General features: G+C 70.2%; 49 protein-coding genes and 1 tRNA gene (2 of these 50 running past the window's edge). 25 read left to right on the forward strand and 25 right to left on the reverse strand.

All coding sequences use genetic code 11. The features are described from left to right. Window positions 1–2,800: the 5' end (the start) of an autotransporter outer membrane beta-barrel domain-containing protein gene (locus tag ACYBYQ_RS01055; protein WP_459616540.1), read on the reverse strand. It extends 3,368 nt beyond the left edge of the window; the window shows 2,800 of its 6,168 coding nt (coding positions 1–2,800); its start codon is at window positions 2,798–2,800; its stop codon lies off the left edge, out of view. A 165-nt stretch (window positions 2,801–2,965) separates the two neighbouring features. Here ACYBYQ_RS01055 and ACYBYQ_RS01060 point away from each other — a divergent pair, with 165 nt between their 5' ends. The 3 genes from ACYBYQ_RS01060 (at window position 2,966) to ACYBYQ_RS01070 (ending at window position 5,577) form a co-directional block, all read left to right on the forward strand. Next, window positions 2,966–3,352 carry a VOC family protein gene (locus ACYBYQ_RS01060; RefSeq protein ID WP_459616541.1) on the forward strand — a complete coding sequence of 129 codons (387 nt, stop codon included), beginning with the start codon at window positions 2,966–2,968 and terminating at the stop codon, window positions 3,350–3,352. Window positions 3,353–3,500: 148 nt separating this feature from the next. Beyond that, window positions 3,501–4,559, forward strand: coding sequence for a Bug family tripartite tricarboxylate transporter substrate binding protein (locus ACYBYQ_RS01065; protein WP_459616543.1), 1,059 nt, complete (start codon window positions 3,501–3,503; stop codon window positions 4,557–4,559). Between the two features lie 28 nt (window positions 4,560–4,587). Beyond that, window positions 4,588–5,577 (forward strand): TauD/TfdA dioxygenase family protein, encoded by a 990-nt coding sequence (locus tag ACYBYQ_RS01070; protein ID WP_459616544.1) that lies wholly within the window; start codon window positions 4,588–4,590, stop codon window positions 5,575–5,577. A gap of 52 nt (window positions 5,578–5,629) precedes the next feature. On the opposite strand, the gene ACYBYQ_RS01075 is transcribed toward ACYBYQ_RS01070, so the two are convergent. After that, complete coding sequence (locus tag ACYBYQ_RS01075) at window positions 5,630–5,767, reverse strand: hypothetical protein (protein ID WP_459616546.1); 138 nt, start codon at window positions 5,765–5,767, stop codon at window positions 5,630–5,632. Window positions 5,768–6,103: 336 nt separating this feature from the next. On the opposite strand from ACYBYQ_RS01075, the gene ACYBYQ_RS01080 reads away from it, so the two are divergent. Both ACYBYQ_RS01080 and ACYBYQ_RS01085 read left to right on the forward strand, forming a co-directional pair. After that, window positions 6,104–7,378, forward strand: coding sequence for an MFS transporter (locus tag ACYBYQ_RS01080; RefSeq protein WP_459618674.1), 1,275 nt, complete (start codon window positions 6,104–6,106; stop codon window positions 7,376–7,378). A 14-nt stretch (window positions 7,379–7,392) separates the two neighbouring features. Next, window positions 7,393–11,496, forward strand: coding sequence for a bifunctional nitrate reductase/sulfite reductase flavoprotein subunit alpha (locus ACYBYQ_RS01085; RefSeq protein WP_459616547.1), 4,104 nt, complete (start codon window positions 7,393–7,395; stop codon window positions 11,494–11,496). A gap of 95 nt (window positions 11,497–11,591) precedes the next feature. Here ACYBYQ_RS01085 and ACYBYQ_RS01090 read toward each other — a convergent pair whose 3' ends face one another. Further along, complete coding sequence (locus tag ACYBYQ_RS01090) at window positions 11,592–12,578, reverse strand: Bug family tripartite tricarboxylate transporter substrate binding protein (RefSeq protein WP_459616548.1); 987 nt, start codon at window positions 12,576–12,578, stop codon at window positions 11,592–11,594. A gap of 53 nt (window positions 12,579–12,631) precedes the next feature. After that, window positions 12,632–13,693 carry an SMP-30/gluconolactonase/LRE family protein gene (locus ACYBYQ_RS01095; RefSeq protein ID WP_459616549.1) on the reverse strand — a complete coding sequence of 354 codons (1,062 nt, stop codon included), beginning with the start codon at window positions 13,691–13,693 and terminating at the stop codon, window positions 12,632–12,634. 175 nt (window positions 13,694–13,868) lie between these two features. On the opposite strand from ACYBYQ_RS01095, the gene ACYBYQ_RS01100 reads away from it, so the two are divergent. The 5 genes from ACYBYQ_RS01100 (at window position 13,869) to otsA (ending at window position 19,007) form a co-directional block, all read left to right on the forward strand. Continuing rightward, entirely contained in the window at window positions 13,869–14,513 is a 645-nt protein-coding gene (locus ACYBYQ_RS01100; protein ID WP_459616551.1) for a diguanylate cyclase, read from the forward strand. A gap of 149 nt (window positions 14,514–14,662) precedes the next feature. Continuing rightward, window positions 14,663–14,980 (forward strand): co-chaperone GroES, encoded by a 318-nt coding sequence (locus ACYBYQ_RS01105; RefSeq protein WP_459616552.1) that lies wholly within the window; start codon window positions 14,663–14,665, stop codon window positions 14,978–14,980. Window positions 14,981–15,013: 33 nt separating this feature from the next. Beyond that, a complete protein-coding gene (groL, locus tag ACYBYQ_RS01110; RefSeq protein WP_459616553.1) occupies window positions 15,014–16,636 on the forward strand; it encodes a chaperonin GroEL in 1,623 nt (540 codons plus the stop codon). A gap of 227 nt (window positions 16,637–16,863) precedes the next feature. Next, window positions 16,864–17,643 carry a trehalose-phosphatase gene (gene otsB, locus ACYBYQ_RS01115; protein ID WP_459616555.1) on the forward strand — a complete coding sequence of 260 codons (780 nt, stop codon included), beginning with the start codon at window positions 16,864–16,866 and terminating at the stop codon, window positions 17,641–17,643. Beyond that, window positions 17,640–19,007 (forward strand): alpha,alpha-trehalose-phosphate synthase (UDP-forming), encoded by a 1,368-nt coding sequence (otsA, locus tag ACYBYQ_RS01120; protein WP_459616556.1) that lies wholly within the window; start codon window positions 17,640–17,642, stop codon window positions 19,005–19,007. Before otsB ends, otsA begins: the two co-directional genes overlap by 4 nt. Before the next feature lie 4 nt (window positions 19,008–19,011). On the opposite strand, the gene kdgD is transcribed toward otsA, so the two are convergent. The 3 genes from kdgD to ACYBYQ_RS01135 all read right to left on the reverse strand — a co-directional run bounded on the left by kdgD (window position 19,012) and on the right by ACYBYQ_RS01135 (window position 21,374). Then, the gene (gene kdgD, locus ACYBYQ_RS01125; protein WP_459616557.1) at window positions 19,012–19,926 is read right to left on the reverse strand and encodes a 5-dehydro-4-deoxyglucarate dehydratase; all 915 of its coding nucleotides are present in this window, start codon (window positions 19,924–19,926) and stop codon (window positions 19,012–19,014) included. 115 nt (window positions 19,927–20,041) lie between these two features. Then, window positions 20,042–20,800, reverse strand: a complete 759-nt coding sequence (locus ACYBYQ_RS01130) for a FadR/GntR family transcriptional regulator (protein WP_459616558.1) — start codon at window positions 20,798–20,800, stop codon at window positions 20,042–20,044. Between the two features lie 7 nt (window positions 20,801–20,807). Beyond that, on the reverse strand, window positions 20,808–21,374 hold the full coding sequence (locus ACYBYQ_RS01135) for an Hsp20/alpha crystallin family protein (RefSeq protein WP_459616559.1): 567 nt from the start codon (window positions 21,372–21,374) through the stop codon (window positions 20,808–20,810). A gap of 213 nt (window positions 21,375–21,587) precedes the next feature. Here ACYBYQ_RS01135 and ACYBYQ_RS01140 point away from each other — a divergent pair, with 213 nt between their 5' ends. Genes ACYBYQ_RS01140 through ACYBYQ_RS01150 form a run of 3 tightly spaced genes read left to right on the forward strand, consistent with a single transcriptional unit; the run spans window position 21,588 to window position 25,215 of the window. Beyond that, window positions 21,588–23,180, forward strand: coding sequence for an alpha-amylase family glycosyl hydrolase (locus tag ACYBYQ_RS01140; RefSeq protein WP_459616560.1), 1,593 nt, complete (start codon window positions 21,588–21,590; stop codon window positions 23,178–23,180). Between the two features lie 2 nt (window positions 23,181–23,182). Beyond that, window positions 23,183–24,820 carry an alpha-amylase family protein gene (locus ACYBYQ_RS01145; RefSeq protein ID WP_459616562.1) on the forward strand — a complete coding sequence of 546 codons (1,638 nt, stop codon included), beginning with the start codon at window positions 23,183–23,185 and terminating at the stop codon, window positions 24,818–24,820. Window positions 24,821–24,834: 14 nt separating this feature from the next. Next, a complete protein-coding gene (locus tag ACYBYQ_RS01150; protein ID WP_459616563.1) occupies window positions 24,835–25,215 on the forward strand; it encodes a sensory rhodopsin transducer in 381 nt (126 codons plus the stop codon). Here ACYBYQ_RS01150 and ACYBYQ_RS01155 read toward each other — a convergent pair. The 15 genes from ACYBYQ_RS01155 to ACYBYQ_RS01225 form a co-directional block, all read right to left on the reverse strand. After that, on the reverse strand, window positions 25,200–26,207 hold the full coding sequence (locus tag ACYBYQ_RS01155; protein ID WP_459616564.1) for a threonine/serine dehydratase family protein: 1,008 nt from the start codon (window positions 26,205–26,207) through the stop codon (window positions 25,200–25,202). The genes ACYBYQ_RS01150 and ACYBYQ_RS01155 overlap by 16 nt on opposite strands. A gap of 63 nt (window positions 26,208–26,270) precedes the next feature. Continuing rightward, complete coding sequence (mnmH, locus tag ACYBYQ_RS01160; RefSeq protein WP_459616566.1) at window positions 26,271–27,383, reverse strand: tRNA 2-selenouridine(34) synthase MnmH; 1,113 nt, start codon at window positions 27,381–27,383, stop codon at window positions 26,271–26,273. A 111-nt stretch (window positions 27,384–27,494) separates the two neighbouring features. After that, window positions 27,495–27,887: a DUF4168 domain-containing protein gene (locus tag ACYBYQ_RS01165; RefSeq protein ID WP_459616567.1), complete on the reverse strand. Its 393-nt coding sequence runs from the start codon at window positions 27,885–27,887 to the stop codon at window positions 27,495–27,497. Between the two features lie 169 nt (window positions 27,888–28,056). Next, window positions 28,057–29,142, reverse strand: a complete 1,086-nt coding sequence (gene ada, locus ACYBYQ_RS01170; RefSeq protein WP_459616569.1) for a bifunctional DNA-binding transcriptional regulator/O6-methylguanine-DNA methyltransferase Ada — start codon at window positions 29,140–29,142, stop codon at window positions 28,057–28,059. 89 nt (window positions 29,143–29,231) lie between these two features. Continuing rightward, window positions 29,232–29,885, reverse strand: a complete 654-nt coding sequence (alkB, locus tag ACYBYQ_RS01175; protein WP_459616570.1) for a DNA oxidative demethylase AlkB — start codon at window positions 29,883–29,885, stop codon at window positions 29,232–29,234. 20 nt (window positions 29,886–29,905) lie between these two features. Further along, window positions 29,906–30,697 carry a heme ABC transporter ATP-binding protein gene (locus ACYBYQ_RS01180; protein ID WP_459616571.1) on the reverse strand — a complete coding sequence of 264 codons (792 nt, stop codon included), beginning with the start codon at window positions 30,695–30,697 and terminating at the stop codon, window positions 29,906–29,908. Then, a complete protein-coding gene (locus tag ACYBYQ_RS01185; RefSeq protein ID WP_459618675.1) occupies window positions 30,694–31,641 on the reverse strand; it encodes a FecCD family ABC transporter permease in 948 nt (315 codons plus the stop codon). The genes ACYBYQ_RS01180 and ACYBYQ_RS01185 overlap by 4 nt, the downstream gene beginning before the upstream one ends. A 43-nt stretch (window positions 31,642–31,684) precedes the next feature. Next, window positions 31,685–32,536 carry a heme/hemin ABC transporter substrate-binding protein gene (locus tag ACYBYQ_RS01190; RefSeq protein WP_459616573.1) on the reverse strand — a complete coding sequence of 284 codons (852 nt, stop codon included), beginning with the start codon at window positions 32,534–32,536 and terminating at the stop codon, window positions 31,685–31,687. A 41-nt stretch (window positions 32,537–32,577) separates the two neighbouring features. Continuing rightward, window positions 32,578–33,624: a hemin-degrading factor gene (locus tag ACYBYQ_RS01195; RefSeq protein WP_459616574.1), complete on the reverse strand. Its 1,047-nt coding sequence runs from the start codon at window positions 33,622–33,624 to the stop codon at window positions 32,578–32,580. A 54-nt stretch (window positions 33,625–33,678) separates the two neighbouring features. Continuing rightward, a complete protein-coding gene (locus tag ACYBYQ_RS01200; RefSeq protein ID WP_459618676.1) occupies window positions 33,679–36,210 on the reverse strand; it encodes a TonB-dependent hemoglobin/transferrin/lactoferrin family receptor in 2,532 nt (843 codons plus the stop codon). A gap of 181 nt (window positions 36,211–36,391) precedes the next feature. Beyond that, window positions 36,392–37,372, reverse strand: a complete 981-nt coding sequence (locus ACYBYQ_RS01205) for a FecR domain-containing protein (protein WP_459616575.1) — start codon at window positions 37,370–37,372, stop codon at window positions 36,392–36,394. Then, complete coding sequence (locus ACYBYQ_RS01210) at window positions 37,354–37,893, reverse strand: sigma-70 family RNA polymerase sigma factor (RefSeq protein WP_459616576.1); 540 nt, start codon at window positions 37,891–37,893, stop codon at window positions 37,354–37,356. The genes ACYBYQ_RS01205 and ACYBYQ_RS01210 overlap by 19 nt, the downstream gene beginning before the upstream one ends. Window positions 37,894–38,062: 169 nt before the next feature. After that, window positions 38,063–39,565: a tripartite tricarboxylate transporter permease gene (locus ACYBYQ_RS01215; RefSeq protein ID WP_459616577.1), complete on the reverse strand. Its 1,503-nt coding sequence runs from the start codon at window positions 39,563–39,565 to the stop codon at window positions 38,063–38,065. Between the two features lie 11 nt (window positions 39,566–39,576). Continuing rightward, window positions 39,577–40,041 carry a tripartite tricarboxylate transporter TctB family protein gene (locus ACYBYQ_RS01220; RefSeq protein ID WP_459616578.1) on the reverse strand — a complete coding sequence of 155 codons (465 nt, stop codon included), beginning with the start codon at window positions 40,039–40,041 and terminating at the stop codon, window positions 39,577–39,579. A gap of 282 nt (window positions 40,042–40,323) precedes the next feature. Then, the gene (locus tag ACYBYQ_RS01225) at window positions 40,324–40,830 is read right to left on the reverse strand and encodes an acyl-CoA thioesterase (protein ID WP_459616579.1); all 507 of its coding nucleotides are present in this window, start codon (window positions 40,828–40,830) and stop codon (window positions 40,324–40,326) included. Window positions 40,831–40,993: 163 nt separating this feature from the next. On the opposite strand from ACYBYQ_RS01225, the gene fdnG reads away from it, so the two are divergent. The 8 genes from fdnG (at window position 40,994) to selD (ending at window position 51,276) form a co-directional block, all read left to right on the forward strand. After that, the gene (gene fdnG, locus ACYBYQ_RS01230) at window positions 40,994–44,062 is read left to right on the forward strand and encodes a formate dehydrogenase-N subunit alpha (RefSeq protein ID WP_459616580.1); all 3,069 of its coding nucleotides are present in this window, start codon (window positions 40,994–40,996) and stop codon (window positions 44,060–44,062) included. Window positions 44,063–44,072: 10 nt separating this feature from the next. After that, the gene (fdxH, locus tag ACYBYQ_RS01235) at window positions 44,073–44,972 is read left to right on the forward strand and encodes a formate dehydrogenase subunit beta (RefSeq protein WP_459616581.1); all 900 of its coding nucleotides are present in this window, start codon (window positions 44,073–44,075) and stop codon (window positions 44,970–44,972) included. Continuing rightward, entirely contained in the window at window positions 44,965–45,606 is a 642-nt protein-coding gene (locus ACYBYQ_RS01240; protein ID WP_459616582.1) for a formate dehydrogenase subunit gamma, read from the forward strand. The genes fdxH and ACYBYQ_RS01240 overlap by 8 nt, the downstream gene beginning before the upstream one ends. A gap of 137 nt (window positions 45,607–45,743) precedes the next feature. Continuing rightward, the gene (gene fdhE, locus ACYBYQ_RS01245; RefSeq protein ID WP_459616583.1) at window positions 45,744–46,679 is read left to right on the forward strand and encodes a formate dehydrogenase accessory protein FdhE; all 936 of its coding nucleotides are present in this window, start codon (window positions 45,744–45,746) and stop codon (window positions 46,677–46,679) included. Further along, window positions 46,663–48,117 (forward strand): L-seryl-tRNA(Sec) selenium transferase, encoded by a 1,455-nt coding sequence (gene selA, locus ACYBYQ_RS01250; RefSeq protein WP_459616584.1) that lies wholly within the window; start codon window positions 46,663–46,665, stop codon window positions 48,115–48,117. Before fdhE ends, selA begins: the two co-directional genes overlap by 17 nt. A 7-nt stretch (window positions 48,118–48,124) precedes the next feature. Continuing rightward, window positions 48,125–50,086, forward strand: coding sequence for a selenocysteine-specific translation elongation factor (selB, locus tag ACYBYQ_RS01255; RefSeq protein WP_459616585.1), 1,962 nt, complete (start codon window positions 48,125–48,127; stop codon window positions 50,084–50,086). A gap of 13 nt (window positions 50,087–50,099) precedes the next feature. Further along, window positions 50,100–50,195: transfer RNA gene (locus tag ACYBYQ_RS01260), tRNA-Sec, on the forward strand. A 19-nt stretch (window positions 50,196–50,214) separates the two neighbouring features. Next, on the forward strand, window positions 50,215–51,276 hold the full coding sequence (gene selD, locus ACYBYQ_RS01265) for a selenide, water dikinase SelD (protein WP_459616586.1): 1,062 nt from the start codon (window positions 50,215–50,217) through the stop codon (window positions 51,274–51,276). A gap of 8 nt (window positions 51,277–51,284) precedes the next feature. Here the strand turns inward: selD and ACYBYQ_RS01270 are convergent, their stop codons facing one another. Next, the gene (locus tag ACYBYQ_RS01270) at window positions 51,285–52,304 is read right to left on the reverse strand and encodes an MBL fold metallo-hydrolase (RefSeq protein ID WP_459616588.1); all 1,020 of its coding nucleotides are present in this window, start codon (window positions 52,302–52,304) and stop codon (window positions 51,285–51,287) included. A gap of 44 nt (window positions 52,305–52,348) precedes the next feature. Continuing rightward, window positions 52,349–53,284: a LysR substrate-binding domain-containing protein gene (locus ACYBYQ_RS01275; protein WP_459616589.1), complete on the reverse strand. Its 936-nt coding sequence runs from the start codon at window positions 53,282–53,284 to the stop codon at window positions 52,349–52,351. A gap of 97 nt (window positions 53,285–53,381) precedes the next feature. Here ACYBYQ_RS01275 and ACYBYQ_RS01280 point away from each other — a divergent pair, with 97 nt between their 5' ends. Genes ACYBYQ_RS01280 through ACYBYQ_RS01295 form a run of 4 tightly spaced genes read left to right on the forward strand, consistent with a single transcriptional unit; the run spans window position 53,382 to window position 56,271 of the window. Then, on the forward strand, window positions 53,382–53,645 hold the full coding sequence (locus tag ACYBYQ_RS01280; protein ID WP_459616590.1) for a DUF2917 domain-containing protein: 264 nt from the start codon (window positions 53,382–53,384) through the stop codon (window positions 53,643–53,645). Beyond that, a complete protein-coding gene (locus tag ACYBYQ_RS01285) occupies window positions 53,642–54,271 on the forward strand; it encodes a 2-hydroxychromene-2-carboxylate isomerase (protein WP_459616591.1) in 630 nt (209 codons plus the stop codon). Before ACYBYQ_RS01280 ends, ACYBYQ_RS01285 begins: the two co-directional genes overlap by 4 nt. Continuing rightward, a complete protein-coding gene (locus tag ACYBYQ_RS01290) occupies window positions 54,268–55,467 on the forward strand; it encodes an MFS transporter (protein ID WP_459616593.1) in 1,200 nt (399 codons plus the stop codon). Before ACYBYQ_RS01285 ends, ACYBYQ_RS01290 begins: the two co-directional genes overlap by 4 nt. Before the next feature lie 57 nt (window positions 55,468–55,524). Then, window positions 55,525–56,271, forward strand: a complete 747-nt coding sequence (locus ACYBYQ_RS01295; protein WP_459616594.1) for an SDR family oxidoreductase — start codon at window positions 55,525–55,527, stop codon at window positions 56,269–56,271. A 26-nt stretch (window positions 56,272–56,297) separates the two neighbouring features. Here the strand turns inward: ACYBYQ_RS01295 and ACYBYQ_RS01300 are convergent, their stop codons facing one another. After that, window positions 56,298–56,372, reverse strand: the 3' portion of a protein-coding gene (locus ACYBYQ_RS01300; RefSeq protein WP_459616595.1) for a thiopurine S-methyltransferase. The gene runs 591 nt beyond the window's last position; only the last 75 of its 666 coding nucleotides appear in the window; the start codon falls outside the window, past its right edge; the stop codon is at window positions 56,298–56,300.

Here is a 56,372-nt window from a genome sequence, read left to right on the forward strand (position 1 = left end):
TGGCGGGATCGGACGCGCTGCCGCCGCCCGCCCCCCCCGCGCCGCCGCTGCCGCCGGTCTGGTGACTGACGGCGACCTGCGGCAGCGCCAGGGTGTATGCCTCCGAGACCGTCGATTCGGCGGCATGTATCAGCGCATCGAGGCTGGAGAGCAGGCTCGAGGCCCCGCTCGAGTCGATCATCCCGGCGTTGCCGCCGCCGCCGCCGATGCTCTGCGCAATGATGCCGGGCGCGTGATCGCCCCGCGTTGCGATGGCGCCGTCGTTGCGCACGCTGAACGGGCTGGCAGCGCCGCCTGCGCCGCCGCTGCCCCCCGTCGTGATGCCGACTGACAGGTCCACGGCCTTGCTGAATTCCACCTGCGGTCCCGTCTCCAGCCATGCCGCGGCCTTTTCCAGCAGGCCGGGCAGGGCGGTGGGGGAGCCGAGGATGTCGTTGAACGAAGCGGCGTCATGCGCCTGGACGATGCCGCCGTTGCCGCCCCCTCCGCCCAGGCTCTGCGCCACGATGCCGGCGGATCCCGCGCCGGAGGTATCGATGATGCCGGCGTTGCCGTTGCTCGCCTGCACCCGGCCGCCATTGCCGCCGTGGCCGCCCTGCGCGCCATGCCGCAGGCTGAATTGCAGCGTGACCAGCGACGAGCCGATGGTGGGCGTCTTCACCGGCGCGAGCACCCCGCCGCCATTGCCGCCGCCGCCGCCGATGCTCTGGCCCACCATGCCGCTGCTCTGCGCCGCCGCCGTACTGATGGAGCCGGCATTCGAGAGTGTGACGGCGCCGCCGTCGCCGGCTCCCTGGCCCGCGCCGCCGTTGGATATCGCCAGCGTGACGGTGCCGCTCGGGTTGTCTCCGGTAGGCGGCGCGATGGTCACGGTGCGCGAGTTCGCCAGGCCGCCGTTGCCGCCCCCGCCGCCGATGCTCTGCGCCAGCAGGCCGTTGCTCTGCGCGCCCAGCGTGGCGATCGCGCCCGGACTTGCCTGCGTGAACGAGACGGTGCCGCCTGCGCCGCCGCTGCCGCCCTTGCCGCCGTTGGCCAGCGTGAAATTCAAGCCCACGCCGACGCCGACCGCGTTGGCCGACCCCGCGCTGCCGCCGCCGCCGCCGATGCTCTGCAGGACGACGGCCGAGGCGTTGTCGGCGCGCGTGAGGATCCTGCCTTGCGAGGAGAACCGCACCTGGCCGCCGTTTCCCGCCGCACCGCCGCTGCCGCCGATGGCGATGGAGGCGATCACGCCCGTGGCATTGGCGTCTCCGCCGAAGCCGCCGCCCCCGCCCACGCTCTGTAGCGACACCGCAGGGCTGTGGTCGCCCCAAGTGTCGATGCTGCCGGTATTGGCCATGGCAATGTCCTGGCCCGCTCCGCCCGCCCCGCCGTGCCCGCCGCCCACGGCAATGATTCCGTGGCTGGGAGAGGCCAGGCCCCCGCCGCCGCCTGCGCTGCCGGCGATGACGGCGGCGGCGTCGTTGCCCCGCGTGGTGATGACGCCGGCGTTGGTGATGGTGATGGCCTGGCCGGCAATGGCGCCCGCCCCGCCGTTGCCGCCGTGCCCGAATGCCCCGCTGCTCCCTCCCGGCCCGCCTTCGCCGCCCAACGCGCTGGCCACGATGCCTTTTGCGCCGACGGTGTCGCTCGAGCCGGTCGCGATCGTGCCGGTGTTCGTGATGGTGATCGCGCCGGGCGTTCCGCCCGCGCCGCCATCGTGTCCGTCGGCCCAGGAGCCGTTGCCGCCATTGCCGCCGTGGCCTCCCTGGCTGAGCGCATAGATGCCGATGGCGCGGTTGCCGGCCGTCGTGATCCTGCCGCCGTTCTCGACGATGACCTGGCCCGCATTGCCGCCCCCCGCGGCCTTGGTATCGGTGGCGTTGAGCGTGGAGGCATTGCCGCCCACGGAACGGGCGAGCACGCCGTACACGCCGTCGCCCAGGCCCGTGACGGTGGACGAAGACGACGAGGTGAACGTGACGGTGGACGCGTCGCCGCCCCGCCCGGCATTGCTGTGGCCGCCGAAATCGCCGGAATGCGATGCCGCGCCGCCGCCGCCCCCTTGCGACAGCAGGCCCACGGCCGCGCTGGAGGCGCCCGGACCGGGCGCGCGTGCGGTGACCGCCGTGGCGCCCTGCAGGATCACGGTGGCCGCGCCGCCGGTGCCGCCCCAGCCGGAGTCCCGCCGGCCGCCGAACCCGTTCACCCGGGCGCTGTCGCTGCCGTCGCCGCCCCAGGACTGGGCAGCGATGCCGAAGCCCGTTCCCGTCACCGTGCTGCCGGCAACGGTAAGCCTCGCCAGGTGCCCGTCTCCGCCTATCCCATAGCCGCCATTGGGCCCGTTGGCATATCCGTACAGGCCGCCCCTGCCGCCGGCCGAATATAGATCGATGCCGCGCCCGGCAGCGGTGACGACGCTGTTCGAGACGGCGTAGTCGATGTTCCGCCCGCCTCCGCCATTGCCGCCCCAGTGGCTGAAATTGATGGAGGAGTCCCGGCCGTTGCCGCCGCTGCCCCCGCTGACGTCGATCAGGATGCCTGCCTGCCCGGCGGCGCCCGCTGCGATGTGCAGGTTGGCGTCACCCTGGATGAAATCCCGCTGCCCCCATTGGCCGTCATGGCCGTTGTCCGGATTGCTGCCGCCCGAGCAGCAGGTGCCGTCCGCGCCGCGGTAGACATAGGCCCGCGGTTCGGACTGGGCATGGGCCGGCCGCCAGAACGCGGGCAGCGTGAGGATGCCCGCCTGCAGGAAGAGCGCGAGCCACGAGGACCTGAGGCCACCGCGGGCAGGATGGGGGATACACTGGGTGGGCATCATGGTGCTGCATCGGCGTGGAAATGCGGCAGATTAAGAAGATCGCCGTGCGCGAGACAATATCGGGATGACGAATCGACAATCCCGTCTGATGAGTGGCCTTTCGGGCAGCCCCCGGCCGTCATCACCACCGCCAATGGCGCCTGTATCGACAGGAGGAGGCAAGCCATGAAGATCGTCGTAACCAGTGTGCTCGTGGACGACCAGGCGAAGGCGCTGGCCTTCTACCGGGACGTACTGGGTTTCGAGTTGAAGCACGACATCCCCATGGGGGCGCATCGCTGGCTCACCCTGGTTTCGCCTGGCGATCCCGACGGGGTGGAACTGCTGCTGGAGCCCGACGCGCACCCCGCCACGCGGCCGTTCAAGGCGGCGCTGAAGCAGGACGGGATACCGTATACGTCCTTCGGCGTGGATGACGTGCATGCCGAACATGCGCGGCTGTGCGCGGCCGGCGTGCGCTTCACCCAGCCTCCCACGGCCATGGGCCCCGTCACCACCGCGATATTCGACGACACCTGCGGCAATCTCATCCAGATCGCCCAACGGCACTGAGCGGCCGGGCTGCTGCGCCGCCGGCGGGCATGGCGGCCGGGCCATTTAGCTCATGACGAAAACTTCGTTCGCATGGGCGGCGGAGGCTTCTAGACTTTTTCGCTCATGCAGCACATCGCTGCATGGCTGAGAGATTCAGGAGCATCCCATGCGTCGTATCGTCCTGGCCGCACGCCGCCGTGTATTGCTCGCATTGCTGGCCGGCGGGGCAGCGGCGGGCGGTGCCTGGAGCCCGCCCGCGCATTCGCAAGAGGCCGGGCCGGCGCCGTGGCAGCCGAGCCGCACGCCGGAGTTCATCGTGCCCGGCGGCGCGGGCGCCGCGCTGGACCTGGCTGCGCGCCAGCTCACGGAGATCCTGGCGCGCGAGAATCTCGCGCCGCCCTTCGTGGTCACCAACAAGCCCGGGGCCCATTCCATCCAGGCGCTGGAGGCCGTATACCGGCAAGGCGGGGATGCGCATACGCTGGCCACGCTGAGCAGCGGCTACGTGACCAGCCAGGCCCAGGGCGCGTTGCCGCCGCACCTGCAGACGCTCACGCCGCTGGCCACGCTGTTCCGCGAGTTCGTCGCAGTCGTGGTGCGCGCCGACTCGCCGCTGCACAGCGCCCAGGACCTTGCAGGCAGCCTGCGCCAGGATCCCGGGGGCTTGTCCATCGGCATCGCCAATACGCTGGGCAATCACATCCATCTCGGCGTCGCCCAGCCGCTCCGGCAGGCCGGCGTGGAAATCCGCCAACTGCGCATCGTGCCCTACAAGTCGTCGGCCGAGTCCATGGGCGCCCTCATCGGCGGGCACCTGGACGTGGTCGCTGCCACCACGCCCAACCTGGTCCCGTATCTGCAGAGCGGCCGTGTCCGCGTGCTCGCCATCGGCTCGCCGCAACGGTTGTCCGGCGCCTTTGCCCAGGCGCCGACGTGGAAGGAGCAGGGCATCGACTACGTCAACAACGCCTACCAGGGCGTCATGACCGTGCCTGGCGCCACGCCGGCGCAGAAGGCCTACTGGGTGGAGGCGTTGCGACGTGCGACGCAAACCCGGCAATGGCAGGATTTCGTGGCGCTGAATCAGTGGGAACCGGTGTTCCTGGGCCCCGAAGAAACCGCCAGCGCCATCCGCAGCGAAGTGGTGCAGACCCATGCGCTGCTCGATGAACTGGGATTGATCCCGCCAGGCAACCCCCGCGTGGCCCGCGCGTCTTCCCCTTGACCTCCGTCGCTCCGAGAAGGATCCGTCCATGAACATGCACCTGAACCTGAGCCCGCAGCAATTGTCGGCGCAGAACCTGGAATCGGCCCTGGCCGCAACGCCGCACCTGGAGGTGGCGCCGCAGTCCGCGCACATCGGGGCGCTGATCCGCGGCGCCGACCTGCGCGAACCGCTGACGGCGCAGGAAGTGCACACCATCCGCGCCGCGCTGCTGCGCTGGAAAGTGGTGTTCTTCCGGGACCAGCACCTCAGCCATGCCCAGCATGTGGCGTTCGCGCGCCAGTTCGGCGAACTCACTGTGGGCCACCCGGTGTTCGGCCATGTCGAGGGATATCCCGAGCTCTATTCGGTGGCCAAGCACCGCAAGGCCAATCGCCACAGCGGCGAGCCGGAATACCGGCCCTGGACGGGCTGGCATGCCGACGTGACGGCCGCGCACAATCCGCCCGCCGCGTCCATCCTGCGCGGCGTCACGATTCCGCCTTACGGCGGCGATACGCAATGGACCAACCTGGCCGTGGCGTACGAAGCCTTGTCGGCGCCGCTCAAGGGCTTCGTGGAAACCTTGCGCGGCGAGCATCGCTTCGCGCCGCCACCGGGCACGCAGGCCTCGGATGAATACCGGCAGCTGGTGCAGCAGCACACGCTGGTCACCGAGCACCCGCTGGTGACGGTGCATCCCGAGACCGGAGAGAAAGTGCTCTACGTGAGCCCCGGATTCCTCAAGCGCATCGTCGGCCTGCGCACGCGCGAGAGCCGCGTGCTGCTGGAGCTGTTGTGGGAACACGCCGTATCCAGCGAATATACGGTGCGCTTCAAGTGGGAGGCGGGCTCGATCGCCTTCTGGGACAACCGGGCCACCGCGCATGTGGCGCCCAACGACATCTTCGCGCTGGACTTCGACCGGCAGCTCTACCGCACCACCCTGGTGGGCAGCGTGCCCGTCGGCGTGGACGGGCGGCCATCGACTGCCGTGGAAGGCGACCCGGTGCTGGCCGCGCATGGGAGCGCCTATTAGGCCGCCGGCTGTTGCCTAGCCGCTCTGAATGATCGCGGGGGACATCCGGCTGTCAGCCGGCCTCCTCCTTGCTTTCCGCATGCAGTTTCTTCTGTATTTCGCTGACGGCGTCGTGGAGCACCGCGACTTTCTCCTTCAGTGAATTGCCCGATAGCCGCCGCTTCAGTGCGGAAATGCTCAATGCGCCCACGGCACTGTTGCAGTGCGGCAGTGCACTACGGCTGTGCCCTGCTGCACCGCAACGTCACATGCCTTCTTGTCCGTTCGTGAAGCTGCGCCACCGCGGCCGCAGGAGAAAAACCCCTGCCGCGAGACCTGGCATGGCGTTTGCTTGTTTCTCCCTCGTGCGGGTCCCCGATCCGCCGGCACCTACGAATTTCTGAGCGGCCTTCGGGCTTCCTGGACAACGGCGTCCTACGCAATCCGGTCTACCACCGGCTGCGCAGGACGCCGTTTTTGTTTTGGTGGGAGAAAGACCTTGGACAAAGCGACCCGCATCGAGCTTTTCACCCTGCGCACGGTACCCATGCGCGTGTTCCATCTCACCTGGCTGGCCTTCTTCGTCTGCTTCTTTGCCTGGTTCGCCTGCGCGCCGCTGATGCCGGTGATCGTGCGCGAGTTCGCGCTCACGCCCGGGCAGGTCGCCAACATCAATATTGCGGCGGTGGCGGTGACCATACTGGTGCGGCTCATCGTGGGCCCCTTGTGCGACCGCTATGGCCCGCGGCGGGTCTATGCGGTGTTGATGGCGCTGGGCGCCATCCCGGTGTTCGCGGTGTGCTTCGCCGATGACTACCTCACCTTCCTGTTGTGCCGACTGGGCATAGGCGCCATCGGCGCGAGCTTCGTGATCACCCAGTACCACACGTCGGTGATGTTCGCGCCCAACGTGGTCGGCACCGCCAACGCCACGAGCGCAGGCTGGGGCAATGCGGGCGCCGGGGCATCCCAGGCTTTCGTGCCGCTGCTGTTTGCCGGCGCGCTGCTGCTGGGCCTGGGCGAGACGTATGCGTGGCGGGGTGCGCTGGTGGTGCCGGGCGTCGCGCTGCTGATCATGTCGGCGCTGTACTGGCGCTATGCCCAGGACTGCCCTCAGGGCGACTACCTGGCGCTGCGCCGGCAGGGCGTGGCGGTGGGGTCGGGCAAGAACGGCGGCTGGGGCAGCTTCAAGGCCGCCTGCGGCAACTACAAGGTCTGGATGCTGTTCGTCACCTATGGCGCCTGCTTCGGCGTCGAAGTGTTCATGCACAACGTCGCGGCGCTGTACTACGTGCAGCATTTCGAGCTGTCGCTCGAGCGCGCGGGCATGGCGGCCGGGATCTTCGGCCTGCTGGCGCTGTTCGCCCGGGCGCTGGGCGGCTGGCTGTCGGACAAGCTGGCGGGGCGGCGCGGCATCGAGGTCCGCTCGACCCTGCTGTTCGTGCTGATCGTGGGCGAGGGCCTGGGCCTGCTGTGGTTCGCGCATGCAGGCCACGTGGGCGTGGCCATCGTCGCCATGGTGGTGTTCGGGCTGTTCACGCACATGGCCTGCGGTGCCACCTATGCGCTGGTGCCGTTCGTGGACCGCAAGGCGCTGGGCGGCGTGGCGGGGATCGTGGGCGCCGGCGGCAATGTGGGTGCGGTGGCCGCGGGATTCCTGATGAAGGGCGTGGGCGACATGCAGCAGACGCTGACCTTGCTGGGGGGCTTCGTCACGGTGTCGGCGCTTTGCGCGCTGGCCGCCAGGCTGAGCGCGGAGCACGGTGCCGAACCGGCCGTCCTGCCCGGCGGGGCAGCGGCGGCGGGCGGCGCGTCGCAATGACGGGAGCGGCGAGCATGCAGGAGCGGAACGCGCAGGCTGCGGTCAAGACCGTATGCCCGTACTGCGGCGTGGGCTGCGGCATGGTGCTGCACGTCGAAGACGGCGAGGTGGCGCGGATCACCGGCGACGCCGATCATCCCGCCAATTTCGGACGGCTGTGCACCAAGGGCCAGTCGGCCCACGTGCCCCTGCGGGATCCGGGGCGCCTGCACAATGCCTATGTGCGCCACACGCGGGCGCGCGAGCCGTCGGTGGCGCCGATGTCCGAGGCCATTGCCGAGACGGCCCGGCGCCTGCGCGAAGTGCTGGATGTCCACGGGCCCGACGCGATCGCATTCTATGTGTCGGGCCAGATGTCGCTCGAGGCGCAGTACCTGGCGAACAAGCTGGCCAAGGGCTATGTCCGCACGCAATGGATCGAGTCGAACTCGCGGCTGTGCATGGCCAGCGCCGCCGCCGGCTACAAGTTGTCGCTGGGCGCGGACGGCCCGCCGGGCTCGTACCAGGATTTCGACCACGCCGACCTGTTCCTGGTGGTGGGCGCGAACATGGCGGATTGCCACCCCATCCTGTTCCTGCGCATGATGGATCGCGTGAAGGCGGGGGCGAAGCTGATCGTGGTGGACCCGCGGCGCACGGCCACCGCCGAGAAGGCAGGCCTGTTCCTGCAGATCCGGCCGGGCACGGACCTGGCGCTGCTCAATGGCCTGCTGCACCTGCTGCATGCCAATGGCCATACCGATGCGGATTTCATCGCGGCCCACACCGAGGGCTGGGAGCAGATGCCGGCATTCCTGGCCGCCTATACCCCCGAGAAAGTGGCCGCGATCACCGGCCTTGCCGAGCCGGACATCCGCCGGGCGGCGCAGTGGATCGGCGAAGCGCGCGCCTGGACCAGCTGCTGGACCATGGGCCTGAACCAGAGCAGCCACGGCACCTGGAACACCAACGCGTTGTGCAACCTGCATCTCGCCACGGGGAGCATCTGCCGTTCCGGCAGCGGCCCGTTCTCGCTCACCGGCCAGCCGAACGCCATGGGCGGGCGCGAGATGGGCTACATGGGGCCGGGGCTGCCCGGCCAGCGCAGCGTGCTCGACGAGGCGGACCGGCGCTGCGTGGAGGAGGCGTGGTCGCTGCCGCCGGGAACGCTGCGGGCCAAGGCCGGGGGCGGCACGATGGCCATGTTCGAGGGGATGGCGCGCGGCGAGATCAAGGCCTGCTGGGTGATCTGCACCAACCCGGTGGCCAGCGTGGCGAACCGGCGCAAGGTGGTCGATGCGCTGCAGGCCGCCGAGACGGTCATCGTGCAGGACGCGTTCCTGGACACCGAGACCGGCCGCCATGCCGACATCCTGCTGCCCGCCGCGCTCTGGGCCGAGGCGGACGGCGTGATGGTGAATTCCGAACGCAATCTCACGCTGATGCGCAAAGCCGTCGAGCCGCCGGGCGAGGCGCTGGCCGACTGGCGCATCATTGCGGCGGTGGCGCGCGAGATGGGTTATGGCGCGGCGTTCGACTATGCGAGCGCGGAGGAAGTCTTCGAGGAGATCCGGCGCTTCGCCAATCCGCGCACGGGCTACGACCTGCGCGGCGCCAGCCATGCGCGGCTGCGACAGACGCCGCTGCAATGGCCGTGCGCCGAGGACGCCGGACCCGACCGCAATCCGATCCGCTACCTGGATGAGGGAACGCAGTCGCTACGGTTCCCCACGCCCAGCGGCAAGGCGCGTTTCCATGCGCGTCCGCACGTTGCGCCGGCGGAGCAGCCCGGCCAGGCGTACCCCGTGGTGCTGAACACCGGCCGGCTGCAGCACCAGTGGCACACGATGAGCAAGACGGGCAAGGTCGCGATGCTGAACAAGCTCAATCCGCGGCCTTTCATCGAGATCCACCCGCAGGACGCGGCGGCGCTCGGCATCGCGCCCCAGGACAGCCTGGAGATCCGTTCGCCGCGCGGCCGCGCGGTGCTGCCGGCGCAGGTGAGCGACCGCGTGCAGCCCGGAAGCTGTTTCGCGCCCATGCACTGGAACGACGCGTACGGCGATGACCTGTGCGTCAACGCCGTCACCAGCGATGCGGTCGATGCGCTTTCGCTGCAGCCGGAACTGAAGTTCTGCGCGGTGGCGCTGGCGCGGGTCCCGGCGCCGGGCGGGGCGCAGCAGGCGCCGCAGGAGCCTGCGCCGGCAGAGCCCGATGTGTCGCCGGTGGACGTGCTGGTTGGCGTGGTGGGGGTGTCCGACACCGAACCGCCCGCGCTGTCCAGCGCGGAGCGCATCTACGTGGGCGGTTTCCTGCGCGGGCTGCGCGCGGCCCAGCCCCGGCCCGCGGCCGGCGTGCCCGTGCTCCCCGCGGGAGCGCCGGTCGGCCCGGTGGCCCGCATGTGGCTCGACGGCCTGCTCGCGGGGCTGTACAGCCGCGCGCCGTTCGCCGAGGACACGGCGGCTGCGCCGGAAGCGCCGCAGGCCGGTGCGGCGCCGCGCGGCGCGCGCATCGTGCGCCCGCGTCCCAGGGTGCTGCTGCTGTGGGCCTCGCAGACCGGCAACGTGGAGTCGCTGGTCGAAGGCTACGCCACGCAGCTGATGGACTCGGGTTTCGAGATCCGCGTGGCGTGCATGGCCGACCATCAGCCGGCATCGCTGGCCAAGGCCCAGTACGTGCTCCTGATGACCAGCACCTTCGGCGACGGCGATCCGCCCGACAACGGGCTGGCGTTGTGGGAGGCGCTGTGTGCCGCCGATGCGCCGCGCCTGGAGGGCGTGCGCTATGCCGTGCTGGCCTTCGGCGACCGCAATTACGACGCGTTCTGCGGACATGGCCGCAGGCTCGATGCCCGGCTGGCCGAGCTGGGCGCGCAGCGGCTGGCCGACCGCACGGACTGCGACGTTGAATTCCAGCCGCAGGCCGACCAGTGGCTGGAACGGGCGATCGCCTGCATCAAGGAGGCCGATGCCGCGCTGTACGACACGGCTGCCGAGGTGCCCGGCCGCGCCGCGGCCATGGCCACCAAGGCCAGCCCGGCGCCATCCCGCCTGGTGGCGAACCTGAGGCTGAACCGCGAAGGCTCGGCCAAGGATACGCGCTGCTTTGCCCTGTCGGCCGGGTCGGCCGGGCTGGAGTACGAGGCCGGCGACGCGCTGGGCGTCTGGCCCGTCAACTGCCCCGAACTGGTGGACGAGATCCTGGCGCTCACCGGCCTGAAGGCCGGGACGCCGGTGTCGCTGGAGGGCCTGGGCGAAATGTCGCTGGCCGACGCGCTGCTGCGGCACCTGGACATCACCCGGCCGCATGCCGATGCGCTCGCCTTCATTGCCGGCAGGAGCCCGGGCGGCGGCGCGCTCAAGGGGCTGCTGGCCGAAGCGCGTCGCGGCGAGCTGAAGCAGTGGCTGTGGGGCCTGCAGCTGGCGGACGTGCTGCACGCGTTCCCGGTGGATCTCTCGGCGGCCGAGCTGGTGGCCATGCTCAAGCGGCTGCAGCCGCGCCTGTATTCGATCTCGTCGAGCCCGCACGCGCATCCGGGCGAGATCCACCTCACGGTGTCGGCCGTGCGCTATCACAATGGGCGGCGCCAGCGCAAAGGCGTGGCTTCCACCTTCCTGGCCGACCGCGCCGCCGACGCCAGCCTGTCCGTCTTCGTGCAGAAGTCCGCCCATTTCCGACCCCCCGCCGCCGGCGATGCGCCCATGATCATGGTGGGGCCGGGCACCGGTATCGCGCCGTTCCGCGCTTTCCTGCAGGAAAGGCGCGCCCGCGGCGCCACCGGCCGCAACTGGCTGTTCTTCGGCGAGCATCATGCCGACACCGATTTCTACTATCGCGACGAACTGATGGACATGCGGGCAAGCGGCCTGCTGTCGCAGCTGGACCTGGCGTTCTCGCGCGACCAGGAGCGCAAGGTCTACGTGCAGGACCGCATGCGCGAGCAGGGCGCCGCCCTGTGGGCCTGGCTGGAGGAGGGCGCCTATTTCTTCGTGTGCGGCGATGCCTCGCGCATGGCGCGGGACGTGGATGCCGAACTGCGCGCCGTCGTCGCCCGCCACGGCAACATGTCGGCCGAGCGCGCCAACGAATACGTGGCCCGGCTCACCCGGGAAAGACGCTACGTGCGCGACGTGTACTGACGCCGCGCACCCAGGGCCTGGTCGCCGGATGGCATTTGGTGTCTGACACCAGCTTTCACTGAAAACTGAAAGCTGGTGTCAGACACCTTACGGGTTCAGTCGAGCTTGATGCCCACGCTTTCCACGACCTTGGCCCAGCGGGCGCGTTCGCTGTTGAAGAATGTGCCCAGTTTGGCGGGGTCGTAGGTGACGATCTCGGCGCCCTGGTCGTTGAGCTTGCCGGTGATCTCGGGCTGGCGCACGATCTCCGCCAGCAGGCCGGCCAGGCGCTGGGCCGTGGCCTCGGGCATGTCGGCGGGCGCCATCACGCCCTGCCAGGTGCCGGATTCGAAGCCGTCCACGCCCTGTTCGGCGATGGTGGGGATGTCGGGCACGAGTTGCATGCGCTCGCGCTTGGAAATGGCGACGGCGCGCAGCTTGCCGCTCTTGATGTGCGGCAGCGTGGCCAGCAGGCCGTTCATGATGACCTGGGTCTGGCCGCCTATGGTGTCGGTGACGGCCTGCGAGCCGCCCTTGTACGGCACGTAGTCCCATTGGGCGCCGGTGGCCTGCTGCACCGAGACCGCGGCCAGGTGCGGCGCGCTGCCGATGGCGGTGACGGCGAAGTTCACCTGCTGCTGCCTGGAGAGCGCGACGATCTCCGGCAGGGTCTTGGGCGGGAAGTCCGGGTGCACGGCCAGCACGTGCGGCGAGTAGGCCAGCATGCTGACGGGACGCAGGTCTTTGGAGGGGTCGAAGTTGAGCTTGGTGTAGACCGACGGGCTGATGGCCAGTGCGCCGACGTCGCACAGCAGCAGCGAGTGGCCCTGGTCGTCCGCCTGCACCACCAGGCCCGCGCCCAGATTGCCGTTGGCGCCGGGCTTGTTCTCCACCACCACGGTCTGGCCCAGGGCTTCGCTCAGGCGCGGGGCCACCAGGCGCGCGATGATGTCCGACGAGCCGCCGGGCGGGTAAGGCACCACGATGCGCACCGGGCGGGTCGGCCAGTTGGCGGCCTGGCCCTGGGCCTGGGCCAGCGTGGGCAGGGCAATGCCGGCAAGGGGCAGCGCGGCGGCGCTGCGCAGGAAGTCGCGTCGTTGCATGTTTGCAGGTCTCCGTTGGGGTGTCGTGGTCTGGGCCGCAGGGAAAGCGGGCGCTACGCGGCGCCGCGCGTTTCCACGTACAGCGCGTAGAGGGAATGACTGCTCGCCATGAAGAGGCGGTTGCGCTTGGCGCCGCCGAAGCACAGGTTGGCGCAGCGCTCGGGCAGGCGGACGTGGCCGATGGGCTTGCCCTGCGGGTTGAAGACCATCACCCCGTCGAGGTCGGCCGGATTGGCGTCGGGGGCGCCGTTGCTGCCCCAGCCGCACCACAGGTTGCCTGCCTCGTCGCACTTGATGCCGTCGATGGCGCCGGGCCCCTGCGCGTCGATGTGCGGCCGCTTGCCGGAGAGCCCGCCGTCCGGGTTCACGTCGTAGGCCCACACCATGCGCGAGGGCTGGTGGCGGGACTCCACCACGTACAGCACCTTCTCGTCGGGCGAGAAGCACAGGCCGTTGGGGCCGGCCAGGTCGTCCAGCATGACCTCCAGCCGGCCGTCGGGATCGATGCGGTAGACGGAGTGGGGGCGCTCGGGCTCGGCCTTGTCGCCTTCCCAGTGGCCGGCTATGCCGAAGTTGGGATCGGTGAACCAGATCGAGCCGTCGCTGCGGCACACGATGTCGTTGGGGGAGTTCAGCCGCTTGCCTTCGTAGCGCTCGGCCAGCACCGTGATGCTGCCGTCGTATTCGGTGCGCGTGACGCGCCGGGTGAGGTGCTCGCAGGCGAGGAGACGGCCCTGGCGGTCGCGCGCCAGGCCGTTGCTGAAGTTGGCGGGCTGGCGGAACACGCTGAACTGGCCGGTGGTCTCGTCCCAGCGCAGGATGCGGTCATTGGGTATGTCGGAAACCAGCAGGTAGCGGCCGTCGCCGAACCACACCGGACCTTCCAGCCAGCGGCCGCCCGTGGCCAGCTGCTCCACCGTACTGCTGTAGATGCGCAGCCTGGCGAAGGCCGGGTCCAGCACGCGCACCGAAGGATCGGGATAGCGCTGCTGCGGCGTGAAGGGAAACGACTGGGCGCGGGCCAGGCCCAGGGGCGCCACGGCCAGCGCGGCGCCGAGCAGCCTGCGGCGCGACCGCGACGTCGCGGCGTGTTCCAGGGATAGCACGGGCGGCATGCTTGTCTCCTCGGATGACATGGTTGCCATCTCACTTGTACGTTGTCGTATGACTTATCAGGGAAGATTACACCGGCAATCCCGCGTGCGCAATCTTTGGCCACATTCTGCGTGTTGCCCGCGGCGCGCGGCCGGTCTATGTTGACATCGACGACTGTTGGAACGGAGGCCTCTCATGCAACTCTACGAGACGATTTCCGAGCAGGCGCACGACATGCGCGTTCCCCTCTATGCCGTCACCATGGCGGTCGCGGCCCGCGCCGACACGCCGGCGCTGCTCACGCTGCACTGGCACGGTTTCGGACGCGAAACGCCGCTGCGCCTGGACGACGCGTCGCCGCCGCCCCGTTCGCTGCCGGGTTCCGCCATCCAGGTGCCGCTGCGCTGGCACGCCTTCGAGGAGCTCGACAGCATGCTGCTCGACGCCGCATGGCAGCTGGGCGCATGGGACGTCGAGCGCCAGGGCTGCGCGCCCTGGTGGCGCCTGGGCGCCTCGGCCAAGGAGGCGCTGGCGGGCCATCGGGCTTTCGGCGACTACCCCGACTGTCCGCCCGACGAGCAGGCCCTCATCGTCGACGCTCCCGACCAGCAGGACCTGCTGCGCATGGCGGCAGGCAAGGGATATGTGCGCTGGCAGTTCCGTCCGCGGGTGGGCGGCATCTGGGCGCAGCTGGACGACCCCGACGATACGGTGGACGAAGGCGGGGCACGCCAGCCGCCGTGCCCCGTGCCGCCTCAGCCCTACGACAGGCACCGGCCGGGCCGGTTGGTCTACAGGCTGGGGCGGGTGGAGCGCTTGATTCTTCCAGATTCATACTGAAACATTTAGTTTCTATTGCGGCTCTTGAAGCCGCCCCGGTCGACCCATAAATCCCATCCGCCGCCCAAGGCGGCGTGGATGCCGTTCCGCACACGCCGGCGGCACCGGATTCCTTTATGGGTGATCTGCAATCGCTTAGGAGATTGATCATGAAGATTCGTCCCCTTCACGACCGGGTTATCGTCAAGCGAATCGAACTACAGCGCACGACGGCATCCGGCATCGTGATTCCCGACTCGGCAGCCGAGAAGCCCGAGCAAGGCGAGATCATCGCCGTGGGCAACGGCAAGGTGCTGCAGGATGGCAGCGTGCGCGAACTCCAGCTCAAGGTCGGCGACCACGTGCTGTTCGGCAAGTATGCCGGCCAGACGGTCAAGGTCGATGGCGAGGAGTTGCTGGTGATGCGCGAAGAGGACGTCCTGGGCGTCATCGAGGACGCCGGCGGCCAGCTGAAGAAAGCCGCCTGATCCCGTTCCACCACGATTCCGAAGGTGAAGACCATGAGTGCGAAAGACGTCAAATTCCATGACAACGCCCGCAGCCGTGTGGTCCGGGGCGTGAACATCCTGGCCGACGCCGTCAAGGTGACGCTGGGACCGAAAGGCCGCAATGTCCTGCTCGAGCGCAGCTTCGGTGCGCCGACCATCACCAAGGATGGCGTGTCGGTGGCCAAGGAAATCGAGCTCAAGGACAAGTTCGAGAACATGGGCGCCCAGGTGGTCAAGCAGGTGGCGTCGAAGACGGCCGACGTGGCCGGCGACGGCACCACCACCGCCACCGTGCTGGCGCAGTCCATCGTGCAGGAAGGCATGAAGTACGTGGCTTCCGGCATGAACCCCATGGACCTCAAGCGCGGCATCGACCAGGCCGTGGCCGCGGTGATCGAATCGCTGCGCAAGCTCTCCAAGCCCATCTCCACCAACAAGGAGATCTCGCAGGTGGCGGCCCTGTCGGCCAACGCCGACGAGGACGTGGGCAAGATCATCGCCCAGGCCATGGAGAAGGTGGGCAAGGAAGGCGTGATCACCGTCGAGGACGGCAAGTCGCTCGAGAACGAGCTCGACGTGGTCGAGGGCATGCAGTTCGACCGCGGCTACCTGAGCCCGTACTTCATCAACGACCCGGAAAAGCAGCTGGTCTCGCTGGACGATCCGCTGGTGCTGCTGCATGACAAGAAGATCTCCAACATCCGCGATCTCCTGCCCGTGCTGGAGGCCGCCGCCAAGGCCGGCAAGCCGCTGCTGATCGTGGCCGAGGATGTCGAGGGCGAGGCCCTGGCCACGCTGGTGGTCAACGCCATGCGCGGCGTGCTCAAGGTGGTGGCCGTCAAGGCCCCGGGCTTCGGCGACCGCCGCAAGGCCATGCTGGAAGACATCGCCATCCTGACCGGCGCCACCGTGATCTCCGAAGAGACCGGCCTGCAGCTCGAGAAGGCGACGCTGCAGGAACTGGGCAGCGCCAAGCGTGTCGAGGTGCACAAGGAGAACACCATCATCGTCGGCGGCGCTGGCGAGCAGTCGCGCATCGATGCCCGCGTCAAGGCCATCCAGGCGCAGATCGAGCAGGCCACCAGCGACTATGACCGCGAGAAGCTGCAGGAGCGCGTGGCCAAGCTGGCCGGCGGCGTGGCCGTGATCAAGGTGGGCGCGGCCACCGAGGTCGAGATGAAGGAGAAGAAGGACCGCGTCGACGACGCCCTGCACGCGACCCGCGCCGCGGTCGAAGAAGGCATCGTGCCGGGTGGCGGCGTGGCGCTGCTGCGCGCCCGCAAGGCCGTGGGCGAACTGAAGGGCGCCAACGCCGACCAGGATGCCGGCATCAAGATCGTGCTGCGCGCGCTCGAGGCGCCGCTGCGCGCCATCGTGGCCAATGCGGGCGAGGAGCCCTCGGTGGTGGTGGCCAAGGTGCTCGAAGGCGAAGGCAACCATGGCTACAACGCCGCGACCGGCGAATATGGCGACCTGGTCGAGATGGGGGTGGTCGATCCCACCAAGGTGACGCGCACGGCGCTGCAGAACGCGGCGTCGATCGCGGGCCTGATCCTGACCACGGACGCCACCGTCGCCGAACTGCCCAAGGAAGAAAAGCCTGCCGCGCCCGCGCCGGCTGACATGGACTTCTGATCGGCAGTACGCAGCCGCCGGCATGCCCCGGCGGCCCGCCTCGATGTAAGGCCGGAGGCGCAAGCCATCCGGCCTTTTTGTCGGGCGCCGCATGGCGCCTGGTGCATCACGCTGCCGAAACGCCTGGATACCTCTTGGGGGTGTTCGCCCGGCATCCGGTGGCGCTATGTTCAATACATCCCAGCCCCGTCGCCATTTTCCGGACGGCGCGGCTTCCGGACCCCGCCATGCCCCATACCCACACCGATACCGATACGCCGCCATTGCCCGATCCCGCCGCCACGGCCCTGTTCCTGGACCTGGACGGCACGCTTGCCGAAATCCGCCCCGATCCCGCCCAGGTCGCCGTGCCCGGCGATACGCTGGCAACACTGGCGCGGCTGGCGCGCGCGCTGCAGGGCGCGCTTGCCGTGCTGTCGGGGCGCGCCGGCGAGGAGCTGGACCGCCTGCTGCATCCCCTGGTGCTGCCGCACGGCGCCAACCATGGCGCGGTGCGGCGCGAAGCCGGCGGCCGGGTCACGGCCCTCCCTGCGCCGGCGTCCCTGCCTGCCGTGACGGCGCAGCTGCGCGATGCCGTCGCCGGCTGGTCCGGCGTACGCCTGGAGCCCAAGCCGCATGGCGTGGCGGTCCATTACCGCCAGGCGCCGGAGCGCGCCGCCGCCGTGGACGCCCTGGTCCGCGAGATGGCCCGGGCGCACGCGCCCGACTACGCCGTGCAGCCGGGCAAGATGGTGGTGGAGCTGCGGCCTGCCGGCGCGGACAAGGGCGAGGCGTTGCGCAGCTTCATGCGCAGTCCGCCCTATGCCGGCCGCACGCCCGTCATGGTGGGCGACGACGTGACCGACGAAGCGGCATTCGCCGCGGCGCAGGATCTGGGGGGCTACGGCGTCAAGGTCGGTCCGGGCGAGACCGCCGCGCGCTGGCGCCTGGCCGACCCGGCCGCCGTGGCCGCCTGGCTGGGCCGCTGGGACAGCGGCAGCCGCGCCCGCCAGGGAGAGCAGGCATGAGCCGCCTCATCGTGGTGTCCAATCGTGTCGCGCCGCCCACGGGCTCCAAGCCCCCCGGAGGTCTGGCGGTCGGCGTGGAAGACGCGCTGCGCGCCAGCGGCGGCATATGGCTGGGCTGGAGCGGCGAGGTGGCGGCGCGCGCCGGCGCACTGCAGGAAGTGGAGCACGGCAACGTGCGCTATGCCCTGTTCCCGCTGACGCGGGCCGACTATGACCGCTACTACCGCGGGTTCGCCAACGCGGTGCTGTGGCCGGTGTTCCACTACCGCCCCGACCTGAGCGAATACCTGCGCGCCGACTACGAGGGCTACCTGCAGGTCAACCGCGCCTTCGTACGGCGGCTGCAGTCGCTGGTGCAACCCGACGACCTCATCTGGGTGCACGACTATCACCTGCTGCCGCTGGGGCAGATGTGCCGCGAGGCGGGCATGACCAACCGCATCGGTTTCTTCCTGCACATCCCGTTTCCTGCGCTCGAGGTCTACGCCACGGTGCCGCCCCATCGCTACCTGGCGCAGGCCATGTGCGCCTACGACGTGCTCGGGTTCCAGACCGAGGCGCATGCGCAGGCCTACGTCGACACGGCGGTGCGCATGCTGGGCGCCGAGCATGCCGGAGACCGCCTGCGGCTGGGAGGACGGGAAGTGCGGGTGGGCGCCTACCCCATCGGCATCGACGTGGATGACGTGCAGGCCATGTCGCGCGGCGAGCGCACCCGCAAGGTGGCGTCGCTGAAGTCCGGGCTGGCCGACCGGCGGCTCATCATCAGCGTGGACAGGCTGGACTACAGCAAGGGCATGCTGGAGCGCTTCGAGGCCTTCGCGCAGATGCTGGAGAGCCGCCCGGCCCAGCGCGGCAAGGTGTCCTTCGTGCAGATAGCGCCGTCGTCGCGCTCGGACGTGCACGGCTATCGCGAGATCCGGCGCGAGCTGGAAATGGCGGCCGGCCACATCAACGGCCGCTGGAGCGAGCTGGCGTGGACGCCGCTGCGCTACATCAACCGGCCGTTCGACCGCGCCGAGGTCATGCCGCTCATGCGGGCCTCGCAGGTGGGCTTCGTGACGCCGCTGCGCGACGGCATGAACCTGGTGGCCAAGGAATACGTGGCCGCGCAGCCCCCGGAGGACCCGGGAGTCCTGGTGCTGTCGCAGTTCGCGGGCGCGGCCGACGAGCTGCGCGACGGCGCCCTCATCGTGAACCCGTACGACATCTGGGGCATGGCCGACGCGCTGGACCAGGCGCTGCGCATGCCGCTGCGCGAGCGCCGCAACCGGCACGCCCGGCTCATGGCGCAGTTGCGGCGCAACGACCTGCGCAGCTGGAAGGACCGCTTCCTGGCCGACCTGGAGGGCGGCGCAGGCTGAGCCGCTACTGCGGCCCGAGCTTGCGGATCAGTGCGTCCAGCGCCGCCATCTCGTCGTCGGTGAGGTCGGTGAGCGGTGCGCGCACCGGGCCGCCGTCGCGGCCCACCAGCCTGGCGCCGGCCTTCACGATGGACACGGCGTACCCGGCGCGGCGGTTGCGGATGTCGAGGTAGGGCAGGAAGAAATCGTCGAGCAGCCGGCCGGTGGTGGCCGTGTCGCCCGAGGCCACGGCCTTGTAGAAGTCCATGGCCGTCCTGGGAATGAAATTGAACACGGCGGAGGAATACACCGGCACGCCCAGGGCGCGGTAGGCCTCGGCATAGACTTCGGCGGTGGGCAGGCCGCCCAGGTACGACAGGCGGTCGCCCAGCTTGCGGCGCACGCGCACCATGGCTTCGATGTCGCCCACGCCGTCCTTGAACCCGATCAGGTTGGGGCAGGCGTCCGCGAGGCGCTGCAGCGATTCGGCGCTCAGGCGCGAGTTGGCGCGGTTGTAGACGATCACGCCGATCTTCACAGAACGGCAGACCTGTTCCACGTGCGCGGCGATGCCTTCCTGGCTGGCTTCGGTGAGGTAGTGGGGCAGCAGCAGGATGCCCTTGGCGCCCTGGCGTTCGGCCTCCTGGGCGTAGGCGATGGCGGTGCGGGTGGGGCCGCCCGCGCCGGCCAGGATGGGCACGCTGTCGCGGCAGGTCTGCACGGCGGTGCGGATGATGTCGCTGTATTCGGCCGGCTCCAGCGAGAAGAACTCGCCGGTGCCGCCTGCGGCGAACAGGGCACTGGCTCCGTAGGGCGCCAGCCACTCCAGCCGTTCGGCATAGGACTTGGCCCGGAAGTTGCCGTCGGCGTCGAAATCGGTGATGGGGAAAGACAGCAGGCCGTCGGAAATGATGGCCTTGAGTTCCTGCGGGGTGGTCATGGTGCGTCCTGTTGTCGGAGGTTGTTATCAGTTATCGTACAACATTGGAAGGCGCGCCACAATCACAGCCCGGCCGCAGGGGTGCCCGCCGCAACGGCAGGCACGCGCAGGCGATTCAGGCCCGGGCCTGGCGCGCGGCGTCCGCCGCTTCGTAGGCGCGCCGGACGCGGTCGCGGCTGTTGCCCAGGTGGGTGCGCATGGCGGCCCGCGCGGCCTCGGGGTCCTGGGCCTCGATGGCCTGGTGGATGGCCTGGTGTTCGCGGTGCACCCGCTGCAGGTAGGCGGCGCGGTCGTCCTCGGCCAGCGCGGCCGAGTCGACGCGGGTGCGGGGTATCAGGGCATTGCCCAGCTGCTGCAGGATGTCGTGGTAATAGCGGTTGCCGGCAGCCTGGGCGACGCACAGGTGGAAGGCGCGGTCGGCCGGCACGGCGTCGCCCGTGCCGCGCTCGAGCCGTTGTACGAAATCGGCGAGGCAGCGGCGCATTTCCCGCAGGTGGGCCGGGGTGCGTCGCTCCGCTGCCAGCGCGGCCGCTTCGGTCTCGAGCGTGATGCGCAGTTCCAGCATGGCCATCACGTCGAGCAGGGTGAGGATGCCGGCCGTGTCGATCTGCAGGCCCGTGGGTTCGGAGGGCGAGAGCACGAACGTGCCGATGCCATGGCGCGTTTCCACCAGCCGCGCGGCCTGCAGCTGCGAGATGGCTTCGCGCACTACCGTGCGGCTCACGCCCTGCTCCGCCATGATCTCGGATTCGGTGGGCAGCTTCTGCCCGGGCAGGATCTCCCCCGCCTGTATGCGCGCGGCCAGCGCAGACACGACTTCTTCGGTCAGGCTGCGGGAGCGGCGGCGCAGGGGGGGCGGGGGGGCGGTATCCATGCGGGGATTATATTTCCGGCACGCGTCCCTGGGCGGCCGCCGACGGCGCCGCCTCGCCGCGCGTGCCGCTGGCGTCGTCCGGCAGGTCTTGCGGGGCATGTCCGCCGGCCTGGCTGCCCTGCACGGTGATGCGGTGGCTGGCAGGCGCATCCTCGCGCCGCCCGAGCTCGATCCGCAGCACGCCATGCTCCAGGGTGGCCCGCGTCTTCGCGGGATCGGGCGCGAAGGGCAGTGTCAGCGTGCGCTGGAACCGGCCATAGCTGCGCTCGGACACATGCATGGCGCCCGTGCGCCGCTGCGCCTGCGGATCGCGCTTCTCGCCGCTGATGACGAGCACGTCGCCGGAAAGGCGTACGTCCACGTCGCCCGGCTGCACGCCCGGCAGTTCCGCCGAAACGCAGAGGTCGCCGTCGTTCTCGCACAGTTCCAGCTGGGGCATGGCGACTGCCCCGAATTCACGCAGTCCGGTGCCGCCCAGCAGCGTATCGAACAGGCGGTCCATGTCGCGGTGCAGCTCGGCCAGCGGAGGCGTGGGCCAGGCGCGCGCGAGGGGGGTGGAAGAGCTTGCAGGCATGATGAGGTCCCTCCGGCTGGAGAAGAGATTGCGGGGAACGTGCCGCGCGGCAACTCCCATGCCCGCATGGCGGGCCGGACGGCGCCGGGGGGCGCAGGGTAATCCTTGCGTGGCGGGGAAGATTTTGCATGGGCCCCTCCGGGGAGCGCACGCGCAACGGCGGGCATGGCGGTTGCTGGCCGCGAGGGTCCGGCAACCACGATGGCACCCGACATGCCCATGTCCGTATCGCAGCGCGCCCAGCCCACCCAGACGACCCAGACCGCGACCGCCATGTCCGACGCGCCGCCCTGGTGGCGGCAAGCCGTGGTGTACCAGGTGTACCCGCGCTCGTACGCCGACGCCAACGGCGACGGGATAGGAGACCTGCAGGGCCTGTGCCGGCACCTGGACCACATCCGCGACCTTGGCGCCGATGCAATCTGGATCTCCCCCATCTTTCGCTCGCCCATGGCCGACGCCGGCTACGACATCAGCGACTACTGCGACATCGACCCGCTGTTCGGCAGCCTGGAGGACGCCGACCGGTTGCTGGCCGAAGCCCATGCGCGCGGCCTGCGCGTGCTGCTGGACTTCGTGCCCAACCATACGTCGGACCAGCACCCGTGGTTCAAGGAGTCGCGCTCATCGCGCAACAGTCCGTATCGCGACTGGTACATCTGGCGCGACCAGCCCAACGACTGGCGCGCGGCCCTGGGCGCGGGCAGCGCCTGGACCTGGGACGAGGCCACCGGGCAGTACTACCTGCACCTGTTCCTGCCGCAGCAGCCGGATCTCAACTGGCGCAATCCCGCCGTGGTGGAGGCCATGCACGGCGTGCTGCGGTTCTGGCTGGATCGCGGCGTGGACGGGTTTCGCATCGACGTGGCGCACTGCACCGGCAAGGACCCCGACTTCGCGGACCATCCGCGCTGCCTGGCGGGCGAGCCGCTGGCCAGCTTCAACGACCAGCCCCACAGCCACGAGGTGCTGCGCGGGATACGCCGGGTGGTCGACAGCTATCCCGACGACCGCGTGCTGGTGGGCGAGGTGAACATACGCTCCACGGCCAGCGTGGTGCGCTACTACGGCGCCGGCGACGAGCTGCACATGTCGTTCAATTTTCCTCCGCTGGACGCGCCGTGGGATCCGGTGGTGTTCCGCACTTGCGTGCGCGAGGTGGACCGGCTGATGCAGAGCGCCGACGCCTGGCCCACCTGGGTGCTGTCCAACCACGACAATCCACGCCACCGCACCCGCTACGGCGGCTCGGCGCGGCGCGCCCGGGCGGCAGCCATGCTGCTGTTGACGCTGCGCGGCACGCCGTTCCTGTTCCAGGGCGAGGAGCTGGGGCTGGAAGATGCCGTGATCACCCCGGAGACCGCCGTGGATCCGGGCGGCCGCGACGGCTGCCGGGCCCCGCTGCCCTGGACGCGCGAGCCGCCGCACGGCTGGGAGGGCCGGCCTACCTGGCTGCCCTTTCCGCCTCGTGCCGGTGAACAGTCGGTGGCGGCACAGCTGGAGGATCCGGACTCGATGCTGCACCTGTACCGCCGGCTGATCGCCGCCCGTCGCCGCAGCGCTGCGCTGCGGGTGGGGTCGTGGGAGGAGTTGCCTTCTCCGCCCGAGGTGCTGGTGTACCGCCGCCGCCTGGGCGATGACATCCGGGTGGTGTGCGTGAACTTCGCCGACCGTCCGCTGCCGGTGACGCTGCGGGGCCAGTGGGAGGTGGAGCTGGCGACAAGCGCGGACGCCGTGGCGGGCGCGGCCTTCGGCGGCATGGCCGAACCCGAGAGCGGCATGCTGCTGCGACCCAAGGGAGCTTGATCATGGCAGACGAGTGGTATCGCAACGCGGTCATCTACCAGGCCGATCCGGCCACCTTCCAGGACAGCGACGGCGACGGCATGGGCGACCTGCGCGGGGTCATGCAGCGGCTGCCCTATCTGCGCGGCCTGGGCGTCACGTGCCTGTGGCTCACGCCGTTCTATCGCTCGCCGTTTCGCGACGGCGGCTACGACGTCTCCGACTACCTGAGCGTGGACCCGCGCTACGGCTCGCTGGCCGACATGGCGGAGCTGCTGGAGGCCGCCGACCGGCATGGCATCCGCGTGATGATAGACCTGGTGGTGCAGCACACTTCCGACCAGCATCCGTGGTTCCAGGAGGCGCGGCGCAGCCGCAGCTCGCCCTACCGCGACTACTACGTGTGGGCCGACACGGACGACGAGCCCACCGAGGTGAAGCCCATCTTCCCGACGGTGGAGGACGGCGTCTGGGCCTGGGACGAGGAGGCCGGCCAATACTACCGCCACACGTTCTATCGCCACGAGCCCGACCTCAACCTGGCCAACCCGCGCGTGCGCGAGGAGGTCGAGCGCATCATGGGGTTCTGGCTGCGCCTGGGCGTGGCGGGCTTCCGCGTGGATGCCGCCTCGCACATGATCGAGCGCTCGCGCGCCGCCGACTCGCGCGACAACGGCTTCTGGCTGCTGGACAGCCTGCGGCGGCACCTCAATTCGCGGCGCGCCGACGCCGTGCTGTTCGGCGAAGTGGACGTGCCGCCGCACGAGTATGCCGATTATTTCGGCGACGGCCGGCGCCTCTCGCTGGTGTCGAACTTCTGGCTCAACAATCACCTGTACCTCGCGCTGGCCCGGTGCAGCGCCGAGCCGCTGGCGCGCGCCCTGCGCGAGCAGCCCTGCGCGCCGGCGGGGGCGCAGTACGCCGTGTGGGTCCGCAACCACGATGAACTGGACCTGGAGCGCCTGACCGAGGACGAGCGCAAGGAAGTGATGGACGCCTTCGCGCCCGATCCGGACATGCGCATCTACGGACGCGGCATCCGGCGCCGGCTGCCGCCCATGCTGGAGGGCAACCACGAGCGCGTGGCCCTCACGCATGCGGTGGTGATGTCGCTGCCAGGGGTGGCGATCCTGCGCTATGGCGACGAGCTGGGCATGGGCGACGACCTGAACCTGCCCGAGCGCCATGCCGTGCGCACCGCGATGCAATGGTCGGACGAGCACAACGCCGGGTTCTCGGGCGCAGCGCCGGAACGGCTGGACGTGCCGCTGATTCGCGGCGGCCCCTATGGCTACGAGGCGGTCAATGCCTACCGGCAGTCGCTGGAGCATGACTCGCTGCTGGCGCGCGTGGGCCGCATGGCGCGCGCCAGGCTGGGGTTGCGGGCCATGGGCAGCGGTCGCTATCGTGTGCTGGACGTCGGCAATCCGGCGGTGCTGGCGGTGCTGCACCTCGCGGACGACGAGGACGAGATGGTGCTTGCCGTGGCCAATCTGTCGGACGAGCCGGTGCGGGTGCACGTGCCCGAGGTGCCGCTGGAGTCCCTGGTGGACGTGCTGATCGACGGGGCCTACGACCGCGGCGACGAGCACCCTGCACGGCTGTCGCTGCATGCCTACGGGTACCGCTGGCTGCGCCATCGCCGCCACATGATCGAATGAACCGGGAGACCAGTATGGAAGAAGAAGGCATAGGCAAGCGTGTATGGGTGATCGCGGAGGGCTACCTGCCGCCGTCCAGCACGGGAACCACGCGCCAGCTCGCCAGCCACGAGACGGCGTGCATGCTCAACACCGGCCCGCGCGATGCCCAGGTGGAGGTGACCATCTACTACGCGGACCGCGATCCCGTCGGGCCCTACCGCGTGACCGTGCCGGCGCGCCGCACGCTGCACCTGCGCTTCAACGACCTGCAGTCGCCGCAGCCCATTCCCGTGGACACGGATTTCGCCAGCGTGTTCCGTTCCGACGTGCCCATCGTGGTGCAGCACACCCGGCTCGATTCGCGCCAGGCCGAGCTGGCGCTCATGACGACCACCGCCTACGCGGCAGACTGAGCCGCGTCCTGCGCAGCGCGCAGGTGCGCGCAGAAGGTGGCGGGGTCGGTATTCGTGCCGCACAGCAGCACGCCCACGCGCCGGCCCGCCAGGTCGGCGGCCAGCGGCCCCGCCAGCGCCGCGGTGGCCGTGGCGCCAGCAGGCTCGACCGCCAGCTTGAGCTGGTCGAACAGCAGGCGCATGGCGGCGCGTATCGCGTCGTCCGACACCCGCACCAGGCGGTCCACGTGCTGGCGGCACAGCGCGTAGCTGTAGGCCTCGGTGTGCGGCGCCATCAGGCTGTCGGCAATCGACTGCATGGCCCCCATCCTGACCGGCCCGCCCGATTCGAAGCTGCGGTGCATGGCGTCGGCGCCTTCGGGCTCCACGCCGATCACCTGGCAAGAGGGCGACATGGCCTTCACCGCGGTGGCCACCCCGGCCATGAGGCCCCCGCCGCCGATGGGCACGATCACGGCATCCAGGCTGCCGGCCTGTGTGAGCCATTCGTAGCCCAGCGTGGCGGTGCCCAGCACGGTGCGATAGCCGTTGAACGGATGCACGAAACAGCGGCCTTCCTCGGTCTCGATGCGGCGCACCGTCTCGAAGGCGGCCTGGCCGTTCTCGGCCAGCACCACCTCGGCGCCATATTCGCGGCATAGCGCCACCCGGGCCGGGCTCGCGGTTCTGATCATCACCACCTTGGCCGGCACCTGCAGCCGCATGGCCGCGTAGGCCACGGCCACCGCGTGGTTGCCGGCCGACACGCAGGTCACGCCGGCGGCCCGCCGGGCCGGCTCCAGGGCCAGGATGTTGGAGAAGGCGCCACGCGCCTTGAAGGTGCCGCTGGCCTGCAGCAGTTCGAACTTGAAGCACACGCTGGTGCCCGCCAACGGCGCGAAATCGTCCTTCTCGAGGATGGGGGTGGTGCGCACCCACTGCGCCAGCGCGGCATGCTGGGCCGCGATGGCGGGCAGGTCGGGGATGGGTTCGGCAGCGTGCGATGCTTGCATGGAGGCTCCTCGGTATTTCGGTCGGCGCAGGGTCCGGCCCGCGGCCTGGGTCAGCCCACAGCCCTAGGCGGGCGCCGCGCAGCAGCTGCGCTGCAGGAGGTAGTCGCGCACTTCGGCGGGCTGCCCGGCGAACAGGATGCGGTCGGCCTTCTCCCTGCGCTGGTAATCGTAGAGCGGATCGTAGTATTCGCTCAGCAGCGCGGCGATCCAGTCCCGGTGCAGCGCCACGTCGCCCGTGGCCGCCTGGCGGTCCAGGGCCGCCTGCATCACGGCGCGCAGCCGCGCATGGCGTTCCCCGCCCAGGCGGCGGGCGATGCGGTCCAGGCTCTGCAGCAGGTGCGTACCGAATTGGGCCAGCCCTTCCTCTGCGCCGTGCAGGGCGGTGAATTCGGCGCACAGGTCGGTCACGTAGTCGCGCAGGATGCGCTCCACCCGGTTGGCGTGCGAATCTTCGAGCCAGACCATGGGCGCGCGCTGCATGGCTGCATACAGGTTGGGCGGAACCGCGCGGCTGCCCACCATGCGGCCTTCATCCTCGATCACGAAATCATGCAGGCCGGCCGCGCGCTTGCGCAGCAGGTCGATCGCCACCGCATTCTCGAACCCGATCTGCGGCGGCTGGGGGAGGGCGTGTCGGCCGAAGCTCGAGCCGCGATGGTGGGCGTGGTGTTCGAGATCCAGCGCATTGGGCAGCGCGGCGAGCAGCTCGGTCTTGCCGGTGCCGGTGAGTCCGCCCAGCACCAGGTAGCGGCATTCGTTCAGCGCCGCTTCCAGGGTATCGATCAGGAACGTGCGCAGGGCCTTGTAGCCCCCTTCCACGCGCGGGTAGTCGATGCCGGCGTCCTCGCGCAGCCATTGCTGCGCGATCTGCGAACGCAGGCCGCCGCGGAAACAATAGAGCGCGCCGTCGGGGTGCTTGCGCGCGAACGCCGCCCACGCCGCGACACGGGCCGCCCGCACCTCGCCCGACACCAGCCGGTGTCCCAGCGCGACGGCGGCTTCCGGACCCTCCCGCGTATAGCAGATGCCGACGCGATGGCGCTCGGCGTCGTCCATCAGCGGCAGGTTCACGGCTGCGGGAAAGGCGCCCTTGGCGAATTCGATGGGCGCCCGTACGTCGAAAAGCGGCGTGGAATGCAGGAAGAGTGCGTGGTATTCGGAGATCGTCTGTGCCATAGGCCCCGGGAGTCGGCGCGGGCGCGGCCGCCCGCCGAATGCCGGCGGCGGTCGCCCGGGGCAGATTTTAGGCCGAGTCGCCCACGGAGCCGGACGGCCCCGCCGGCGGCATCATTGTGCCGGCCGCTGTTGCTGCTGCATCATGGCGACCAGCCGCTGCTGCAGTTCGGGATCTTCCTGGACGGCGCGGCTGATGTCGTTGAACTCGTCCACTGTCATGCCGTCGGCATTGACGGCCTGCACCATTTTCTCGTCGGCTTCCTTCAGCAGGCTCTCGCGCGCGTTGTCGTCGGGCGCAGCCTGCACCTTCGGGCGGTACTCGTCGGCCACGACGGCCACTTTCTGCGAGGCGCCGACATATTTCTGCAGCTGGGCCTCGCTGGGCTCGGTGCGTTGCGGCACCGTGGACTGGGACGGCGCGGCATTCTGGGCCAGGGCCGGGGTGCCGGCAAGTCCGAAGGCCAGGGCGGCCGCAGCCAGGAAAGCTTGGGTGGATCGCTGCATGGAGGCGCTCCTTCTGTCGTGTTGCTAGGCCATCCATGGTGACAAGACCCCCGGGGGGGGTTCAAGTTTCGCGATGTATGTGGCTGTGTCGGCAGGCCACTCCCAGCGCGGCTCGTAGCATCTTGACGCTCTACGCCCGGCACCGCAACGCCTGCTTGCAACTCCGGGATCAGGCCGCGTCCGGGTCGGCTGCCTGGCGGGCTTCGCGCTCCAGCAGGGCGCGCTTGCGCGCGATGCCCCAGCGGTAGCCGGACAGCTCGCCGCCCAGCCGCACGACCCGGTGGCACGGAATGGCCACGGCCAGGGGATTCGCGCCGCAGGCCTGCGCCACGGCGCGCACCGCGCGCGGCAGGCCGATGCGGCGGGCCAGCTCGGTGTAGCTGACGGTCTGGCCTGCGGGGATCTCGCGCAGGGCCTGCCACACGCGTTCCTGGAAGGCCGTGCCGCGCACGTCCAGCGGCAGGTCCAGGCCGCGCGCCGGCATCTCGACCAGCCCCACCACCTGGGCCACGAGGCGCTCGTAGGCCGCGTCGCCGCCAAGCAGCCGCGCGCGCGGGAAGCGGTCCTGCAGGTCTTGTACCAGGGCTTCCGGATCGTCGCCCAGCAGGATGGCGCATACGCCGCGCGGACTCTGCGCCACCAGGATGGCGCCCAGGCTGCACTGGCCGACGGCGAAGCGGATCTCCGTGTCGGGCGCGCCGGCGCGATATTCGCGCGGGCGCATGCCCAGCACGGCGTCCGCATGGGCATAGGCCCGGCTGCCGGACCCGTACCCTGCCTGGTAGATGGCGTCGGTGACCGAGCCGTGGGGGCTGCCCAGGGCGTCGCGCAGGCGCCGCCCGCGGTGCGCTGCCGCGTAGCCGCGCGGGGTGAGGCCGGTGACCGATTTGAATACGCGATGCAGGTGATAGGGGCTCAGGCCCGCCCGCGCCGCCAGCTCCCTGAGGTCGGGCGGGTTCTCGGCGCGCTCGATTTCCCGGCACAGTTCGGCCACCAGCGCTGCCTGGCGGCGGGCCGCAGTGCTGCGGTCCGCGGCGGCCCGCCGGCTGGGCCGGTAGCCGGCGGCCTCGGCTTGCTGCGGTGTATCGAAGAACTCCACGTTTTCGGGGCGGGGCAGGCGTGCCGCGCTGCTCGGCGCGGCATACACCCCGGTGGTCTTCACGGCATAGACGAACCGGCCGTCGGCAGCCGGGTCGCGCGCCTGCACGGCGGCCCAGCGCGGGTCTTGTTCGGGAGACGAAGGGGAAGCGGTCATGGCGGCGCTCTCGACAGGGACATTGCGCTCGACTGTAGTCGGCCCCGGCGCGGGCTGCATCCCGCTGCTTGCGGTCGAATTCCGCGCACTCATCGGCCTGCCCGCCGGAACGTGATGTTCAGGCGCCGCCGGCCCACGACGGGATGCTCGGCCTGCGCCACCGGCAGCACGCCGTGGTAGCGCAGCCGGTCCGTGCCGCCCCAGACCGCCACGTCGCCATGGAACAGGGGTATCCGCAGAGCGGGATCGGTGCGGCGCATGCCGCCGAACAGGAACACCGCCGGGATGCCCAGCGACACCGACACGATGGGATGCGCCAGGTCGCATTCGTTGCGGTCCTGGTGCAGCGACATGCGGGCGCCGGGCGCATAGTCGTTGACGAGGCAGGCGTCGGGCACGAAGCCCGGGAAGCCCGCCTCGGCTGCCGCGGCGCGGGCGAGGTCCAGCAGCACCGGAGGAATGGCGGGCCAGGGCCGGCCGGTGGCGGGATCCTCACGGGTATAGCGGTAGCCCGCGGGCCCGGAGGTCCAGCCCAGCGTGCCGCAATTGCTCAGCGCCACCGACATGGTATGGCCGCCTGGCGTCTGCATGCGGCGCGGCGGGGCCGCCCGCTGTACCGCATCCAGCGCCGCCAGCAGGGCGGCGGCCTGGGGCAGGGCATGGCCGCGCAGCACGCAGGATTGCGGGCCCAGCGCCACGCGCTGTCCTGCGTCGGGGGCCTCGAACCAGTCGTCGAAAAGCATGGCAGGAAAGCGTAGCAGCCTCAGTGCGCCAGCACCAGCAGCCGGCCGGGCAGGCGCGGATGCGGCAGCACGTCGGCCTCGATGCCGTAGGTGCGGCGCAGCAGCTCCGGGGTGAGCACGGCTTGCGGAGGGCCTTCGGCCACGGCGCCGCCTTCGGCCAGCAGCAGCAGGCGGTCGCACCAGCGCGCGGCCAGGTTGACGTCGTGCACGATCACCAGCACGCCCAGCGCCTGGGCATGCGCCAGCTGCCACGCCGTATCCATCAGGTCGAGCTGGTGGCGCGGATCGAGGTTGGAGATCGGTTCGTCCAGCAGCAGGTAGCGGGGCGTGTCGGTTGCCGGGCTCGCGTGGCATTGCGCCAGCACGCGGGCGAACTGCACGCGCTGCTGCTCGCCGCCTGAAAGCTCGGGGTAGCGGCGCTGCGCCAGGTGGCCCACGCCGGCGCGGGCCAGCGCGTGCTCCACCAGAGCCTCCACCTGCGCCGGCGGCAGTTCGGGAAATGGATATGTGCCCATGGCCACCACCTCGTGCACGGCCAGGTCGAACGACAGCGAGGGCTTCTGCGGCAGCACGGCGCGTCGGCGCGCCTGCTGGCGCGGAGCAAGGCGCTCCAGGTCGGCGCCGTCCAGCGCGATGCGGCCGGCGTCCGGACGCAGCTCGCCGGCCAGGGCCGCGAGCAGCGTGGACTTGCCGGCGCCGTTGGCGCCCAGCAGGCCCAGCACCTCGCCGGGCCGCACGCTGAGCGAGACGTCCGACAGCACGGCGACGCCGCCGCGCGAGAGCGTGAGATGCTCTGCGTGCAGGCCGTTCATGCACGCCGCCCGCGCGCCAGGAGCCAGAGGAAGAAGGGGCCGCCGACCAGGCTGGTGACGAGCCCGATCGGCAGCTCCGCGGGGATCACCACCACGCGCGCCAGCCAGTCGGCCAGCACCAGGGCCAGCGCACCGGCCAGCATCGAGGCCGGCAACAGCCAGCGGTGGTCGGCGCCCAGGCTCATGCGCACCAGGTGCGGCACGACCAGGCCCACGAAGCCGATGCCGCCGGTGGCTGCCACCAGCGGGCCCACGATGAGGGCGGTGGCCAGCACCAGCCGGCGCCGCACGCTGCGCAGCGCGAAGCCGAGGTGCAGGGCTTCGCGCTCGCCCAGCAGCAGGGCGTTGAGCACGCGCCACTGGCTGGCCAGCCAGATCGACCACAGCAGGGTCCAGGGCCCGAGGAAGGCCAGCAGGGGCCAGCTGGCGCCTGCCAGGCTGCCCATGCTCCAGAAGGTCAGGTCGCGCAGCTGTGCGTCGGACGCCATGAAGGTGAGCAGGCCGATCAGGCTGCCCGCCACGGTGTTGATGGCGATGCCTGCCAGCAGCAGCCCCGCCACGCCCGGCACGCGGCGGCCGAGCGCATAGGCGCAGGCGGTGGCCAGCAGGCTGCCGATGAAGGCGGCGGGCGCCGTCAGGGCGAAGCCGCCCCGGGTGAGCACGATCGCGCACACTGCGCCCAGTGCGCCGCCGGCGGAGATGCCCACCAGTCCGGGTTCGGCCAGGGGGTTGCGGAACAGGGCCTGCATGGCCGCGCCGCAGATGGCCAGCGCGGCGCCGGCGCACAGCGCGAACAGCACCCGCGGCAGGCGGATGTCGAGCAGCACGCTGCGCCAGAGCGCGTCGTCGGGCCCATTGCCTGCCGTCCACAGCAGCCGCGGCAGCTCGGCCGGCGGGATGCGCACGGCGCCGCTGCCCGCGGCCAGCAGCGCCGCCAGCAGCAGCACGGCCGCCAGCGCGGCCAGCACCGTGGCGGGCAGCGTGCGGCTACGCGGGCGTGCGGCGTGGGCCCGGGCTGGCAACACAAGCGGTCTCCTTCAGGGTTCGGATGGCCTGGGGCAGCCGTGGTCCGGTGCCCAGGGCAAGCAGGTCGTCCATGACCACGATGCAGTCATGGGCGCCGGCGGGGGTGGCGGCCAGCCCCGGCATGGCGCGCAGCGCGTCCATGCCCCCGGAGGCCTCCAGCGAGGTCCGCGTGATGACGATGACCTCGGGGGCCAGGCCGGCCAGCGCCTCGGCAGAGACCGGCTTGTAGCCCTGCTGCCCGTCCAGCACGTTGCGCAGCCCCGCCAGTTCGAGCACCAGGCCGGCAGCCGTGCCGGCGCCCGCACCCTGCAGCGTGCCGGTGCGGTTCATGAGCAGCATGGCGCGCGCGTTCGAGGCGGGCAGCGCCCGGGCGGCATCCAGGTCGCGCATCACCGTATCGCTCAGCGCCCGGCCGGCGGCCTCGGCGCCGAGGGCCCGCGCCACCTGCGCGATGCGGGTCTGCAGCGACTGCACCGAAGGCTGGTCGGAAACGGTTTCCACCCGCACGCCGGCCTTGCCCAGCTTGCGCAGCGTTTCCGGCGGCCCCGCCTGCTCGGAAGCCAGCACCAGGTCGGGCCGCAGCGCCAGCACGCCTTCCACCGGCACCGCGCGGTAATAGCCCACCCGCGGCAGCCGCGTGGCCGCCTCCGGATACAGGCTGGAGAGATCGTCGCCCACCAGGCGGCTGCCCTCATCCAGGGCATACACGATCTCGGTGACGCTGCCGCCCAGCGTGACCACGCGGCTCTGCGCCGACGCCGCGCCGTGCCAGGCCGCGCAGGCGGACAGGAAGAAGGCCAGCAGGTACTTCATGACGCTCCTTGGTTGCGGTGTCCGTTGCCGGGCCGGCACGCTCAGGCCGCCAGGGGCCGGGAGCAGAAGCCGGCGAGCAGTTCGCGCCAGGCGGGCAGTTCGGGCCTGCCGGGCTTGCGCGCGCCGAAGAACTGCACGATGAGCTCGCCCGTGCCGGCATAGAGCTCCAGCGACGTGACCCAGCCGTCGCGCGTGGGCTTGCTGACCACCCAGGCCGAGGCGATGGCCTCGGTGTTCAGGTGCAGGTTGAATTTCGGGTCCAGCACATTGAACCACGGCCCGGTTCGGCGCAGCGCGTGCACCGGACCCGTATGGATCTGGATCATGCCGCGGTTGCCCACGAAACACATGATGGGCAGCGCGGTCTGCGCGGCAGCCTGCAGCATGCGTTCGGCGACGTCGCGCTCCACGGGCTGCGCCAGGTCCGGTCCGGCCGCATGCAGCGCCGCCAGCCGCGAGATGCCGAACTTGCGCAGCAGCGGGAAGAACTCGTGCGTGTCCTCCATCGTCAGCCAGGCGGCGCGCCAGGCGGCCGGGTCTTCGACTGCCTGGGCTGCGTCGTCGGGCGGGTAGGCCTCGGCCGCCGGCCAGTAGGGGTCGCCCGCATGGCGTGTCACCAGCGCATCGTAGGCGGCGGCATCGGTGGCGTCGGTGCGGTAGACCTTGTGCACGGCCACGCCGGCGGCGTCGAAGAACTGCAGGCTGTGCCGCCCGTCCTGTTCCACCGCCCAGGCGCTGTGCCAGTGGCCGAAGAACACCCGCAGGTCGATGTCGGGGCCGAGCACCAGGCCTACGGGCCCTTCGGCCTGGATGTCTTCGTAGCGGCCATGGCGCTCGTGCACGCACCAGTCGTTGCGCGTCAGCGCCATCACTGCGCCCAGCGCGCCCAGGCCCCGGAAGATCTCCTGCGGCGTGCCGTGCAGCGCGGTGGCCTTCAGGCCGCCGCATTGGGCGGCCACCCACTGGGCTTCGGAAACCCCCAGCGCCTGGGCCAGGTTGCGAGCGCGTCCGCCGGGCTGGCTGGCAACCAGTTCGTCATGGCGGGCCCGCAGTCGTGCGGCCAGCTCGGCGTAGGTCGGTTCGGTCATGCGTCGTTCTCCCGTATGCGGCGGCGCGCCGGCGTGCACCGTGCGCGCCGGAAATCAGTATTGATAGGTCAACGATACCCGCACGCTGCGGCCCGGTTCCGTGTACCAGTCTACCGGGTGCGGCAGCGCCTGGGGGCCGGCGGTCCGCACGTTCAGCGCGTTCCAGTATTTCTTGTCGAACAGGTTGTATATCCCGGCCTGGATCTTCAGGCCGCGGACGGCGGCGGGGCGCCAGTAGCCGCTCAGGTCCACCACGCCATAGCCCGGCGCCTTGAAGTCTGCATACGGTGCGTCGCCGGATGCCTCGGGATACTCGACCTCGCTGCGCCGCAGGGCCGTCGTCAGCTGGGCATCCGCCCCCCAGCGCTCGCGCGCATAGCCCAGGCCCACGATGGCCTTGAGCGGCGCGACCGAGTTCAGGTGCTGGCCGGTGTCCTGGTCCTTGCCCACGGCCCAGGCCAGGCCGGCCCAGGTGCGCCAGCCGCGCGCGAAGCGCCAGTGCGCCGAGGCCTCCGCGCCGTAGATGCGCACGCGCGCCCGGTTCACCGCGCCGGTGACGCCCAGCGGGTAGGCGGTTTCCCATCCGGCCTGCCACTGCGGCGAATCGGGCGAGACGGGCACGTCGGAATCGATGAAGTCGCGATAGCGGTTGTCGAAGAACGCGAGCTTCCCGCCGAGGTCTTCGCTGCCCATCCGCGCGCCCAGTTCCCAGCCGCGGCTGGTCTCGGGCTTGAGGTGAGGATTGCCCATGCGCAGGTAGGTGCCCGGGCTGCCGTAGTTGGTGTAGAGCTCCGTTGCGCTGGGTGCCCTGAAGCCGTAGCCATACTGGGCATAGAGCGACACCTGCTCGCTGGCCCGCCAGCTGGCCAGCAGGCGCGGCGAGAAGCGGCCGGCGCTGGATTCCTCCGGCAGCTCGCCGGCATTGGGGTTGTGCAGGTAGGCGTCCGAACCCTGGGGCCGCTGGCTGTAGTGGTCGTAGCGCAGCGAGGGCGTGAGCACGTAGCGCTCGCCGTGCAGGCCGATTTCGTCCTGCACCCACAAGGCCCACTGGCTGCCCTTGACCCGCGGCATGTCGGCCTGGTTGGTGTGCAGCATGTCGCAGGCGCGCGGGCCGAAGGGCGCGGGCATGCCTGCGGGCAGGTCGGGGCAGTTGTCGTAGCCGCCCGAGTATTGCTCGGTGCGGTTGCCGGTCCATTCGGCGCCCACGGTCCAGCGTTGCGACACAACGCCGTCGAAGCGGCGCGAGGCCTCGGCCTGGGCGCCGAACAGCGATTCCTGGATGGTGTTGTCGCGGCCGTAGGCGCCGCTGGGATAGCCATAGCGGAAGATGTCGCCGGGAATGATGGCCGCGCGCGAGTCCACCGTACGCCATGCGTCCATGCCTTCGCCCAGGCGCAGGCGCTGCCAATAGACCTGCATGCGGGCGGTGTCGAGCAGTCCGCCTGCGCCGGCTGCGTCGTAGCGGTAGTCGAGCGACACGCGTTCGCGCCGCGACTGTTCGAACGCATCGTTGCCGCCCACCGCATAGCTGGTGCCGGGGCCCTGTTGATACTTGGCGTCGCGGTCTTCTTCGCGCTTGAAGTATTCGCCGGTAAGGCCCAGCCGGTGGCCGCCGTCGAAGCGCTGCTGCAGCTTGAATAGGAAATTGCGCTGCGTATAGGCCATGGGGTCGGGCTTGCTGCGCTGCGTCCCGTATCCCCCGGCATCGGCGCCGTTGTCGAGTTCGTGGCCGCGGCGCAGGCCGGCCTGCAGCAGCCAGAGCGTATCCTCGGCCAGACGGCCGGCCAGCGCCACGTTGCCGCCGCGGCTGGTGTCGGCCGAATCGTAGCTGCCCTTGAGCAGCGCCCCGAATTCGCGGTCGGCCGGGAGCAGGTCTTCCGGGGCCAGTGTGTGCAGCTCGGCGGCGCCGCCCATGGCGCCGGATCCCACGGTGGTGGAATCGCTGCCGCGCACGATATCCAGCCTGGACAGCGAGTCGAAGTCCACCGCGCCCACGCCGCCCTGCACGCCGCGCGCGCCATCGTCGAGCCAGGGCAGCCGGATGCCGTCGATGCGCGTGGCCACGCGGTCGCGGTCCAGGCCGCGCAGGTTCAGGCTGCCGTTGTCGCGGTTGAAATTCACGCCGGGGTCCACGCGGTTGCCCAGGTCGGTCCAGTCGCGTACCTGGCGCGCATCGAGTTCGGCCCGCGTGGTGCGGCTGGCCCACGCGGGGTCGCTGCGCAGTGCGTCGGCCTGTACGCTGACCGGCGGCAGCTGGGTCACCGGCTCGTCGACGGCCGACAGCACATACGCGCCGCGGGCTTGCGGCCGGGCCTGCATGCCCGTGCCGGCCAGCAGCTGGCGCAGGGCCGATTCGGGATCGTGGCGGCCGGCCAGGCCAGGGCTCTGGCGCCCACGCACGGCCTCGGGCGCATACAACACCGTTACGCCGGCCTGGCCGGCGAAGCGCGCGAGCGCCGCGGCCAGGTCGCCCGGCGGGATGGCGTACTCGCGTGCCGCCGGCGCGGCCGTGGCGGCGGGGGTCTGGGCAGCCGCGTTTGCGGCGGCGATGCCCGTCAGTGCGGCGGCCAGCAGGGTGCCGGCCATGCGATGGTGGCGATGCCTGCGGGCGGCGGGCGCGGGAGGGAAGTGCTCGGGTGCCATGGCGTTCCTTTCCGGTGCGGCGGGTGGCGGGTCTGGGAAGGCAGGCGGACTGCCCATGCTTTCCCTGACCCGCGACGCGTGCGATCCGGACAGGAATGGCGCAGGTTTTTTGTAACGGGCGTGCTCATGCCCGGGCGGCGGGCACGAGATGGACGAAGTAAGGGGTGTAGCTGCGCATGCGTACCGGCAGCAGCGCCGGCAGCGCCTGCAGTGCGCCATCGATGTTGTCGAGCTGGAAGGTGCCCGACAGGCGCAGCCCGCCCACGGCAGGGTCGCACCTCAGCATGCCGTGGCGGTATCGCGCCAGTTCGGCGATGAACGCGTCCAGGCGCATGTCCCGGGCGTGCAGCACGCCGCGGGTCCAGTCGAGGCGCAGCGGATCGGCCGTGTTCGGCGCCGACACGGCCTGCCGGTCGAACATCGCATGCTGGCCGGTCGCGAGCCGCAGCGCGCGCTGCGGAGCCTGCAGGGGGGTGAGCCAGGTCTCGCCGCTGGTCACGTCCACCTCGCAACCGTCGGGGTGCAGCTGCGCGCCATATGCCACGGGCCCTTCCGATTGCACCAGGCCGAACGGCGTGTGCAGCGCCAGCGGCACCCCGGGCTGCGCGGCGCCGTGCACGTAGATCTCGCCCTCGTGCAGGCGCAATGTGCGCATGGCGGCAGACACGGCGGCGTCCAGGCGGGTGGCCGTATTCAGCAGCACGCGCGAGCCGTCGGCCAGCATCACCTCGCGGCGCTCGCCAACGGCGGTACGGTGATCGGCAAGCCCCCCGCCGTTTTCGCGCGCCGCCACCCAGAGGGCCGGTGGCATGACGGCCAGTCCCAGGAATGCCTTGAGGGCCTTGCGCCGCGCGTTGCCGGGGCGCTGCAGCGCGGCCATGCCCAGCGTTGGCGGGATGGCGCCGAAGGCCTGGCGCACGGCCTGGGCGCGCTGCCAGGCGCGTTCGTGCTCGCCGCTGCGGGCGCGCCAGCGCTCGCATGCCTGCAGGTCGGCGGCCGTGGCATGCGCCGAATCCAGGCGCAGCAGCCAGCGTGCGGCCTCGCGCGCCACCCGCCGGTCCAGTGGGGTGGCCCCCTCGGTGGCGTCTAGCTCGCCAGGATGCACTGTTCGTAGCCCTGGATGATATAGCGCTGCACCGTGCGCACCGATACGCCCAGCGCCTGCGCAATCTCGGCGTGGCTGCGCTGCTCGAGCTGCAGCATGAGGAACGCGCGCCGTACCCGGGGTGCCAGGCCCTGCAGCGCTTCGTCGATCCGGTGCAGGGCTTCCAGGATCATCAGCCGCTGTTCAGGCGGCGGTGCCTGGGGCTGGGGCAAGGCGGCCAGCGCTTCCTCGTAGGCCTGCTCCAGCGAGCGGCGGCGATAGTGGTTGAGCAGCAGCCTGCGCGCGATGGTGGTGAGGTAGGCCCGGGGTTCGCGTACGGCCGCCAGTTCGGCGCGATGCCTCAGCACCCGCACGAACGTGTCGTGCGCCAGATCGGCGGCATCGCAGGCATTGTCGAGCTTGCGGCGCAGCCACAATGCCAGCCAGCCGTGATGGTCGCGATACAGCCCCTGCACGGCATCGTGCGGCGCGGGTGGGGAAGTGGACACGGCGTCATGAAAGTTAATGAGAACGAATCGCATTCTAGGTATTGTCGGGCATGTCTGCAACCTGGCGACCCGAGCGGCGCCCGCAACAGGTGACCCGATCCCCCGGGCCGCGCCTGCATGGGCGCGCACCATGAAAAATGCCCGGCCATGGGCCGGGCACGTTTTCTTCGGGGCGGCCCTGAGGCCGCCCTGAGCAGGGGTGTCAGTCTTCGACGAACGTTTCTTCCCGCCTCTTGCGGATCGACGGCAGGGCTACGATGACCACCAGGAACACGGTCACGCCCAGCAGCGAGGCCGACAGCGGGCGCTCGACGAAGGTGCCGTAGTCGCCGCGCGAGAGCAGCAGGGCGCGGCGGAAGTTCTCCTCCATCATGGGGCCCAACACCAGGCCCAGCAGCAGCGGGGCGCCCTCGCACTTGAGCTTGGACCACACGTAGCCGATGATCCCGAAGACCGCCATGACGTACAGGTCGAAGACGTTGTAGTTCAGCGAATACACGCCGATCGAGCAGAACACCAGGATGGCCGGGAACAGGATGCGGTAGGGCACCTTCAGCAGCTTGACCCATACCCCCACCAGCGGCAGGTTCAGCACCACCAGCATCAGGTTGCCGATCCACATCGAGGCGATCAGGCCCCAGAAGAGCTCGGGGTGGCTCGTCATGACCTGCGGGCCGGGCTGGATGTTGTGGATGGTCATGGCGCCGACCATCAGGGCCATCACGGCGTTGCCCGGGATGCCCAGGGTCAGCAGCGGGATGAAGGAGGTCTGCGCCCCGGCGTTGTTGGCCGACTCGGGGCCGGCCAGGCCGGCGGGGTGGCCCTTGCCGAAGCGCTCGGGGTTCTTCGAGAGCTTCTTCTCCAGGGTGTAGGAGGCAAAGGCCGAGAGCACCGAACCGCCGCCGGGCAGGATGCCCAGGGCCGAGCCCAGCGCGGTGCCGCGCACGATGGCCGGCGCGGCCTCGCGGATCTCCTGCCTGTTGGGGTAGAGCGAGCCGACCTTGTCGGTGAGCTCGGGGCGCTGGTCCTTGAGCTCGAGGTTGGCCATGATTTCCGACAGGCCGAACACGCCCATGGCGACGATGGCGAAGTCGATGCCGTCCTGCAGTTCGGGGATGCCGAAGTCGTAGCGCGCGACGCCGGAGTTGACGTCGGTGCCGACCATGCCCAGCAGCAGTCCGAGCAGGATCATGCAGATGGCCTTGGGCAGGGAGCCGGAGGCGAGCACGACGGCGCCGACCAGGCCGAGCACCATGAGCGAGAAGTATTCGGCGGGGCCGAACTCGAAGGCGACCTCGGCCAGCGGGGGCGCGAAGGCGGCGATCAGCATGGTGGCCACGGAGCCGGCGAAGAACGAGCCGATGGCCGCCAGCGAGAGCGCGGCGCCGCCGCGCCCGTTGCGCGCCATCTGGTGGCCGTCGAGCACGGTGACGACCGCGGAGGTCTCGCCCGGGAGGTTCACCAGGATGGCGGTGGTGGAGCCGCCGTACTGGGTGCCGTAGTAGATGCCTGCCAGCATGATGAGGCCGGCCACCGGCGGCAGCACATAGGTGATGGGCAGCAGCATGGCGATGGTGGGCACCGGGCCCAGGCCCGGCAGCACGCCGACCAGGGTGCCGAGGATGCAGCCCAGCAGGGCATAGAGCAGGTTCTCGGGGGTGAACGCAACCGAGAACCCCAGGGCGAGGTTGTGCAGCAATTCCATGGAGTGTCTCCTCAGTTCATGCCGAGAAAGGCAGGCCAGAGCGGGAAGATCAGGCCCAGGCCCTTGATGAAGGCGAGCCAGCAGAACACCACCAGGAAGATGGCGTTGGCGAGCGCGACTTTCCAGCTGAACTCATGGCTGGCGAAGCTGCTGAGGATGACCAGGATGAACAGCGAGAGGTAGAGCCCGAGGGGGCGCAGCAGCACGCCGAAGAGCGCGACCGAGCCGATGACGATGAACAGGATCTTGAAGTCGAAGCGCGAGACCTCGGTTTCCTGGGCCTTGGGCGAGAGCGAGGACAGCGTGACCACCGCGGCCAGCAGGGCCAGGCAGATGCCCAGCCAGAAGGGGAAGTATCCAGGTCCCATGCGGGCGGCCGTGCCCATCTGGTATTGGGTCGCTCCGTAGGCGAACCCCAGGCCTATGGCGACGAACATCAGTCCGGCCCAGAAGTCCTGTTTGTTGCGTAGCTGCATGTAGGTCTCCGTTCTAGTATCAAGCCGATCGGGCAACATGGCCGGGCACGCGGCACGGGAATGTTGCGTGCGGGTAATTTTGTTCGTGGAGTATGAAAATTCCGCAATGTCCTGCGCCGGCGTCGCATCCCTGCCGGATGTATCGCGACGCAGCAGGGCAGGCCAGCACGTTTTGCCCGAAAGACGGGGGGATGGTATCACCCGCTAATACGCTAATCCCTCATGAATGACCCTAGGTTTTCCCGGAGTTAGGGGAAATAAGCCCCTGTTGGGCACAAATTGTTACTTGGGAACATTGCCGTCCGGTAATTCCCGCTTGATTGCCGCATGCCGGTTTTCCAGCTCCTGGCGCAGCGCCCGGCGGTGCTTGGCGGCCTCGAAGCGCTGCCGTTCTTCCGGCGTGCGCAGCGCCAGCGGCGGCACTGCGGTCGGCTGGCCCTGCTCGTCGACGGCAACCATGGTGAAGTAGCAGCTGTTGGTGTGGCGCACCAGCTTGCGGCGGATGTCTTCGGTGACCACCTTGATCCCCACTTCCATGGAAGTGCGCCCCGTGTAGTTGACCGACGCCAGGAAGGTCACCAGTTCGCCCACGTGGATGGGCTGGCGGAACACCACCTGGTCCACCGACAGCGTCACGACGTAATGCCCCGCGTAGCGGCTCGCACAGGCATACGCCACCTGGTCCAGGTACTTGAGGATGGTGCCCCCATGGACGTTGCCGGAGAAGTTCGCCATGTCCGGCGTCATGAGGATGGTCATCGAGAGCTGGTGGCTGAAGGCGTCGTCCATGGCGAGTCCTGGGCGGAAGGGAAAGACCGTAATGTAAGGCCTGCATTCCGCTGCGCCCCAAACCTGTCGCAGGCGCTTGTTGCGGCGCAGCATCAACGATGCCGCCTCTGCGTGCTTCGGGCCGGCGCTATACTCTGCCGGAATTCACCAGAGGGAGCGCTTCATGGTCAGCATGAACCGGCGTCAATTCTTCAAGGTGACGGGAGCTACACTGGCCGGCTCTAGCCTGGCGCTACTCGGGGCTGCCCCCGGTACTGCCATGGCCGAAGTCCGCCAGTACAAGCTGGCGCGCATGACCGAAACGCGCAATACCTGTCCCTACTGTTCGGTAGCCTGCGGCATTCTGATGTACGGCCTCGGAGACGGCGCCAAGAATGCCGAATCGAGCATCGTCCACATCGAGGGCGATCCCGATCACCCCGTCAACCGCGGCACGCTCTGTCCGAAGGGTGCGTCGCTGATCGACTTCATCCACAGCCCCAACCGGCTCAAGTACCCCGAGTACCGTGCGCCCGGTTCCGACAAGTGGGAGCGCATCTCCTGGAACGATGCGCTCGAGCGCATCGCGCGCCTCATGAAGGAAGACCGCGACGCCAACTTCGTGCAGAAGACGCCCGAGGGCCGCACCGTGAACCGGTGGCTCACCACGGGCATGCTGGCCGCCTCGGCCAGCAGCAACGAAGTCGGCTACGTCACGCACAAGGTCGTCCGCAGTCTCGGCATTCTCGCATTCGACAACCAGGCACGTGTCTGACACGGCCCGACGGTGGCAGGTCTTGCCCCGACGTTTGGCCGTGGAGCGATGACGAACCATTGGGTCGACATCAAGAATGCGGACGTAGTACTGATCATGGGCGGCAATGCCGCCGAGGCACACCCCTGTGGCTTCAAGTGGGTCACGGAGGCCAAGGCCCACAACAAGGCGAAGCTGATCGTCGTGGATCCGCGCTTCACGCGCTCGGCATCCGTGGCGGACTTCTACGCGCCCATACGCACCGGCACCGACATCATCTTCCTGGGCGGCGTCATCAAGTACCTGCTGGATCACGACAAGATCCAGCACGAGTACGTGCGCAACTACACGGACTTCTCGTTCATCGTGCGCGACGACTTCACGTTCGACGCCGGCCTGTATTCGGGCTACGACGCCGAGAAGCGCAGCTATGACAAGGCCACCTGGGACTACGAGCGCGGCGAGGACGGCTACGTCCGGACCGACCCGTCCCTGCAGCATCCCCGCACCGTCTACCAGCTGCTGAAGAAGCACTATTCGCGCTACACCGAGGACATGGTCGAGCGTGTCTGCGGCACGCCCAAGGACAAGTTCCTGAAGGTATGCGAGATGCTGGCGTCCACCGCCACCACCGACCGCGCCGCCACCATCCTCTATGCGCTGGGCTGGACGCAGCACTCGATCGGTTCGCAGATCATCCGCACCGGCGCCATGGTGCAGCTCCTGCTGGGCAACATCGGCATTGCCGGCGGCGGCATGAACGCGCTGCGCGGGCACTCCAACATCCAGGGTCTCACCGACCTCGGCCTGATGTCGAACCTGCTGCCGGGCTACCTCACGCTGCCCAACGAGCCGGAGCAGGACTTTGAGGAGTACATCGCCAAGCGGGCGATGAAGCCGCTGCGGCCCAACCAGCTCAGCTACTGGCAGAACTACCGCAAGTTCCACGTCAGCCTCATGAAGGCCTGGTGGGGCGACGCCGCCACGGCGCAGAACAACTGGGGCTACGACTACCTGCCCAAGCTCGACAAGCTCTACGACATGCTGCAGGTCTACGAGCTCATGAACCAGGGCAAGATGAACGGCTACATCTGCCAGGGCTTCAACCCCCTGGCGGCGGCGCCGAACAAGGCCAAGCTCACCGAGGGCTTCTCCAAGCTCAAGTTCCTGGTGGTCATGGATCCGCTGGCCACCGAGACCTCCGAGTTCTGGCGCAACTACGGCGAGCACAACGACGTCGATCCCAGCCAGATCCAGACCGAGGTGTTCCGGCTGCCGACCACCTGTTTCGCCGAGGAGGAAGGCGCGCTGGTCAATTCCGGTCGCTGGCTGCAGTGGCACTGGAAGGGCGCCGAGCCGCCCGCCGAGGCGCGCAGCGACATCGAGATCATGTCGGCGCTGTTCGTGCGCCTGCGCGAGATGTACCGCAAGGAAGGCGGCGCCTATCCCGACCCCATCGTCAACCTGTGGTGGCCGTATGCCGTGCCCGAAAGCCCCACGGCGGTGGAACTGGCCAAGGAGTACTCCGGCCGGGCGCTCGTCGACCTGATGGATCCCAAGGATCCCACCCGGGTGATGCGCAAGGCTGGCGAGCAGCTGGCCGGCTTTGCCGAGCTGCGCGACGACGGTTCCACCATCAGCGGCTGCTGGATCTATTGCGGCGCCTGGGGGCCCGCGGGCAACCTGATGGCGCGCCGCGACAACTCCGATCCCACCGGCATAGGCCAGACGCTGAACTGGGCCTGGGCGTGGCCGGCGAACCGCCGCGTGCTCTACAACCGGGCATCCTGTGACGTCGAGGGCAAGCCGTTCAACCCGCGGCGCAGCCTGGTCGAGTGGAACGGCAAGGCCTGGATCGGCGCCGACATCCCCGACTTCAAGGGCGATGAAAATCCCGCCGGCGGCATGGGGCCGTTCATCATGAACCCCGAGGGCGTGGCGCGCTTCTTCGCGCGTGCCGGCATGGCCGAAGGGCCGTTCCCCGAGCACTACGAGCCGTTCGAGACGCCGCTGGGCTACAACCCGCTGTATCCGAAGGCCCAGGGCGTCACCAGCAACCCGGCCGCGCGCGTGTTCGACGACGACCTGGCAGCCATGGGCAAGGTCGAGCAGTTCCCCTACGTGGCCACGACCTACCGCCTCACCGAGCACTTCCACTACTGGACCAAGAACGTGCTGCTCAACGCCATCCTGCAGCCGCAGCAGTTCGTGGAGATCGGCGAGGCCATGGCCAATGAGCTGGGCATCGCCAACGGCGCGGAGGTCAAGGTGTCGTCGAACCGCGGCTACATCAAGGCCGTGGCGCTGGTCACCAAGCGCCTGCGGCCGCTCACGGTGGAGGGCAAGACCGTGCACCACGTGGGCATCCCCATCCACTGGGGCTTCATCGGGGTGGCCAAGCCCGGGTTCCTGGCCAACACGCTGACGCCCGTCGTGGGCGACGGCAACAGCCAGACACCGGAATTCAAGTCGTTCCTGGTGCAGGTCGAGAAGGTATAGGAGCCACGTCATGTCAATGCAATCCCTGGACATCAAGCGCCGCTCCGCCACCACCACCCCGCCGCCGGGCGTGCGCGAGCCGTCCACCGGCGGCGTGGCCAAGCTCATCGACGTATCCAAGTGCATCGGCTGCAAGGCCTGCCAGACGGCGTGCATGGAGTGGAACGACCTGCGCGACGAGGTCGGCCACAACGTCGGCGTCTACGACAATCCGGCCGATCTCACCGAGCACTCCTGGACCGTCATGCGGTTCACCGAGCTCGAGAACGAGCAGGGCGACCTGGAATGGCTGATCCGCAAGGACGGCTGCATGCACTGCGAGGATCCGGGATGCCTGAAGGCCTGTCCCTCGCCGGGCGCCATCGTGCAGTACAACAACGGCATCGTGGACTTCCACGAGGAGAACTGCATCGGTTGCGGCTATTGCGTCACGGGCTGCCCGTTCAACGTGCCGCGCATCTCCAAGAAAGACCACAAGGCCTACAAGTGCACCCTGTGCTCCGACCGCGTCGCGGTGGGGCAGGAGCCTGCCTGCGTCAAGACCTGTCCTACCGGCGCCATCGTGTTCGGCACCAAGGAAGACATGAAGCAGCACGCGGAAGAGCGCATCGAGGACCTGAAGTCGCGCGGCTACGACAACGCCGGGCTGTACGATCCGCAGGGCGTGGGCGGCACGCACGTGATGTACGTGCTGCACCATGCCGACCGTCCCCAGCTCTACCACGGGCTGCCGGAGGATCCCAAGATCAGCCCCATGGTGTCGTTCTGGAAGGGGATGGCCAAGCCGCTGGGCGTCGCCGCCATGGCCCTGACCGCGCTGGCCGGTTTCTTCCACTACGTGCGCGTGGGCCCGAACGAAACCGAAGAGGAAGACGAGCGCAAGGCCGCCGAGGAGATGCGCCATGATTGAATCCCGATCCAGGCTGATCCAGCGCTACTCCGCCAACGAGCGGACCAACCACTGGATCATCGCCATCACTTTCGTGATGCTGGCCCTCTCGGGCCTGGCGCTCTTCCACCCGGCATTCTTCTGGCTCTCGCACCTGTTCGGCGGCGGCCCCTGGACGCGCATCCTGCATCCGTTCATCGGCCTGGTCATGTTCTTCTGCTTCCTGGTGTTCGCCGCGCACATGTGGCGCCACAACCGCATGAACCAGGCCGACCGGCAATGGCTGCGCCAGCTCGGCGACGTGGTCAACAACCGCGAAGACCGGCTGCCCGAGGTGGGCAAGTACAACGCCGGCCAGAAGCTGCTGTACTACGTGCTGATCCTCTGCATGCTGGGGCTGTTCGTCAGCGGCATCGTGATGTGGCGGGAGTATTTCTCGTTCTATTTCCCGATCGACGTGATCCGGGCGGCGTCCGTGCTGCACGCGGTTTGTGCCTTCGTGCTGATTTGCGCGATCATTGTGCATATCTACGCGGCGATCTGGGTCAAGGGTTCGGTCCGCGCGATGGTGCGCGGCACCGTCACGCCCGGCTGGGCCTGGAAGCATCACCGCGGCTGGTTCCGCGAGGTGCGCAAAGAGTCGGCCGGCAAGTAGCGGTTGCGCCGACCCGATCGCACGGCTGCTCCCGCCCGGGGGCAGCCGTGTTGCTTTTTGCTCCTGGCGCGTCGCGGCGCGGGGGGCGCTTTTCCGCAGGGGCGGCCAGGTTGCCGGCCCTGCTTCTGGAGATTGTTTTGCAACGTATCCTTCCCCGTGGCGAGATCGAGGCGCTGGACCACAACGCCATTCCGCGCGTGCGCCTGCCGCAGCGCGCCTCGGTGTTCGCCGATCGCGCCGCGCGGCTGCGCCAGCTCGCCGAAGACAGCCCGGTGGCCGAATACCTGCGGCTGATGGCGGTTCTGGCCGACGGCCAGCAGGCGCTGCTGGCTGCGCAGCCCGGCCTGCCCTCGGCTTCGGCCGAGCAGGTTTCCCGCGCCCAGGCGCACGGCATGCCGCCGCTGCAGGCGGTGGGCTGGCAGCGAGCGCCCGGCTGGACGGATCTGCTGCGCGGCCTGTTGCAGCACGTGGGGCAGGCGCCCGGCGTGCCGCAGGAGGCCGCGGGCGTATGCCGCGCGCTGGAGGCGCGGCTGGACACCCAGGGCGACGCCATCGAAGCCATGGCCGATGCGCTGCTGGCCGAGCGCGAGGACGGCATCGACAGCGCCGCCGCGCCGTTCGTCATGGGCGCGCTGCAGGTGTATTTCACCGACCTCGCCTGCCGTTTCCCCGAATCGGAACTGCCCGTGGCCAGCCCCTTCGGCGTCTGCCCGGTGTGCGGCGGCCTGCCGGTGGCCAGCGTGGTGCGGGTGGGCGGCCAGGCCGACGGCTACCGCTACCTGTGCTGCGGGCTGTGCGCCACCGAGTGGCATATGGTGCGGGTCAAGTGCACGCACTGCGAAGACACGGAAACCGTCGCCTATCACAGCATCGAGGGGCGCTCCGAGGCCATCCGGGCCGAGTCCTGCGACCACTGCCACACCTATCGCAAGATCTTCTACCAGGAGAAGGACCTCAACGTCGAGCCGGTGGCCGACGACCTCGCCAGCCTCATGCTCGACGTGCTGATGGGCGAGGCCGGCTACGCGCGCGCCAGCGGCAATCCGCTGCTGTGGCATGGCGGGGAGTCCTGATCCCATGGGCGCGCAGGAGGCCGAGGCCATGGGGCGTGCCGCGCCGCGAGACATCCCCGCGCTCGACCGGCTGCTCAATGCCGAGGTGTTCGTTCCGGTGCTGCAGGCCCACGGCCGCACGCGCGTCGTGGCGGCATTGCGCACCGAGCTGGAAGCCTTGCGCGGCGAAGCGCTCGCCGGCAGGCTGCAGGCCAGCCAGGTGGAGCCGGCGGCCATCGCCCGCACGCTGGCGGCCGGCCTCGATGCGGCAGACCGTCCGCGGCTGCGCGCCGTGTTCAACCTCACCGGCACCGTGCTGCATACGAACCTCGGCCGTGCGCTGCTGCCCGATGCCGCCGTGGATGCCGTGGTGCGGGCCCTGACGGCGCCCGCCAATCTGGAGTACGACCTCGAAACAGGCGGGCGCGGCGACCGCGACGATCTCGTCGAGGGCCTGCTGTGCGAACTCACCGGCGCCGAAGCGGCCACCGTGGTCAACAACAACGCGGCCGCGGTGCTGCTCATGCTCAATGCGCTGGCCGACCGGCGCGAAGTCGTGGTCTCGCGCGGCGAACTGGTCGAGATCGGCGGCGCCTTCCGGGTGCCCGACATCATGAAGCGCGCCGGCGCGCGCCTGGTGGAGGTGGGCACCACCAACCGCACCCACGCGGCAGATTATGCCCAGGCCGTGGGGCCGCGCACGGCCATGCTGATGAAGGTGCATTGCAGCAACTACGCCATCACGGGGTTCACCAAGAGCGTCTCCGTGGCCGAGGCCGCCGGCATTGCGCACGGACATGGCCTGCCCATGACCGTGGACCTGGGCAGCGGCACGCTGCTGGACCTGGCCCAGTGGGGCCTGCCCCGCGAGGACACGGTGCGCGACACGGTGCAGGCAGGCGCCGACCTCGTCACCTTCAGCGGCGACAAGCTGCTGGGCGGCCCCCAGGCCGGGCTGCTGGTGGGGCGCGCCGACCTGATCCGCAAGATCAAGAAGAATCCGCTGAAGCGCGCGCTGCGGGTGGGCAAGCTGACGCTGGCCGCACTGGAGCCCGTCCTGGCGCTGTACCGCGCTCCCGAGTTCCTGCCCGAGCGGCTCACCACCCTGCGTCTGCTGACCCGGCCGCAGCACCAGATACGCGAACTGGCCGAACGCCTGCGCGACACGCTGCAGCATGCGGTGGGGCCCGGCTTCCAGGTGGCCGCCATGTCCACGTACAGCCAGATCGGCAGCGGGGCGCTGCCGGTGGACCAACTGCCCAGCTACGGGCTGGCGGTGCGCCATGCCGGCAGCGGCCGGCCGGGCCGCCACCTGGCACGCCTCGAAGCGCGGCTGCGCCGCCTGCCGCGGCCGGTCATCGGCCGGGTCGCCGACGATGCCCTGTGGCTGGACCTGCGCTGCCTCGAGCCGCGCGACGAGACGGTGTTCGTGGCGCAATTGGCGCGGCCTCTGGAGTGACGGGCCCATGATCGTCGGCACAGCCGGCCACATCGACCACGGCAAGACCACGCTGGTGCGCGCCCTGACGGGCGTGGACACCGACAGGCTCAAGGAAGAGAAGGCGCGCGGCATTTCCATCGAACTCGGCTATGCCTATACGCCGCTGCCCAATGGCGACGTGCTGGGCTTCATCGACGTGCCCGGCCACGAGAAGCTGGTGCATACCATGGCGGCGGGGGCCAGCGGCATAGACTTCGGCCTGCTGGTGGTGGCGGCCGACGACGGCGTCATGCCGCAGACCCGCGAGCACCTGGACATCCTGACGCTGCTGGGCGTGCGGCACGGCGCCGTCGCGCTCACCAAGGCCGATACCTGCGATGCCGCGCGCCGGCAGGCCGTGCTTGCCGAGATCGACGCCCTGGTTGCCGGCACTTTCCTGCAGGCAGCGCCGCGATTCGCCACGCAGGCCACCGATCCGCAGGACCCTGGCGTCGCTGCCCTCAAGGCCTGCCTGGACGCCGCCGCGCAGGCGCTGCCGGCCCGTCGCGCCGACGGGCTGTTCAGGCTGGCCGTGGACCGCGTCTTCACGCTGCCAGGACACGGCACCGTGGCGGCCGGCACGGTGCATGGCGGTCGCGTGCGGGCCGAGAACGAGCCGGCAGACCTGCGGCTCATGCCGGCCGGCACCGCGGTGCGGGTGCGCAGCATCCATGCCCAGAACCGCCCGAGCGCCGAAGGCAGCGCCGGCCAGCGCTGCGCGCTGAACCTGGCCGGGCTGGAGAAGCGCGCCGTGACGCGCGGCGACTGGATTGCCGACGCGCGCTGCTTCCAGCCGGGCCGTCATGTCGACGTGGCGCTGGACTGGCTGGCCGGGGCCGACGCGCCGCTGCGCGCCTGGTCGGCCGTGCACGTGCACCTGGGTGCCGCCCACTACGTGGCGCGCGCCGTGCCCCTGGCGCCCGAGACGCTGATGCCCGGCGGCGCGGGGCGCGTGCAGCTGGTCTTCGACGAGCCGGTCTGCGCCATGCCGGGCGATCGCTGCATCGTGCGCAACGCGCAGGCCACGCGCACCGTCGGCGGCGGCATGGTGCTGGATCCCGCCGCGCCCGACCGCAAGCGGCGCACGCCGCAGCGCCTGGCCTGGCTGGACGCGGTGGAGGCCATGCTGGCGGGTCAGGGCCTGGGCCCGGTCCTGGAACAGGCCCCGCTGGGCCTGGGGGAAGAGCGGCTGCAGCACCTCACCGGGCAGCCGGCGGCCATGCTGTCCGTGCCCGACGGCGCGCTGTGGGTGGCGGCGTCCCAGCCCGGGGCGGTGCGCACGCTGGTGCTGCGCCGGCACTGGGATGCCTTGTGCGACCACGTGCTGGAAGTGCTGCAGGCCTTTCACGTGCAGCAGCCCGACGAACCGGGCGCGGATGCCGGCCGGCTGCGCCGCATGGCGGCGCCCGGTGCGTCCGATGGATTCTGGCAGGCGGTGCTGGACGCCTTGCTGGCCTCCGGGCGCCTGGCGCGCAACGGCGCCTGGCTGCACCTGCCTGGCCACGCCCTGCAGCTTGCGCCCGCGGAGGCGGAGCTGGCCGACCGGCTGCTGCCGCAGTTGCGCGACGGCGGCTACGACCCGCCCTGGGTGCGCGACCTGGCGCGGGCGCACGGCGAGCCGGAAGAGCGCGTGCGGCTGCTGCTGCGCCGCCTGCTGCGGCGCGGCGACGTGGCCCAGGTCGTGCGCGACCTGTTCTATCACCGCGAGCGCATCGCCGAACTGGCCGGGCTGGTGGCCGAGCTGGCGCGACGCCACGGCGGCGTGCAGGCCGCCCAGTTCCGCGACGCCACCGGCCTGGGCCGCAAGCGCGCCATCCAGATCCTCGAGTATTTCGATCGCGTGGGCTATACCCGGCGCCTGCGCGAGACGCACGTGCTGCGCGGCGATGCGGCGGTGCATGGAGCCCCGGCCCGCGGCGGGGCGGCAGACCGCGATCCGCTATCATAGGGGCCGCCGCGAGGGAAGGCATCCGTGCCCGGCGGCACGGCTGGGCTTCAAACCCAGTTGGGGGCGTCAGACGTTCCCAGGTAGGTTCGACTCCTGCTGCCTTCCGCCATCGACCCGAGGTGTATCCCATGTCTTCCGATTCCTCCTCCGGCGCCGTGCCGCGCCTGACGTCGCTCTCCCACGGGGGCGGCTGCGGCTGCAAGATCGCGCCCGGTGTGCTGTCCGAGCTGCTGGCGCGCCATGCGCCGGCCCAGCCGTTCGCCGACCTGCTGGTCGGCAGCGAAACCGCCGACGACGCGGCCGTATACCGGCTCAACGACGAGCAGGCGCTGATCGCCACCACCGATTTCTTCATGCCCATCGTCGACGACCCGTACGACTTCGGCCGCATCGCCGCCACCAATGCGCTGTCCGACGTCTACGCCATGGGCGGCACGCCCATCATGGCGCTGGCCATCGTCGGCATGCCGATCAACGTGCTGCCGCATTCGGTCATCGCCGACATCCTGCGCGGCGGCGAATCGGTCTGCGCCGAGGCCGGCATCCCGCTGGCGGGCGGGCATTCCATCGATTCGGTGGAACCCATCTACGGCCTGGCCGCCATGGGCCTGGTGCATCCCGGCCGTCTCAAGCGCAACGCCGACGCGCGCGCCGGCGACGTGCTCGTCCTGGGCAAGCCGCTGGGCGTGGGCGTGCTGTCGGCCGCGCTCAAGAAGAACCTGCTGGACGCGGCCGGCTATGCGGCCATGCTCGAGGCCACCACCCGCCTCAATCGTCCCGGCGCGGCCCTCTCGGCCCTGGCCGGCGTGCACGCCATGACGGACGTCACGGGCTTCGGGCTGCTCGGCCATGCCCTGGAAATGGCCCGCGGCGCCGGGCTCACGGCGCAATTGCGGCTTGCCGAACTCCCCTGGCTGCCGCAGGTGCAGGATTACGCCGCGCGCGGCATCGTCACCGGCGCCTCCGGCCGCAACTGGGCCTCGTACGGCGAGGCGGTGCAGCTGGGCGCCGCGGTGGACGATGCGGCCCGGGCGCTGCTCACCGACCCGCAGACCTCGGGCGGGCTGCTGGTGGCCTGCGCGCCGTCGGCGGTCGGTGAAGTGCTGGAGGTGTTCCGGCAGCAAGGCTTTGCCCAGGCAGCCGTGGTGGGCGAGATGCAGCCGGGCCCCGCCTGCGTGCGGGTCGACTGACCGCGCGGCTATTCGCTTTCCCGCAGCGCGGCCTTGCGCAGCGGCGCATACTCCACGGGGATCCAGGCGTAGCCCGACTCCGTCGGGCGCACATGGCCCAGCCCCGGGAAGGGCAGGTGGGCCCCCGCGATCCAGGCTTTGTCGCGCGCCGCATCGGCGAACAATTGCTTGCGTGTGGCAATGGCCTGCGTCCCGTCCACGTCGAATTCCACGGCCACCTCCGGCCGCGCCATCTGCACGGCATGGCTGTGCACGACGTCGCCCCAGACCAGCAGCCGCTCTGCGCCTGCGCCGAACAGGTAGGCGGTATGGCCGGGCGTATGGCCCGGGGCCGGCACCGCCACCGCGCCGGCGGGCAGCGCCTCGCCGGCGCGGTAGGTGAGGAAGCGGCCCTCGTCCAGATAAGGGGCCACGGCCTTGCGCGCCATCTCGAAGTAGGGCTGCGCTTCCGCCGGCGATTGCGCGGCGACGGAAGGGCTGAGCCAGAACGCCGCCTCTTCGGCGGAAACATATACGTCGGCGCGCGGGAAGCGCGGTGTTCCCCCGGCGGGGAGCAGGCCGCAGGCGTGGTCGGGATGCAGGTGCGTGAGCAGCACCGCGTCCACGTCTGCGGGCGCATAGCCGGCCGCAGCCAGGTTGGCCTCGAGCGTGCCCAGCGTGGGGCCGAGACACTCGCCGCCGCCGGTGTCGACCAGCACCAGCTGCTTGCCGTCGTGGATCAGGTAAGCGTTCACCGACGTCTGCATGCCCGTGGCGCGGTTCGCATACATGTCTTCGAGCAGCTTGCGCACGTCAGCTGCAGCGGCGCCGCTGAGCACGGTGGGCGGCAGATCGACGTAGCCGTCGTACAGCGCCGTGATCATGTACCCGCCCACGGCCATGCGGTAATAGCCGGGAGCCTGGGCGGCGTGCACCGGCGCGCCGGCTTGTGCGCCAGGCGGTGCGGACAGGACGGTGCCGGCAGCCAGCACCAGGACAGACAGGGCGCGGCGCGCCGTTCGGGCCAGGGTAGCGACCGTGGCGGGCATGGGAGTATCTCCGGAAAGGCCGGCCGCAACCGCCGGCAAAGGCGTCAGGATAGCGTGGATGATGCGGCTGCGCGCGCCCGGCGGACCAGCCAGTCCGCCACCACGTCAGCATCGGGCGAACTGCGCCGCGGATTGCGCACCAGCCAGTAGGCATGGCGCCCGGCGCCTGCCTGCGGCGCGCCGACGGCCACCAGCCGGCGCTCCTGCAGCATGGCGCCGATCAGGGCCAGCCGGCCCAGGGCGATGCCATGGCCCGCCAGCGCGGCATGCACGATCTGGTCGTACTGATTGAAGCGCAGCATGCTCCGGGGCCGCGCCCCCTGCAGTCCGCGGGCGGCCAGCCACTCCGCCCATTGCAGCCATGGCCGCGTGGGATCGTCGAACTCCAGCAGCACGTGCTGGCGCAGCGTGTCGGCGTCGATGGCGGCGATGCCCAGCATCGGATGGGCCACCGGCGCCACGCGTTCGCCGAACAGCCGGACGGCTTGCGCGGGCACCCCCTGCGCGGGGCTGTAGCGGATCGCGATGTCGACGTTCTCGCGCTCCAGCGCGAGTATGCGGTTGTCGGCGGCCACCCGCACGTCGATCTCCGGATGGGCCGCCTGGAATTCGCCCAGCCCCGGCAGCAGCCACAGCGATGCAACCCCGATGGTGGTGGTGACGGTGACCGGCATGCGCCGTCCGGGTTCGCGCCATTGTCCGGCCAGTTCCGCCAGCTGCGCCAGCCAGGGGTCTGCCAGGCGGAACAGCGTGGCCCCCTCGGCGGTGAAGGCCACGCTGCGGAAGCCGCGCTCCAGCAGTCGCACGCCCAGGTGCTCTTCCAGGGCGCGGACCTGCCGGCTGACCGCCGACTGTGTCAGGTGCAGATCCTGCGCCGCCAGGGTGATGCTCATGCGCCGCCCCACGGCCACGAAGCCGCGCACCAGGTCCAGCGGCGGCAGGCGTGCCAGTTCGAGTGGAATGACATTCTCCCCATGCATGTGTAGCGTGCCCAGATATCGCTTGAGCGATGTTAAGCGGCGCGGGTCAAATACGGCAACGGGCCGCCATTCCGGCCAGGCGCGGGAGGAGACAGGCATGCTGGACAGACTCGGCATCGTTTACTCGACAGGAATGTCATTTGCCCTGGGGCGCGGTTCGGTGGTGCGCTTGAGGCGAGCCGCCGGGGCGCGTATCGTGTGCCGCACCGGCGCTTTGTGGCTGTCGGAATACCGGCCGGGCGCCGACCGGGTATTGCGGGCCGGCGAATCCGTGCTGGTCGCCAGCCGCCGCGACGTCGTGCTCAGCGGCCTGCCGCAAGCCTGCATCGCCATCCGCCTGCAGAAGGAATCCTGCTCATGAACGCCCCGCGCACGCTCGAGATGTGGTTCGATTTCGCCAGCCCGTACAGCTACCTGGCCCTGGCGCGGCTCGAGCCGCTGGCCCGCGCCGCACGGGTGCGCGTGGCGCTGCGGCCGTTCCTGCTGGGGCCGATCTTCCAGGCGCAGGGCTGGCACGACACGCCGTTCCGGCTCTACCCGGCCAAGGGGGCCTACATGATGCGCGACGTGGCCCGCCTGGCCGCCAAGCATGCCATTGCGTACCGGCGCCCCACGGTGTTCCCGCGGCTGAGCGTGCTGCCGGCCCGCGTGGCCCTGCTCGGCCAGGACGAACCCTGGAGCCACGCTTTCTGCCTGGCGGTGTTCCGCGCCAATTTCGTCGACGACCGCGAGCTCCAGGACGAAGCCCTGGTGCGCGGGCTGCTGCAGGCTTTCGTGCCCGACGCCGATGCGCTGCTGGCGCGGGCGCGTCACGACGACACCAAGGCGGCGCTGCGCCGCCAGGTGGACCGCGCACGCGAGCTCGGCATCTTCGGCGCCCCGATGTTCGTCGTGCACGACGAGATGTTCTGGGGCAACGACCGGCTCGAGGATGCGCTGGACTGGGCCGCACGACGCGGCGGCCCCGCGGCGGGGGATGCGCCATGAACCGTCTTTCGCAGGGGTTGGCCCTCACGGTGTGCGCGGGGGTGATCGTGGGCTATGCCATGGGGGCGCGCCACGTGCAGGGCCTGTTCCTCACCGAGATGGTGATGGCGCGGGGCTGGACGCGCGAGGACTTCGCGTTCGCGCTGGCGGTCCAGAACCTGGTGTGGGGCCTGGCGCAGCCGGGCGCCGGCATGCTGGCGGACCGCTACGGCAGCATGCGCGTGGTCGTATGCGGCTGCGCGCTGTATGCCGCCGGGCTCATGCTGCAGCGTTACGCCGCCACCCCCGCGGCGCTGCTGCTGGGCAGCGGGCTGGTGATCGGCATCGCGCTGTCCGCCAGCTCCTTCGCCGTGGTGTACGGCGCCGTCAACCGGCTCAGTCCGCCTGCCGGCCGCAGCGCGGCGCTGGGCGTGGCGGGGGCGGTGGGCGGCATGATGCAGTTCCTGCTGGTGCCGGCCGTGCAGGCCACCATCGCCACGTGGCAATGGCCTGCCGGCCTGGAAGGGCTGGCGCTGCTCGGGCTGCTGGTGCTGCCCCTGGCGCGCGCGCTGGACGACAGGGCCGCGCAGTCCGCGGCGCAGGGGCCTGCGCAGTCGATGCGGCAGGCCGTGCGCGAGGCCCTCGGCCATCGCGGCTTCTGGCTGCTCAACGCCGGGTTCCTTGCGTGCGGCTTCCAGCTGGCCTTCATCGCCGGGCATCTGCCCGCCTATCTGGCGGACCAGGGCATGAATGCCGGGCACGGCGTCACGGCATTGGCGCTGATCGCGCTGGCCAACATCGCGGGCACCTATGCCTGCGGCGTGCTGGGTGGCCGCTACCGGCGCAAGTACCTGCTTGCGGGCGTGTATCTGGTCCGCACGGCCGCCATTGCCGCGTTCGTGGCCTTCCCCGTGACGCCCGCCAGCCTTTATGTGTTCGCCGCCGTGATGGGATTCACCTGGCTCGGCACGGTGCCGCTCACCAACGGCCTGCTCGCGCAGATGTTCGGGGTGCGCTACATCGCCACGCTGTTCGGCTTCGTCTTCCTGGGCCACCAGCTGGGGTCGTTCCTGGGCGTGTGGCTGGGCGGCTGGGCCTATGATGCGTCCGGGTCCTACCTGCCCGTATGGCTGGGCTGCCTGGCGGTGGGGCTGGCGGCCGCGGCGCTGCACCTGCCCATAGACGACCGCCCTACGGTGCAGGCCAGGCCGGCGTAGCATGGCGGTTGCCCATCAAGCTGCCCACGGTTGGGGCTGAACAGCGAGGAGACCAGCATGGAGAAAGTGATGATCGTGACCGGCGCCAGCCGCGGCATCGGCGCGTCCGTGGCCCGGCTGGCCGCGCAGCGCGGCTATGCCGTCTGCGTCAACTATCGCCAGCGGGCCGACGCCGCCGAGGCCGTGGCGCGCGACATCCGCGACCAGGGCGGCCGGGCGGTGGCGGTGGGGGCGGACCTGTCGGAGGAAGCGCAGGTGGTGGCCCTGTTCGAGACGGTAGACCGCGAACTCGGCCGCGTCGACGTACTGGTGAACAACGCCGGCATCCTCGAAACCCAGATGCGGGTCGAGGACATGGATGCCGCCCGCATTGCGCGCGTGCTGGCCACCAACGTGGTCGGCGCGTTCGTCTGCTGCCGCGAGGCGGTGCGCCGCATGGCGCCGCGCCACGGCGGCCGGGGCGGCGCCATCGTCAATGTGTCGTCGGCGGCCGCGCGGCTGGGGTCGCCCCACGAGTACGTGGACTACGCCGCGTCCAAGGGTGCGCTGGACACGCTCACCATCGGCCTTTCCAAGGAGGTGGCCGCCGACGGCATCCGCGTCAATGCCGTGAGGCCCGGTTTCATCTATACCGAGATGCATGCCAGCGGCGGCGAGCCCGGGCGGGTGGATCGCCTGAAGGACAGCATTCCGCTCAAGCGCGGCGGCACGCCGGAGGAAGTAGCGGGCGCCGTGCTGTGGCTGTGCTCGGACGAGGCCGGCTACACCACCGGCTCGTTCATCGAGGTGTCGGGAGGCCGCTGAGGCGGCGCCGCGCTCCGCCCCGTGGTTCAGGGCGAGGGCCGCCCCTCAAGCCGGTACACCAGGGTATCGAGACGGCTCACCCCGCGCTCGGCGAACTTGGG

This window comes from Bordetella sp. 2513F2 (assembly GCF_054642735.1).

Coding starts and splice junctions, on each gene's coding strand:
- ACYBYQ_RS01195 (WP_459616574.1), bottom strand. CDS start 33,624: ATGACCGAACCGACCTACGCCGAGCTGGCCGCACGACTGCGGGCCCGC.
- ACYBYQ_RS01060 (WP_459616541.1), top strand. CDS start 2,966: ATGAAGATCGTCGTAACCAGTGTGCTCGTGGACGACCAGGCGAAGGCG.
- ACYBYQ_RS01270 (WP_459616588.1), bottom strand. CDS start 52,304: ATGCCCGCCACGGTCGCTACCCTGGCCCGAACGGCGCGCCGCGCCCTG.
- ACYBYQ_RS01065 (WP_459616543.1), top strand. CDS start 3,501: ATGCGTCGTATCGTCCTGGCCGCACGCCGCCGTGTATTGCTCGCATTG.
- selB (WP_459616585.1), top strand. CDS start 48,125: ATGATCGTCGGCACAGCCGGCCACATCGACCACGGCAAGACCACGCTG.
- ACYBYQ_RS01215 (WP_459616577.1), bottom strand. CDS start 39,565: ATGGAATTGCTGCACAACCTCGCCCTGGGGTTCTCGGTTGCGTTCACC.
- ACYBYQ_RS01090 (WP_459616548.1), bottom strand. CDS start 12,578: ATGCAACGACGCGACTTCCTGCGCAGCGCCGCCGCGCTGCCCCTTGCC.
- ACYBYQ_RS01080 (WP_459618674.1), top strand. CDS start 6,104: ATGCGCGTGTTCCATCTCACCTGGCTGGCCTTCTTCGTCTGCTTCTTT.
- ACYBYQ_RS01290 (WP_459616593.1), top strand. CDS start 54,268: ATGAACCGTCTTTCGCAGGGGTTGGCCCTCACGGTGTGCGCGGGGGTG.
- ACYBYQ_RS01165 (WP_459616567.1), bottom strand. CDS start 27,887: ATGCAGCGATCCACCCAAGCTTTCCTGGCTGCGGCCGCCCTGGCCTTC.
- ACYBYQ_RS01280 (WP_459616590.1), top strand. CDS start 53,382: ATGCTGGACAGACTCGGCATCGTTTACTCGACAGGAATGTCATTTGCC.
- groL (WP_459616553.1), top strand. CDS start 15,014: ATGAGTGCGAAAGACGTCAAATTCCATGACAACGCCCGCAGCCGTGTG.
- ACYBYQ_RS01150 (WP_459616563.1), top strand. CDS start 24,835: ATGGAAGAAGAAGGCATAGGCAAGCGTGTATGGGTGATCGCGGAGGGC.
- ACYBYQ_RS01095 (WP_459616549.1), bottom strand. CDS start 13,693: ATGCCGCCCGTGCTATCCCTGGAACACGCCGCGACGTCGCGGTCGCGC.
- ACYBYQ_RS01220 (WP_459616578.1), bottom strand. CDS start 40,041: ATGCAGCTACGCAACAAACAGGACTTCTGGGCCGGACTGATGTTCGTC.
- otsA (WP_459616556.1), top strand. CDS start 17,640: ATGAGCCGCCTCATCGTGGTGTCCAATCGTGTCGCGCCGCCCACGGGC.
- ACYBYQ_RS01155 (WP_459616564.1), bottom strand. CDS start 26,207: ATGCAAGCATCGCACGCTGCCGAACCCATCCCCGACCTGCCCGCCATC.
- selA (WP_459616584.1), top strand. CDS start 46,663: ATGGCGGGGAGTCCTGATCCCATGGGCGCGCAGGAGGCCGAGGCCATG.
- ada (WP_459616569.1), bottom strand. CDS start 29,142: ATGACCGCTTCCCCTTCGTCTCCCGAACAAGACCCGCGCTGGGCCGCC.
- ACYBYQ_RS01145 (WP_459616562.1), top strand. CDS start 23,183: ATGGCAGACGAGTGGTATCGCAACGCGGTCATCTACCAGGCCGATCCG.
- ACYBYQ_RS01210 (WP_459616576.1), bottom strand. CDS start 37,893: ATGCGATTCGTTCTCATTAACTTTCATGACGCCGTGTCCACTTCCCCA.
- ACYBYQ_RS01180 (WP_459616571.1), bottom strand. CDS start 30,697: ATGAACGGCCTGCACGCAGAGCATCTCACGCTCTCGCGCGGCGGCGTC.
- ACYBYQ_RS01100 (WP_459616551.1), top strand. CDS start 13,869: ATGCAACTCTACGAGACGATTTCCGAGCAGGCGCACGACATGCGCGTT.
- ACYBYQ_RS01275 (WP_459616589.1), bottom strand. CDS start 53,284: ATGCATGGGGAGAATGTCATTCCACTCGAACTGGCACGCCTGCCGCCG.
- selD (WP_459616586.1), top strand. CDS start 50,215: ATGTCTTCCGATTCCTCCTCCGGCGCCGTGCCGCGCCTGACGTCGCTC.
- ACYBYQ_RS01285 (WP_459616591.1), top strand. CDS start 53,642: ATGAACGCCCCGCGCACGCTCGAGATGTGGTTCGATTTCGCCAGCCCG.
- ACYBYQ_RS01240 (WP_459616582.1), top strand. CDS start 44,965: ATGATTGAATCCCGATCCAGGCTGATCCAGCGCTACTCCGCCAACGAG.
- ACYBYQ_RS01105 (WP_459616552.1), top strand. CDS start 14,663: ATGAAGATTCGTCCCCTTCACGACCGGGTTATCGTCAAGCGAATCGAA.
- fdxH (WP_459616581.1), top strand. CDS start 44,073: ATGTCAATGCAATCCCTGGACATCAAGCGCCGCTCCGCCACCACCACC.
- kdgD (WP_459616557.1), bottom strand. CDS start 19,926: ATGACCACCCCGCAGGAACTCAAGGCCATCATTTCCGACGGCCTGCTG.
- ACYBYQ_RS01135 (WP_459616559.1), bottom strand. CDS start 21,374: ATGCCTGCAAGCTCTTCCACCCCCCTCGCGCGCGCCTGGCCCACGCCT.
- ACYBYQ_RS01130 (WP_459616558.1), bottom strand. CDS start 20,800: ATGGATACCGCCCCCCCGCCCCCCCTGCGCCGCCGCTCCCGCAGCCTG.
- ACYBYQ_RS01200 (WP_459618676.1), bottom strand. CDS start 36,210: ATGGCCGGCACCCTGCTGGCCGCCGCACTGACGGGCATCGCCGCCGCA.
- ACYBYQ_RS01070 (WP_459616544.1), top strand. CDS start 4,588: ATGAACATGCACCTGAACCTGAGCCCGCAGCAATTGTCGGCGCAGAAC.
- ACYBYQ_RS01085 (WP_459616547.1), top strand. CDS start 7,393: ATGCAGGAGCGGAACGCGCAGGCTGCGGTCAAGACCGTATGCCCGTAC.
- alkB (WP_459616570.1), bottom strand. CDS start 29,885: ATGCTTTTCGACGACTGGTTCGAGGCCCCCGACGCAGGACAGCGCGTG.
- ACYBYQ_RS01140 (WP_459616560.1), top strand. CDS start 21,588: ATGCCCATGTCCGTATCGCAGCGCGCCCAGCCCACCCAGACGACCCAG.
- ACYBYQ_RS01225 (WP_459616579.1), bottom strand. CDS start 40,830: ATGGACGACGCCTTCAGCCACCAGCTCTCGATGACCATCCTCATGACG.
- ACYBYQ_RS01190 (WP_459616573.1), bottom strand. CDS start 32,536: ATGAAGTACCTGCTGGCCTTCTTCCTGTCCGCCTGCGCGGCCTGGCAC.
- mnmH (WP_459616566.1), bottom strand. CDS start 27,383: ATGGCACAGACGATCTCCGAATACCACGCACTCTTCCTGCATTCCACG.
- otsB (WP_459616555.1), top strand. CDS start 16,864: ATGCCCCATACCCACACCGATACCGATACGCCGCCATTGCCCGATCCC.
- ACYBYQ_RS01295 (WP_459616594.1), top strand. CDS start 55,525: ATGGAGAAAGTGATGATCGTGACCGGCGCCAGCCGCGGCATCGGCGCG.